The 43,197-nt window shown below is 55.7% G+C and carries 39 protein-coding genes and 2 pseudogenes; 29 read left to right on the top strand and 12 right to left on the bottom strand.

The window, feature by feature from the left end; translation table 11 throughout:
• The first annotated feature begins 201 nt into the window (after positions 1-201).
• The 15 genes from yjdN to phnP all read left to right on the top strand — a co-directional run bounded on the left by yjdN (position 202) and on the right by phnP (position 11,657).
• Positions 202-645 (top strand): VOC family metalloprotein YjdN, encoded by a 444-nt coding sequence (gene yjdN, locus FFT88_RS21100; protein ID WP_135405671.1) that lies wholly within the window; start codon positions 202-204, stop codon positions 643-645.
• Positions 646-777: 132 nt separating this feature from the next.
• Entirely contained in the window at positions 778-1,566 is a 789-nt protein-coding gene (gene phnC, locus FFT88_RS21105; protein ID WP_112043037.1) for a phosphonate ABC transporter ATP-binding protein, read from the top strand.
• A 24-nt stretch (positions 1,567-1,590) separates the two neighbouring features.
• Positions 1,591-2,607: a phosphonate ABC transporter substrate-binding protein gene (gene phnD / locus FFT88_RS21110; RefSeq protein WP_000992000.1), complete on the top strand. Its 1,017-nt coding sequence runs from the start codon at positions 1,591-1,593 to the stop codon at positions 2,605-2,607.
• A 105-nt stretch (positions 2,608-2,712) separates the two neighbouring features.
• Positions 2,713-3,492 (top strand): phosphonate ABC transporter, permease protein PhnE, encoded by a 780-nt coding sequence (gene phnE, locus FFT88_RS21115; protein ID WP_001193500.1) that lies wholly within the window; start codon positions 2,713-2,715, stop codon positions 3,490-3,492.
• Between the two features lie 20 nt (positions 3,493-3,512).
• On the top strand, positions 3,513-4,238 hold the full coding sequence (gene phnF / locus FFT88_RS21120; RefSeq protein ID WP_135405670.1) for a phosphonate metabolism transcriptional regulator PhnF: 726 nt from the start codon (positions 3,513-3,515) through the stop codon (positions 4,236-4,238).
• Positions 4,239-4,691 carry a phosphonate C-P lyase system protein PhnG gene (phnG, locus tag FFT88_RS21125; RefSeq protein WP_130205889.1) on the top strand — a complete coding sequence of 151 codons (453 nt, stop codon included), beginning with the start codon at positions 4,239-4,241 and terminating at the stop codon, positions 4,689-4,691.
• Positions 4,688-5,272 (top strand): phosphonate C-P lyase system protein PhnH, encoded by a 585-nt coding sequence (gene phnH / locus FFT88_RS21130; RefSeq protein ID WP_135405669.1) that lies wholly within the window; start codon positions 4,688-4,690, stop codon positions 5,270-5,272. Before phnG ends, phnH begins: the two co-directional genes overlap by 4 nt.
• Positions 5,272-6,336 carry an alpha-D-ribose 1-methylphosphonate 5-triphosphate synthase subunit PhnI gene (gene phnI / locus FFT88_RS21135; protein ID WP_135405668.1) on the top strand — a complete coding sequence of 355 codons (1,065 nt, stop codon included), beginning with the start codon at positions 5,272-5,274 and terminating at the stop codon, positions 6,334-6,336. Before phnH ends, phnI begins: the two co-directional genes overlap by 1 nt.
• A complete protein-coding gene (phnJ, locus tag FFT88_RS21140) occupies positions 6,329-7,174 on the top strand; it encodes an alpha-D-ribose 1-methylphosphonate 5-phosphate C-P-lyase PhnJ (protein WP_000002299.1) in 846 nt (281 codons plus the stop codon). Before phnI ends, phnJ begins: the two co-directional genes overlap by 8 nt.
• Positions 7,171-7,929: a phosphonate C-P lyase system protein PhnK gene (gene phnK, locus FFT88_RS21145; protein WP_135405667.1), complete on the top strand. Its 759-nt coding sequence runs from the start codon at positions 7,171-7,173 to the stop codon at positions 7,927-7,929. The genes phnJ and phnK overlap by 4 nt, the downstream gene beginning before the upstream one ends.
• Before the next feature lie 176 nt (positions 7,930-8,105).
• Positions 8,106-8,786, top strand: coding sequence for a phosphonate C-P lyase system protein PhnL (gene phnL, locus FFT88_RS21150; RefSeq protein WP_135405673.1), 681 nt, complete (start codon positions 8,106-8,108; stop codon positions 8,784-8,786).
• A complete protein-coding gene (gene phnM / locus FFT88_RS21155) occupies positions 8,783-9,919 on the top strand; it encodes an alpha-D-ribose 1-methylphosphonate 5-triphosphate diphosphatase (protein WP_135405666.1) in 1,137 nt (378 codons plus the stop codon). Before phnL ends, phnM begins: the two co-directional genes overlap by 4 nt.
• Positions 9,919-10,476, top strand: a complete 558-nt coding sequence (phnN, locus tag FFT88_RS21160; protein ID WP_135405665.1) for a ribose 1,5-bisphosphokinase — start codon at positions 9,919-9,921, stop codon at positions 10,474-10,476. The genes phnM and phnN overlap by 1 nt, the downstream gene beginning before the upstream one ends.
• Entirely contained in the window at positions 10,463-10,897 is a 435-nt protein-coding gene (phnO, locus tag FFT88_RS21165) for an aminoalkylphosphonate N-acetyltransferase (RefSeq protein ID WP_135405664.1), read from the top strand. Before phnN ends, phnO begins: the two co-directional genes overlap by 14 nt.
• A gap of 1 nt (position 10,898) precedes the next feature.
• On the top strand, positions 10,899-11,657 hold the full coding sequence (gene phnP / locus FFT88_RS21170) for a phosphonate metabolism protein PhnP (RefSeq protein WP_135405663.1): 759 nt from the start codon (positions 10,899-10,901) through the stop codon (positions 11,655-11,657).
• A gap of 29 nt (positions 11,658-11,686) precedes the next feature.
• On the opposite strand, the gene yjdP is transcribed toward phnP, so the two are convergent.
• From yjdP to FFT88_RS21185, 3 genes are all read right to left on the bottom strand, one after another.
• On the bottom strand, positions 11,687-12,016 hold the full coding sequence (gene yjdP, locus FFT88_RS21175) for a DDRRRQL repeat protein YjdP (RefSeq protein ID WP_130215636.1): 330 nt from the start codon (positions 12,014-12,016) through the stop codon (positions 11,687-11,689).
• A 68-nt stretch (positions 12,017-12,084) separates the two neighbouring features.
• Positions 12,085-12,717: a GNAT family N-acetyltransferase gene (locus tag FFT88_RS21180; RefSeq protein ID WP_135405672.1), complete on the bottom strand. Its 633-nt coding sequence runs from the start codon at positions 12,715-12,717 to the stop codon at positions 12,085-12,087.
• A 112-nt stretch (positions 12,718-12,829) separates the two neighbouring features.
• A complete protein-coding gene (locus tag FFT88_RS21185; protein WP_135405662.1) occupies positions 12,830-15,094 on the bottom strand; it encodes a hybrid sensor histidine kinase/response regulator in 2,265 nt (754 codons plus the stop codon).
• 113 nt (positions 15,095-15,207) lie between these two features.
• On the opposite strand from FFT88_RS21185, the gene FFT88_RS21195 reads away from it, so the two are divergent.
• From FFT88_RS21195 to FFT88_RS21220, 6 genes and pseudogenes are all read left to right on the top strand, one after another.
• Entirely contained in the window at positions 15,208-16,728 is a 1,521-nt protein-coding gene (locus tag FFT88_RS21195; protein ID WP_135405660.1) for a sugar ABC transporter ATP-binding protein, read from the top strand.
• The gene (locus tag FFT88_RS21200) at positions 16,725-17,699 is read left to right on the top strand and encodes a ribose ABC transporter permease (RefSeq protein ID WP_130215630.1); all 975 of its coding nucleotides are present in this window, start codon (positions 16,725-16,727) and stop codon (positions 17,697-17,699) included. The genes FFT88_RS21195 and FFT88_RS21200 overlap by 4 nt, the downstream gene beginning before the upstream one ends.
• 30 nt (positions 17,700-17,729) lie before the next feature.
• A complete protein-coding gene (locus tag FFT88_RS21205; protein WP_001237475.1) occupies positions 17,730-18,671 on the top strand; it encodes an ABC transporter substrate-binding protein in 942 nt (313 codons plus the stop codon).
• Positions 18,672-18,725: 54 nt separating this feature from the next.
• Positions 18,726-19,409: a D-lyxose/D-mannose family sugar isomerase gene (locus FFT88_RS21210; RefSeq protein ID WP_135405659.1), complete on the top strand. Its 684-nt coding sequence runs from the start codon at positions 18,726-18,728 to the stop codon at positions 19,407-19,409.
• A gap of 14 nt (positions 19,410-19,423) precedes the next feature.
• Complete coding sequence (locus tag FFT88_RS21215; protein WP_130224327.1) at positions 19,424-20,284, top strand: ketose 1,6-bisphosphate aldolase; 861 nt, start codon at positions 19,424-19,426, stop codon at positions 20,282-20,284.
• A pseudogene (locus tag FFT88_RS21220) lies at positions 20,281-20,850 on the top strand (PfkB family carbohydrate kinase); the annotation flags it as partial. The gene FFT88_RS21215 and the pseudogene FFT88_RS21220, both read left to right, overlap by 4 nt.
• Here the strand turns inward: FFT88_RS21220 and FFT88_RS21225 are convergent.
• Positions 20,844-21,440, bottom strand: a pseudogene (locus FFT88_RS21225) (response regulator transcription factor); the annotation flags it as partial. The pseudogenes FFT88_RS21220 and FFT88_RS21225 overlap by 7 nt on opposite strands.
• Before the next feature lie 290 nt (positions 21,441-21,730).
• Between FFT88_RS21225 and yjcS the strand changes: the two are divergent.
• From yjcS to yjcO, 7 genes are all read left to right on the top strand, one after another.
• Positions 21,731-23,716, top strand: coding sequence for an alkyl sulfatase YjcS (gene yjcS / locus FFT88_RS21230; protein ID WP_130258469.1), 1,986 nt, complete (start codon positions 21,731-21,733; stop codon positions 23,714-23,716).
• Positions 23,717-23,924: 208 nt separating this feature from the next.
• A complete protein-coding gene (locus tag FFT88_RS21235; RefSeq protein ID WP_001305715.1) occupies positions 23,925-24,200 on the top strand; it encodes a YtcA family lipoprotein in 276 nt (91 codons plus the stop codon).
• A gap of 18 nt (positions 24,201-24,218) precedes the next feature.
• On the top strand, positions 24,219-25,250 hold the full coding sequence (gene mdtN / locus FFT88_RS21240; protein WP_000446360.1) for a multidrug efflux transporter periplasmic adaptor subunit MdtN: 1,032 nt from the start codon (positions 24,219-24,221) through the stop codon (positions 25,248-25,250).
• Entirely contained in the window at positions 25,250-27,301 is a 2,052-nt protein-coding gene (mdtO, locus tag FFT88_RS21245) for a multidrug efflux transporter permease subunit MdtO (RefSeq protein ID WP_135405658.1), read from the top strand. The genes mdtN and mdtO overlap by 1 nt, the downstream gene beginning before the upstream one ends.
• Positions 27,298-28,764 (top strand): multidrug efflux transporter outer membrane subunit MdtP, encoded by a 1,467-nt coding sequence (gene mdtP / locus FFT88_RS21250; RefSeq protein ID WP_130215616.1) that lies wholly within the window; start codon positions 27,298-27,300, stop codon positions 28,762-28,764. Before mdtO ends, mdtP begins: the two co-directional genes overlap by 4 nt.
• 197 nt (positions 28,765-28,961) lie before the next feature.
• On the top strand, positions 28,962-31,109 hold the full coding sequence (gene fdhF / locus FFT88_RS21255; RefSeq protein WP_135405657.1) for a formate dehydrogenase subunit alpha: 2,148 nt from the start codon (positions 28,962-28,964) through the stop codon (positions 31,107-31,109).
• Positions 31,110-31,202: 93 nt separating this feature from the next.
• The gene (gene yjcO, locus FFT88_RS21260; RefSeq protein WP_064525643.1) at positions 31,203-31,892 is read left to right on the top strand and encodes a Sel1 family TPR-like repeat protein YjcO; all 690 of its coding nucleotides are present in this window, start codon (positions 31,203-31,205) and stop codon (positions 31,890-31,892) included.
• Between the two features lie 643 nt (positions 31,893-32,535).
• Here the strand turns inward: yjcO and gltP are convergent.
• From gltP to nrfA, 8 genes are all read right to left on the bottom strand, one after another.
• Positions 32,536-33,849 carry a glutamate/aspartate:proton symporter GltP gene (gltP, locus tag FFT88_RS21265; protein ID WP_130218549.1) on the bottom strand — a complete coding sequence of 438 codons (1,314 nt, stop codon included), beginning with the start codon at positions 33,847-33,849 and terminating at the stop codon, positions 32,536-32,538.
• 341 nt (positions 33,850-34,190) lie between these two features.
• On the bottom strand, positions 34,191-34,787 hold the full coding sequence (gene nrfG, locus FFT88_RS21270; protein ID WP_135385181.1) for a heme lyase NrfEFG subunit NrfG: 597 nt from the start codon (positions 34,785-34,787) through the stop codon (positions 34,191-34,193).
• A complete protein-coding gene (nrfF, locus tag FFT88_RS21275; RefSeq protein WP_135405656.1) occupies positions 34,784-35,167 on the bottom strand; it encodes a heme lyase NrfEFG subunit NrfF in 384 nt (127 codons plus the stop codon). Before nrfF ends, nrfG begins: the two co-directional genes overlap by 4 nt.
• A complete protein-coding gene (locus FFT88_RS21280) occupies positions 35,160-36,878 on the bottom strand; it encodes a heme lyase CcmF/NrfE family subunit (protein WP_135405655.1) in 1,719 nt (572 codons plus the stop codon). Before FFT88_RS21280 ends, nrfF begins: the two co-directional genes overlap by 8 nt.
• Positions 36,879-36,897: 19 nt before the next feature.
• Positions 36,898-37,854, bottom strand: coding sequence for a cytochrome c nitrite reductase subunit NrfD (nrfD, locus tag FFT88_RS21285; protein WP_023351637.1), 957 nt, complete (start codon positions 37,852-37,854; stop codon positions 36,898-36,900).
• Entirely contained in the window at positions 37,851-38,522 is a 672-nt protein-coding gene (nrfC, locus tag FFT88_RS21290; protein WP_000220281.1) for a cytochrome c nitrite reductase Fe-S protein, read from the bottom strand. The genes nrfD and nrfC overlap by 4 nt, the downstream gene beginning before the upstream one ends.
• On the bottom strand, positions 38,519-39,085 hold the full coding sequence (gene nrfB, locus FFT88_RS21295; RefSeq protein ID WP_135405654.1) for a cytochrome c nitrite reductase pentaheme subunit: 567 nt from the start codon (positions 39,083-39,085) through the stop codon (positions 38,519-38,521). The genes nrfC and nrfB overlap by 4 nt, the downstream gene beginning before the upstream one ends.
• A gap of 44 nt (positions 39,086-39,129) precedes the next feature.
• Positions 39,130-40,566 (bottom strand): ammonia-forming nitrite reductase cytochrome c552 subunit, encoded by a 1,437-nt coding sequence (nrfA, locus tag FFT88_RS21300; RefSeq protein WP_000196875.1) that lies wholly within the window; start codon positions 40,564-40,566, stop codon positions 39,130-39,132.
• A 393-nt stretch (positions 40,567-40,959) separates the two neighbouring features.
• Here nrfA and acs point away from each other — a divergent pair, with 393 nt between their 5' ends.
• On the top strand, positions 40,960-42,918 hold the full coding sequence (gene acs, locus FFT88_RS21310; RefSeq protein WP_135405653.1) for an acetate--CoA ligase: 1,959 nt from the start codon (positions 40,960-40,962) through the stop codon (positions 42,916-42,918).
• Positions 42,919-43,197 lie beyond the last annotated feature (279 nt).

A 43,197-nucleotide genomic window follows, 5' to 3' on the forward strand; every position in this document is an offset into this window, starting at 1 on the left:
AGATGCCTGATGCGACGCTCGCGCGTCTTATCATGCCTACAAATTCCCGCACCCTCCGTAGGCCGGATAAGGCGTTTACGCCGCATCCGGCAACGGTGCCAGATGCCTGATGCGACGCTCGCGCGTCTTATCAGGCTTCCCTCTCATCTGTACAAATTTCGAACTACACTTAACTGGCTTCTCTTAACTGAGGTCACCATCATGCCGTTAAGTCCCTACATCTCTTTTGCCGGTAACTGTGCCGACGCAATTGCTTATTATCAACGCACATTGGGCGCGGAACTGCTCTATAAAATCAGCTTCGGGGAAATGCCGAAATCAGCGCAGGACAGCGCCGAAGGCTGCCCTTCTGGTATGCAATTTCCCGATACCGCCATCGCCCATGCTAACGTGCGTATTGCCGGAAGCGATATCATGATGAGCGATGCCATGCCGTCAGGAAAAGCCAGCTACTCCGGCTTTACGCTGGTGCTCGATTCACAACAGGTCGAAGAAGGAAAACGCTGGTTTGATAACCTTGCAGCTAACGGAAAAATCGAAATGGACTGGCAGGAAACTTTCTGGGCGCATGGCTTCGGCAAAGTCACCGATAAATTTGGCGTGCCGTGGATGATTAATGTCGTTAAACAACAACCAGCGCAATAACCCGCCGGGAGGCCCGCCCTCCCGCACTGTCATCGAATTCCCGTTAACTCTTCATCTGTTAGTCACTTTTAATTAACAAAATCGTCACAATAATCCGCCACGATGGAGCCACTTTTTTAGGGAGGCTGCATCATGCAAACGATTATCCGTGTCGAGAAGCTCGCCAAAACCTTCAATCAGCATCAGGCGCTGCACGCGGTTGATCTGAACATTCATCATGGTGAAATGGTGGCTCTGCTTGGGCCGTCGGGTTCCGGCAAATCCACCCTTTTACGTCACTTAAGCGGTTTGATTACCGGCGATAAATCTGTCGGTAGCCATATCGAGCTGCTGGGCCGCACTGTCCAGCGCGAAGGCCGTCTGGCCCGCGATATCCGCAAAAGCCGCGCCCATACCGGCTACATCTTCCAACAATTCAACCTCGTGAATCGCCTGAGCGTACTGGAAAACGTGCTGATTGGCGCGCTCGGCAGCACGCCATTCTGGCGCACCTGTTTTAGCTGGTTCACCCGCGAGCAGAAACAGCGGGCGTTACAGGCGCTGACCCGCGTTGGCATGGTGCATTTTGCCCATCAACGCGTTTCTACGCTCTCCGGCGGCCAGCAGCAACGTGTGGCGATTGCCCGTGCGCTGATGCAGCAGGCGAAAGTGATTCTGGCCGATGAACCCATCGCCTCGCTGGACCCGGAATCCGCCCGCATCGTGATGGACACCCTGCGCGACATCAATCAGAACGACGGCATTACCGTGGTCGTCACGCTGCATCAGGTGGATTACGCCCTGCGCTACTGCGAACGCATCGTCGCGCTGCGCCAGGGGCACGTCTTCTACGACGGCAGCAGCCAACAGTTTGATAACGAACGTTTTGACCATCTCTACCGCAGCATTAATCGCATCGAAGAGAACGCGAAAGCTGCCTGACATCCCCATCATTGAGGAAAACGAATGAACGCTAAGATAATTGCCTCGCTGGCCTTCACCAGCATGTTCAGCCTCAGCACCCTGTTAAGCCCGGCGCACGCCGAAGAGCAGGAAAAGGCACTGAATTTCGGCATTATTTCAACGGAATCACAGCAAAACCTGAAACCGCAATGGACGCCATTCTTACAGGATATGGAGAAGAAGCTGGGCGTGAAAGTGAACGCCTTCTTTGCCCCGGACTATGCGGGCATCATCCAGGGAATGCGCTTCAACAAAGTGGATATCGCCTGGTACGGCAACCTGTCGGCAATGGAAGCGGTGGATCGCGCCAACGGCCAGGTCTTCGCCCAGACGGTCGCGGCGGATGGATCGCCGGGTTACTGGAGCGTGTTGATCGTCAACAAAGACAGCCCGATCAATAACCTGAACGATCTGCTGGCGAAGCGGAAAGATCTCACCTTCGGCAATGGCGATCCTAACTCCACCTCTGGCTTCCTCGTCCCCGGTTACTACGTCTTTGCCAAAAACAATATCTCCGCCAGCGACTTCAAGCGCACCGTCAACGCCGGGCATGAAACCAACGCGCTGGCCGTCGCCAACAAGCAGGTGGATGTCGCCACAAACAACACCGAAAACCTCGACAAGCTGAAAACCTCCGCGCCAGAGAAACTGAAAGAACTGAAGGTGATCTGGAAGTCGCCGCTGATCCCAGGCGATCCGATCGTCTGGCGCAAAAATCTTTCCGAAACCACCAAAGACAAGATCTACGACTTCTTTATGAATTACGGCAAAACGCCGGAAGAGAAAGCGGTGCTGGAGCGCCTGGGCTGGGCGCCGTTCCGCGCTTCCAGCGACCTGCAACTGGTACCGATTCGCCAGCTCGCGCTGTTTAAAGAGATGCAGGGCGTTAAGAGCAATAAAGGACTGAATGAGCAGGACAAGCTGGCGAAAACCACCGCCATTCAGGCACAGCTGGATGACCTGGACCGACTGAACAACGCGTTAAGCGCGATGAGTTCGGTGAGTAAAGCGGTGCAGTAAATCGTAAGTCGGATAAGACGCCCCGGTGTCGCATCCGACAATGTGCAGACGTTGATGCCGGATGCGGTGCAAGCACCTTATCCGGCCTACAGACCGGAGCCAAACATGCAAACCATCACCATCGCCCCACCCAAGCGCAGCTGGTTCTCGCTTCTGAGCTGGGCCGTTGTTCTCGCCGTGCTGGTCGTCTCGTGGCAGGGCGCGGAAATGGCCCCACTCACGCTGATTAAAGACGGTGGCAACATGGCGACGTTCGCCGCCGACTTCTTCCCGCCCGATTTCAGCCAGTGGCAGGATTACCTCACCGAAATGGCCGTCACGCTGCAAATCGCCGTCTGGGGCACCGCGCTGGCAGTGGTTCTCTCTATCCCCTTCGGTCTGATGAGCGCCGAAAACCTGGTGCCGTGGTGGGTTTACCAACCCGTACGACGCCTGATGGACGCCTGCCGCGCCATTAACGAAATGGTCTTCGCCATGCTCTTCGTGGTCGCCGTCGGCCTCGGCCCGTTCGCTGGCGTGCTGGCGCTGTTTATCCACACCACCGGCGTGCTCTCCAAACTGCTTTCTGAAGCGGTGGAAGCGATTGAACCCGGCCCGGTGGAAGGCATTCGCGCGACCGGCGCCAACAAGCTGGAAGAGATCCTCTACGGCGTACTGCCACAGGTCATGCCACTACTGATTTCCTACTCCCTCTATCGCTTCGAATCCAACGTCCGTTCGGCGACCGTTGTCGGCATGGTCGGCGCGGGCGGTATCGGCGTCACGCTGTGGGAAGCGATTCGCGGTTTCCAGTTCCAGCAAACCTGCGCCCTGATGGTGCTGATTATCGTCACGGTCAGCCTGCTGGATTTCCTCTCTCAACGGTTGCGTAAGCACTTTATCTGATAAGCGAGGCATTGATAGCTATGCACTTGTCTACACATCCGACCAGCTACCCAACACGCTATCAGGAGATAGCCGCAAAACTTGAGCAGGAGCTTCGTCAACACTACCGCTGCGGCGACTATCTTCCCGCCGAGCAGCAACTGGCGGCGCGCTTTGAGGTGAATCGCCACACCCTGCGCCGCGCCATCGACCAACTGGTGGAAAAAGGCTGGGTACAGCGCCGTCAGGGCGTCGGCGTGCTGGTGCTGATGCGCCCGTACGATTATCCGCTCAACGCCCAGGCGCGTTTTAGCCAGAACCTGCTGGACCAGGGCAGCCACCCCACCAGCGAAAAACTGCTGTCGGTGCTGCGCCCCGCCTCCGGTCACGTCGCTGACGCGCTGGGGATAACCGAGGGGGAGAACGTCATCCACCTGCGCACCCTGCGTCGGGTCAACGGCGTCGCGCTCTGTTTAATCGACCACTACTTTGCGGACCTCACCCTCTGGCCGACGCTGCGACGCTTCGACAGCGGCTCGCTGCACGATTTTCTGCGCGAGCAAACGGGGATTGCGCTGCGCCGCAGCCAGACGCGGATCAGCGCCCGCCGCGCCCAGGCCAAAGAGTGCCAGCGTCTTGAAATCCCGAATATGTCGCCGCTGCTGTGCGTGCGCACCCTTAACCACCGTGACGGTGAAAGCAGCCCGGCGGAGTACTCCGTCAGCCTGACGCGCGCCGACATGATTGAATTCACTATGGAGCACTGAATGCACGCAGATACCGCGACCCGCCAGCACTGGATGTCCGTGCTGGCGCACAGCCAACCGGCTGAACTGGCAGCCCGCCTGAACGCGCTGAACATCACCGCCGACTATGACGTTATCCGCGCCGCCGAAACTGGCCTGGTACAGATTCAGGCGCGGATGGGCGGTACCGGCGAACGTTTTTTTGCCGGCGACGCCACGCTGACCCGCGCCGCCGTGCGCCTGACTGACGGCACGCTCGGCTACAGCTGGGTGCTGGGGCGTGATAAACAGCACGCCGAACGCTGCGCACTGATTGACGCGCTGATGCAGCAATCTCGCCACTTTCAAAACTTATCAGAAACCCTTATTGCCCCGCTGGATGCTGACCGTATGGCACGCATTGCCGCACGCCAGGCCGAAGTGAACGCCAGCCGGGTCGACTTCTTTACGATGGTTCGCGGAGATAACGCATGACCCTGGAAACCGCTTTTATGCTTCCCGTGCAGGATGCCCAGCACAGTTTTCGTCGCCTGTTAAAGGCCATGAGCGAGCCGGGCGTGATTGTCGCCCTGCATCAGCTCAAACGCGGCTGGCAGCCGCTGAATATCGCCACCACCAGCGTGCTGCTCACGCTGGCCGATAACGACACGCCGGTGTGGCTTTCCGCGCCATTAAGTAACGATATCGTCAGCCAGAGCCTGCGTTTTCATACCAACGCGCCGCTGGTCAATCAACCGGAACAGGCGACCTTCGCGGTGACGGATGAGGCGATTTCCAGCGAACAGCTCAACGCCCTTTCCAGCGGCACCGCCGTTGCGCCAGAAGCGGGCGCGACGCTGATTTTACAGGTCGCCAGCCTGAGCGGCGGGCGCATGCTGCGCCTTACCGGCGCGGGTATTGCCGAAGAACGAATGATCGCCCCGCAGCTACCGGAGTGCGTTCTGCACGAACTCACCGAGCGCCCGCACCCGTTCCCGCTCGGCATCGACCTGATCCTGACCTGCGGCGAGCGCCTGCTGGCTATCCCGCGAACCACTCATGTGGAGGTGTGCTGATGTACGTTGCCGTGAAAGGGGGCGAAAAGGCGATCGACGCCGCCCACGCCCTGCAAGAAAGCCGACGCCGGGGCGATACTGATTTGCCTGAACTGAGCGTCGCCCAGATTGAACAGCAGCTTAATCTCGCGGTGGATCGCGTGATGACTGAAGGCGGCATTGCCGACCGCGAACTGGCAGCGCTGGCGCTGAAACAGGCCAGCGGCGATAACGTTGAAGCAATTTTCCTGCTGCGCGCCTACCGCACCACGCTGGCAAAACTGGCGGTGAGCGAGCCGCTCGACACCACCGGGATGCGTCTCGAACGCCGTATCTCCGCCGTTTATAAAGACATTCCCGGCGGCCAGCTGCTTGGCCCAACCTACGACTACACCCATCGCCTGCTCGATTTTACCCTGCTGGCAAACGGCGAAGCGCCAACGCTGACCACCGCCGACAGCGAGCAAGCCCCGTCGCCGCACGTTTTCAGTCTGCTGGCGCGTCAGGGGCTGGCGAAGTTTGAAGAAGAGAGCGGCGCACAGCCGGATGACATCACCCGCACGCCGCCGGTTTACCCCTGTTCACGTTCTTCCCGTTTGCAGCAGTTAATGCGTGGCGACGAAGGCTACTTGCTGGCGCTGGCCTACTCCACCCAGCGCGGTTACGGGCGCAATCACCCGTTCGCAGGCGAAATCCGCAGCGGCTATATCGACGTGTCGATTGTGCCGGAAGAGCTGGGATTTGCGGTGAACGTCGGCGAATTGCTGATGACCGAGTGTGAAATGGTTAACGGTTTTATCGACCCGCCGGATGAGCCGCCGCACTTCACGCGCGGCTACGGGCTGGTGTTCGGTATGAGCGAACGTAAAGCGATGGCGATGGCGCTGGTTGACCGCGCTCTGCAAGCCCCGGAGTACGGCGAGCACGCGACAGGCCCGGCGCAGGATGAAGAGTTCGTGCTGGCGCATGCCGACAACGTCGAAGCCGCAGGCTTTGTCTCGCACCTCAAACTCCCGCACTACGTCGATTTCCAGGCCGAACTGGAGCTACTCAAACGTCTGCAACAGGAGCAGAACCATGGCTAATCTGAGCGGCTACAACTTTGCGTACCTCGACGAGCAGACCAAACGCATGATCCGCCGCGCCATCTTAAAAGCGGTGGCGATCCCCGGTTATCAGGTGCCGTTTGGCGGGCGCGAGATGCCGATGCCGTACGGTTGGGGAACCGGCGGCATACAGCTCACCGCCAGCGTGATTGGCGAAAGCGACGTGTTGAAGGTGATTGACCAGGGCGCGGATGACACCACCAACGCCGTGTCGATTCGCAACTTCTTTAAGCGCGTGACCGGGGTAAATACCACCGAACGCACGGATGATGCGACGCTTATCCAGACGCGCCACCGCATCCCCGAAACGCCGCTGACCGAAGATCAGATAGTTATCTTCCAGGTGCCGATCCCGGAACCGCTACGCTTCATTGAGCCGCGCGAAACGGAGACCCGCACCATGCACGCGCTGGAGGAGTATGGTGTGATGCAGGTGAAGCTGTATGAAGATATCGCCCGCTTCGGTCATATCGCCACCACCTATGCCTATCCAGTGAAAGTGAACGGACGCTACGTCATGGACCCGTCGCCGATCCCGAAATTCGATAACCCAAAAATGGACATGATGCCCGCCCTGCAACTGTTCGGCGCGGGGCGTGAGAAGCGCATCTATGCGGTGCCGCCGTTTACCCGCGTGGAAAGCCTCGATTTCGACGATCACCCGTTCACTGTCCAGCAGTGGGATGAGCCGTGCGCGATTTGCGGATCGACCCACAGCTATCTCGACGAAGTGGTGCTGGATGACGCCGGAAACCGCATGTTTGTCTGCTCCGATACCGATTATTGCCGCCAACAGAGCGAGGCGAAAAGCCAATGAATCAACCGTTACTTTCGGTCAATAACCTGACCCACCTTTACGCGCCGGGCAAAGGCTTTAGCGATGTCTCTTTTGATTTATGGCCGGGGGAAGTGCTGGGCATTGTCGGGGAGTCCGGCTCCGGGAAGACCACGCTGCTGAAATCAATCTCCGCCCGCCTGACGCCGCAACAGGGGGAGATTTACTACGAGAACCGTTCCCTCTATGGCATGAGCGAAGCCGACCGCCGCCGCCTGCTGCGCACCGAATGGGGCGTGGTGCATCAGCATCCGCTCGACGGCCTGCGCCGCCAGGTGTCGGCAGGCGGCAATATCGGCGAGCGGCTGATGGCGACCGGGGCGCGTCATTACGGCGACATTCGCGCCACCGCGCAGAAGTGGCTGGAAGAGGTGGAAATTCCCGCCAACCGGATCGACGACCTGCCGACAACGTTTTCCGGCGGCATGCAGCAGCGTTTGCAGATCGCCCGCAACCTGGTGACGCATCCGAAGCTGGTGTTTATGGATGAACCGACCGGCGGGCTGGATGTGTCGGTACAGGCACGCCTGCTCGATCTGCTGCGCAGCCTGGTGGTGGAGCTGAATCTGGCAGTGGTAATTGTCACCCACGATCTGGGCGTCGCCCGCCTGCTGGCGGACCGTTTGCTGGTGATGAAGCAGGGGCAAGTGGTGGAGAGTGGGTTAACCGACCGTGTGCTCGACGACCCGCATCATCCGTATACCCAGCTGCTGGTGTCATCGGTTTTGCAGAATTGAGTGCAACACCCTGCGCGCTGGTCCCCTCACCCCGGCCCTCTCCCCAGAGGGAGAGGGAGAAAAACGTGCCGTATTCAACACCACGCACAATCGGTCCCCTCGCCCCTTCGGGGAGAGGGTTAGGGTGAGGGGCAATGTGTGCACCGCTCCCCAATATGCGAACCACGAGGCGAAAAATGATTAACGTACAAAACGTCAGTAAAACCTTCATCCTGCACCAGCAAAACGGCGTGCGCCTGCCCGTCTTACAACGTGCCTCGCTCACCGTCAACGCGGGCGAATGCGTGGTGCTCCACGGCCACTCCGGCAGCGGAAAATCAACCCTGCTGCGCTCGCTGTACGCCAACTATCTGCCCGATGAAGGGCAAATCCAGATTAAACACGGCGACGAATGGGTAGACCTGGTCACCGCGCCAGCACGCAAAGTGGTGGAAATCCGCAAGACCACCGTCGGCTGGGTGAGCCAGTTTCTGCGCGTCATCCCGCGTATTTCGGCGCTGGAAGTGGTGATGCAGCCGCTGCTCGATACCGGCGTATCCCGTGAAGCCTGCGCCGCTAAAGCCGCGCGTCTGCTCACACGCCTGAACGTGCCGGAACGCCTGTGGCACCTTGCGCCATCCACCTTCTCCGGCGGCGAACAGCAGCGCGTCAACATCGCCCGCGGCTTTATCGTCGACTACCCCATTCTGCTGCTCGACGAACCTACCGCCTCGCTGGACGCCAAAAACAGCGCCGCCGTAGTGGAACTGATCCGCGAAGCCAAAGCCCGTGGCGCGGCCATCGTCGGCATCTTCCATGACGAAGCCGTACGCAATGACGTCGCCGACCGCCTGCACCCAATGGGAGCCTCTGCATGATTATCAATAACGTTAAGCTGGTGCTGGAAAACGAGGTGGTACACGGTTCGCTGGAAGTACAGGATGGCGAAATCCGCGCCTTTGCCGAAAGCCAGAGCCGCCTGCCGGACGCGATGGACGGCGAAGGCGGCTGGCTGCTGCCGGGGCTGATTGAGCTGCATACCGATAACCTCGATAAATTCTTCACCCCGCGCCCGAAGGTAGACTGGCCCGCCCACTCGGCGATGAGCAGCCACGATGCGCTGATGGTGGCGAGCGGCATCACCACCGTTCTGGACGCCGTGGCGATTGGTGATGTGCGCGACGGCGGCGATCGGCTGGAGAATCTGGAGAAGATGATCAACGCCATCGAAGAGACGCAGAAACGCGGCGTCAACCGCGCCGAGCACCGTCTGCACCTGCGCTGCGAACTGCCGCATCACACTACGCTGCCGCTGTTTGAAAAACTGGTGCAGCGCGAGCCAGTCACGCTGGTGTCGCTGATGGACCACTCACCGGGCCAGCGCCAGTTCGCCAACCGCGAGAAGTATCGCGAATATTATCAGGGCAAATACTCGCTCACCGATGCGCAGATGCAGCAGTATGAAGAGGAGCAGCTGGCGCTCGCCGCACGCTGGTCGCAGCCGAATCGCGAAACCATCGCCGCCCTGTGCCGCGCCCGACAAATTGCCCTCGCCAGCCACGATGATGCCACGCACGCGCACGTTGCCGAATCCCACCAGCTTGGCAGCGTGATCGCCGAATTTCCCACCACCTTCGAAGCGGCGGAAGCTTCGCGCAAGCATGGCATGAACGTACTGATGGGCGCGCCCAATATCGTGCGCGGCGGTTCGCACTCCGGCAACGTGGCGGCCAGTGAACTGGCGCAGCTTGGCCTGCTGGATATCCTCTCTTCCGACTACTACCCCGCCAGCCTGCTGGATGCGGCATTCCGCGTAGCTGACGACGACACTAACCGCTTCACGTTGCCGCAGGCGGTGAAGCTGGTGACCAAAAACCCGGCGCAGGCGCTTAATCTTCAGGATCGCGGGGTGATTGGCGAGGGTAAACGCGCCGACCTGGTGCTGGCGCATCGCAAGGGCAATCACATTCACATCGACCACGTCTGGCGTCAGGGGAAAAGGGTGTTTTGATGATGGGAAAACTGATTTGGTTGATGGGGCCGTCCGGCTCCGGGAAAGATAGCCTGCTGGCGGAACTCCGCCAGCGGGAACAGACGCAGTTACTGGTGGCGCATCGCTACATCACGCGCGATGCCAGCGCCGGAAGCGAAAACCATATCGCCCTGAGTGAGCGGGAGTTTTTTTCCCGCGCGGGGCAAAACCTGCTGGCCTTAAGCTGGCACGCTAATGGTCTGTATTATGGCATCGGCATCGAGATTGACCTCTGGCTACACGCCGGATTCGACGTGGTGGTCAACGGCTCACGCGCGCATCTACCGCAGGCGCGGGCGCGCTATCAATCGGCGCTGCTGCCCATTTGCTTACAGGTTTCGCCGGAGATCCTCCGCCAGCGCCTCGAAAACCGTGGCCGTGAAAACGCCAGTGAAATTAACGCCCGCCTGGCGCGCGCCGCCCGCTATACTCCGCAGGATTGCCATATGCTCAACAATGACGGCAGCCTGCGCCAGTCGGTCGACACGCTGCTGACGCTGATTCATCAGAAGGAGAAACACCATGCCTGCTTGTGAGCTTCGCCCGGCCACGCAGTACGATACCGACGCGGTTTACGCGCTGATTTGTGAGCTAAAACAGGCGGAGTTTGACCATCACGCGTTTCGCGTGGGCTTTAACGCCAACCTGCGCGACCCGAATATGCGCTACCATCTGGCGCTGCTGGATGGCGAAGTTGTCGGCATGATCGGCCTGCATTTGCAGTTTCATCTGCATCATGCCAACTGGATCGGCGAAATTCAGGAACTGGTGGTGATGCCGCAGGCGCGCGGTCTGAACGTTGGCAGCAAGTTGCTGGCATGGGCAGAAGAAGAAGCCCGCCAGGCCGGGGCCGAAATGACCGAGCTTTCGACCAACGTCAAGCGCCACGACGCGCACCGTTTTTACCTGCGCGAAGGCTACGAGCAGAGCCACTTCCGCTTCACGAAGGCGCTATAACATGAGCCTGACCCTCACGCTCACCGGCACCGGAGGCGCACAGGGCGTTCCGGCATGGGGCTGCGAGTGCGCGGCCTGCGCCAGAGCACGGCGCTCGCCGCAGTATCGCCGACAGCCATGCAGCGGCGTGGTGAAGTTTAACGAGGCTGTCACCCTGATCGACGCCGGGCGGCACGATCTCGCCGATCGCTGGTCGCCCGGATCGTTCCAGCAGTTTTTACTGACGCACTACCATATGGATCACGTCCAGGGGCTGTTTCCGCTGCGCTGGGGCGTGGGCGATGCGATCCCGGTCTACGGCCCGCCGGATGAACAGGGCTGCGACGATCTGTTTAAACATCCGGGCCTGCTTGATTTCAGCCACACGGTGGAACCGTTTGTGGTGTTTGATTTGCAGGGGTTGCAGGTCACACCGCTGCCGCTCAACCATTCGAAACTCACTTTCGGCTATTTACTGGAAACGGCGCACAGCCGGGTGGCGTGGCTGTCTGACACCGCTGGCCTGCCGGAAAAAACACAGAAATTTTTACTCAATAACCAGCCGCAGGTGATGGTGATTGATTGCAGCCACCCGCCGCGCGAGGATGCGCCGCGTAATCACTGCGATTTAAACACCGTGCTGGCGCTGAATGAGGTTATCCGCTCGCCGCGCGTGATTCTGACGCACATCAGCCACCAGTTTGATGCGTGGCTGATGGAGAACGCGCTGCCGTCAGGGTTTGAGGCCGGGTTTGATGGGATGGAGATTGGGGTAGCGTGATAGGGTTGGTCATGTGCGCGCTGGCCCCCTCACCGCTCATACTCATCTTCCATTCTCCGCTCTTCATCTTCCAGTTGCCGACGCTCCTGATCAAGCTGGCGCTGGCGATCGTCCAGCTGCCTGCGACGATCTTCAAACTGGCGGTGGCGGTCGTCATATTGTCTGCGCCGATCGTCGCTCACTTCACGCTGCCAGCCGTCGTCGCGCGAATCTTCATAGTCTCGCCCACGGTCAGGGTTATAAGCGTCGTTAATCGCCTGCTGAATATTGCCAATGGTGTCGTCGATAATATCGGCCTGGGCCGGAACGGTGGACAGCGTGAGCAGGGTGAAAAGAAAGAGCGTGGAGTAAGGTTTCATAAGCCAGTCTCTGCAATGGACTGGCTTAACGTTAGTTGAGTGTGAATGACCGGAGTAGCGGAGTAATCTCAAATTCGGTAAGGCGCAGACTCTTCCATTAGCTGGTTAGCTCGCTGTTTATTTTCCGCCACCAGCACAATGCCATGACATTTTTGATCCGGTGAAATACTCCAGATACGCTCTTCCGGAATGCAACCGCCATCGTAGATCACTTTCGTGCCATCGTAAGGCCAAAATGCCCCTTGTTCAGTGTCTAATACAAACACGGAAATCTGATCGGACTCGCGCGCGATCTTCTGCCAGAGCATCTTCCCGCCATCATATTGATCAAAATCGCTGATTAGCGTGATACCGCATTGCAGAATTAGCGCTTCATACAGCCGAGTAGCCAGACCCTTATCGCGCTCACCAGGAGAGACACAAATACCTTCCACCTGTACCAGATGCGAGTCTTCCCACCAGCGTTCAACGGCAATGATATTGCTGCCAAACTCTTTTTTACGTTGCAGGTCAAGAGCGGCAAGTACACGATGACGCGGCACGCCTGCAAAAACTTCAATGTCCGCTTCAATGATGGCCGCTCTTGGCGTCTGGTTGTCATAAATTACCTGTAACAGACGTCCAGAAAGCTCGATCTCTTCCACCACGCGAAAAGAACGAGCAACCGTCATAGGGCTATAGGTGGTTGGCATCACGATCATATGTGAATCGCCTCTTGTCAGTACTGGCATAATTCCTTTTATATCCCATTCAGAACAGAATTGCTCACAATAGCAGCACGTTTGCTTCAGGCCTCTTGATAAATTCTGAAAATCATCCCTCAATTTGCCCCAGCGCCTGCGCCAGCTGCGCGCGGGTAAAAGGTTTGCGCAGTAGCGCCACATCGGGCAGCGCGGGGTTATGGCTGGGGCGTAAATCCTGGCCGCTGATGAGTAGCAGCGTCAGGTGCGGGTAAAGTTTGCGGGCTGCATTGACCACTTCTGCGCCGCTCATACCGCCTGGGAGCATTAAGTCACTGATAAAGACATCGATTTCCGTTGATGCCGCCAGCAGGTCCAGCGCCTGTTCGCCGCTGCTCGCTTCCAGCGTCAAATAGCCCAACAGGTGCAACTGCTCGCAGATGGTCTGGCGCACCGCGGCTTCATCTTCCAGCACTAACACCAGTTTATCGCCGCTGACGGCTGTCTGCTCTACCACCGCTGGCAATACGTTTTTCTCCGCCACCAGCGCGCGGGGAAGCTGTAATCTGACCGTTGTTCCTTGCCCTGGCGCGCTTTCAATTTCCACGCGCCCGCCGGACTGGCGCACGAACCCATAGACCATCGACAAGCCCAGACCGCTGCCACTGCCCGTCTGTTTAGTGGTAAAGAACGGCTCGAACACCTGGCTTTTCACCGCCTGCGACATACCACAGCCATGATCGATAACCTCCAGCGCCACCATGTCCTGTCGCTGCCCACTGCTGCGGGTGACACGCTGATTCCAGGTGCGAATTTTGATGATTCCCGTCTGCCCTTCCATCGCATCGCGGGCGTTCACTACCAGGTTGATGATGGCGTTTTCCAGTTGGCTGACGTCAATCCACGCGGGCCACGCCGGAGACTGAGCTTCAATCTCCAGCGCCAGGGTTGCCGGTAAGGAGTGGCGCATTAATTCGCTTAACTCTTCCAGCAGAGTTTTCAGTTCAACGGCTTGCGGATGTAAGGACTGCTTGCGGGAAAACGCCAGTAGCCGCTGGGTCAGTAGCGCCCCACGTTCGGCGGCTTGCAGCGCCCGCTGTATTCGCGGCGCGTCGGGAGAGTCCGTGTTCACCAGCTCCAGGCTGCCAATGATCACCGCCAGTAGATTATTAAAATCATGCGCCAGCCCGCCCGTCAGTTGCCCGACCGCTTTCAACTTCTGGCTGTGCAATAGCGCCTCTTCCAGCCCCTGCCGCTCGGTTTGGGCAATCTCCATCTGCGTGGTTTTCTCTTTCAACAGCCGGGATGTTCGTTCGAGTGATGCGGTATTGCGGGCGAAGACGTTAAAGGCACGCGCCAGTTCACCCAACTCATCGCGCCGCTGTAGCGCCGGAAAAGTGACGTCCGCTTCGCCGTGCGCCAGGCGGCTCATGGCGCGGGAAATCGCCGTCAGGTTAGAGCCGAGATTGCGATAGATATACCAACCTGCAAACGCGGTGATCACCACCGCTAACAGGGCGAAAATCATGATCACCCTCTCGCCAGAGCGCAGATCCTGGTAACTTTGCGCCACCCGCTGACCGGAGAGCGTCGCTACCTGTTCGGCATAATGGTTAATGTCACTATTGAGGATCGCCACCAGCGCTTTGATGTGGAACATATACCAGCTGATCGCCAGATCGCTTTGCTCGAGAGCTGCCGAAAGTGGCGCCAGCTTGCGCAGTTCATCATTGAAATCAGTGAGTAGCGTATTAACCAATGGCGTATTGCTGTGGGTCGGCAGCGCAGACATCACCCCGACCAGTTGATGAATAATCGCCTGCGGCGCGGGCGTGGCAATAGCAGCAACAATCAGTCGGTTCATCTCGTTAAGTAAAATGTCATCTTCCGCGTGAGTGACTTTTTGCAAATGCCGCAGATAACTTAAGTTTTGATATAGCGAACTTAACAGCGCGTTACGCTCCAGATGCCGCCTTTGCCCGCGCTCCAGCATTCCGCCGACGCTGGTTTGCAGTTCGTTGCTACGCGTGATGATTCGCGTCACCAGCCCGGCGTCCTGTTGCGCTAAAGGCGCGTCCGCCAGTTGTTCAAGCGAGCTTTTTAACGCCCGCTGTGTCTCCTGCAATCGCTCGGCCTCGCCTTTATATTCCAGCGCTCCCACCACCTGCGACAATCGCACCGCCGCCGTCGCCACGTTTGCCGTGTCGCGCGCCAGATTCAGGCTGCCGGTCATATCATCCACCGTTTGCTGCTGCACCTGCTCCTGCATCTGGCTGGCATGGCGAAAGCCCATTACCGCCACGCCGCTGACCATCAGCGTCACCGCCACCACCAGCAAATTTAAAAGCAGCAATCGCCCGCGCGCGCTGGCAAAAAAGTGACGTCCGGGGTGCGCCATATCACGCTCCGTAAAGAAAAATCGCAATATGACAAATATGAACGGCTTCTGACATTTTGCATTTACTTTCCTGTGATGGAGTGCTGATATCGACAACCTCGCAGGAGTCCACCATGAACAGCACGCCGGTTCTGGAGATGCGCAATATTGCCAAAGCCTTCGGCAAATTTTATGCGCTCAAGGGGGTGGATTTGACGGTTTACCCTGGCGAGATCCATGCCCTGATGGGGGAAAACGGCGCCGGAAAAAGCACGCTGATGAAGGTGCTGGCGGGGGCGTATACCGCCACCAGCGGCGAGATCCTGATTGACGGCAAGCCCTTTCACATTCGCACGCCAAAAGATGCTTTAAGCGCCGGTATTACGCTGATTTATCAGGAGATGCAGCTGGCACCCAATTTGACGGTGGCAGAGAACATTTTCCTCGGCAGCGAGCTTTCCCACGGCGGGCTGGTGCAGCGTAAAGAGATGCTGGTGCAGGCGCAAAAAGTGATCGACCGCCTCGGCGCGCAGTTTAGCGCCAGCGATAAAGTCATGACGCTGACCATTGCCGAGCAACAACAGGTCGAAATCGCCCGCGCGCTGCATCGCAACAGCCGCATTCTAGTGATGGACGAACCTACCGCCGCCCTCTCCTCGCGTGAAACTCACCGCCTGTTTGAACTGATTATGCGGCTGCGTGATGAAGGGATGGCGATTATCTATATCAGCCACCGCATGGCGGAAGTGTATGAGCTTTCCGATCGCGTCAGCGTGCTGCGCGACGGGCAATACGTTGGCAGCCTGACCCGCGACAATCTCAACGCCGCTGAACTGGTGCGGATGATGGTCGGCAGGCCACTGAGCGATCTGTTCAATAAAGAGCGCGATATCCCGCTCGGCAAAGCCCGCCTGAATGTTCACCACCTGACCGACGGTGGCAAAGTGCAGCCGAGCAGTCTGCTGGTGCGTTCCGGCGAAATTGTCGGCCTCGCCGGGCTGGTGGGAGCCGGACGTTCCGAACTGGCGCAGTTGATCTTCGGCGTGCATAAAGCGACGAGCGGAATGATTGAAGTCGATGGCGAACCGGTGGTGATCCACTCCCCGCGCGAAGCTATCGATCTTGGCATTGGTTTTCTCACCGAAAATCGCAAAGAACAAGGTTTGTTCCTTGAAATGGCGGCAGCCGAAAACATCACCATGGCGACCCTGGAGCGCGATGCCAGCTGGGGAATGCTCAATCGCAAAAAAGCACAAACCATCTCCGATGACGCCATCAAGTTGCTCAACATTCGCGTGCCTCATGCCCAGGTGCGAGCGGGCGGGCTTTCGGGCGGCAATCAGCAAAAACTGTTGATCTCCCGCTGGGTGGCAATTGGCCCACGCATTTTACTGCTCGACGAACCCACGCGCGGCGTGGACGTCGGCGCAAAAAGCGAGATCTACCGGATCATGAACGAGATGGCGCGCAAGGGCGTGGCGATCCTGATGATCTCCAGCGAACTGCCGGAGATAGTCGGCATGAGCGATCGCGTTTATGTGATGCGCGAAGGCAGCATTGCCGGTGAGTTAAACGGCAAAAACATCACCCAGGAAAACATTATGACCTTAGCGACTGGCGTCAACGACGCCCATTCCCAGGCGGTGCCCTCATGATGACCTCTGCAAAGACCTCTGCCAAAAAAATGCTGATGAGCGATCTGATGCAAACGGTCGGCATTTTGCCCATTTTGATCCTGATCGTGGCGGTATTTGGCTTTATCGCGCCGAACTTTTTTACCGAAAGTAACCTGCTGAATATTACCCGCCAGGCGTCGATCAACATTGTGCTGGCGGCGGGGATGACCTTCATCATTTTGACTGGCGGGATCGACCTTTCCGTGGGATCAATTCTCGGCACCACGGCGGTGGCGGCGATGGTCGTCTCCCTTAGCCCGGAGTTCGCCATGCTGTCGATTCCAGCGGCGCTGATGCTCGGCCTGCTGCTGGGGTTATTCAACGGCGCGCTGGTGGCCTTTGCCGGATTGCCACCGTTTATCGTCACGCTCGGCACCTATACGGCGCTGCGCGGGGCGGCGTATCTGCTGGCGGACGGCACCACGGTCATCAACTCCAACATTAATTTCGAGTGGATAGGTAATAACTATCTCGGGCCTGTCCCGTGGCTGGTGGTGATTGCCCTCGCAGTGATTGTGCTGTGCTGGTTTATTCTGCGCCGCACCACGCTTGGCGTTCATATCTACGCCGTCGGCGGCAATATGCAGGCGGCACGTCTTACCGGCATTAAGGTCTGGCTGGTGCTGCTGTTTGTTTATGGCATGAGCGGCCTGCTTTCAGGGCTTGGCGGGATTATGAGCGCCTCGCGGCTGTACAGCGCCAACGGCAACTTAGGCATGGGGTACGAACTGGATGCCATTGCGGCGGTGATCCTCGGCGGCACCAGTTTCGTTGGCGGCATCGGCACCATCACCGGCACGCTGGTTGGGGCGCTGATTATCGCCACGCTAAACAACGGCATGACCCTAATGGGCGTCTCTTACTTCTGGCAACTGGTGATCAAAGGGGCGGTGATCATCATTGCGGTGCTGATCGATAAATACCGTACCCGACATCATCAAAGCGCATAACAACAATACCCTACACATGAGGAATACAGCATGAGATTGAAGCCCTTAGTGACCGCGCTCTGTGCAGGCGCGCTGCTGGCCGCAGCACCGTTCGCCCAGGCGAAAGAACTGAAATCGATAGGCGTGACGGTGGGCGATCTGGCAAACCCATTCTTCGTGCAGATCACCAAAGGTGCGGAGCTGGAAGCACGCAAACTGGCAGGTGATAACGTCAAAGTGACGCTGGTTTCCAGCGGCTACGATCTGGGCCAGCAGGTGTCGCAAATAGACAACTTTATCGCCGCTAACGTCGATATGATCATCCTCAACGCTGCCGATTCAAAAGGGATCGGCCCGGCGGTGAAACGGGCAAAAGACGCCGGGATCGTGGTGGTGGCAGTTGACGTGGCGGCAGAAGGCGCCGATGCCACCATCACCTCCGATAACACCCAGGCGGGCGAAATGGCCTGTAAATACATCACCGATCGCCTGAAAGGCAAAGGCAATGTGGTGATCATCAACGGGCCTCCGGTGTCCGCCGTACAAAACCGCGTTGAAGGCTGCCAGACTGAATTTAAACGCCATCCTGACATCAAGGTGCTCTCTGACAACCAGAACGCCAAAGGCAGTCGTGAAGGCGGGCTGGAGGTGATGACAGGGCTGCTGGCGGCAAATCCGAAGATCGACGGTGTATTTGCCATTAACGATCCCACCGCGATCGGTGCCGATCTGGCAGCAAAACAGGCACAACGTAACGAGTTCTTTATTGTCGGCGTTGACGGAAGCCCGGACGCCGAAGAGGCGCTGAAACGTGAGAACTCGTTGTTTGTCGCCACCCCTGCGCAAGATCCCCAGGTGATGGCAGCGAAAGCGGTGGAAATTGGCTACGACATTTTGCAGGGCAAACCCGCGCCGAAAGAGCCGGTGCTGATCCCGGTGACGATGATCGACAAAAACAACGTCGGCAATTACAAAGGCTGGACGGTGAAATAAGTCCACACGCCGGGCGGCGCACCTGCCCGGCCACCGCTAAGGAGAACGCTTTCGATGAAACGCTCCGCTATAAACGACATTCTCGGCCATACACGGCAATTCTTTTCGCAACATGACGTGCATCTTCCACCCTTTGCCAGTTTCACGCCTGCCCAATGGCAACAACTCGACACCGCCGCATGGGAGGAAGTTTTTGATCTCAAACTCGGCTGGGATGTTACCGCTTTTGGTGGCAACGACTTTGCTGCACAGGGACTGACGCTGTTTACCCTGCGTAACGGTTCGCCAAAAGGAATGCCGTATGCGAAATGTTACGCCGAGAAGATCATGCATGTGCGCGATTCGCAGGTCACGCCAATGCATTTTCACTGGCGTAAGCGTGAGGACATTATCAATCGCGGCGGCGGCAATTTGATTGTTGAACTGTGGAATGCCGATAGCAACGAGCAAACGGCTGATAGCGACGTTACGGTGGTGATCGACGGCTGCCGCCAGAAACATACCGCAGGCAGTCAGTTGCGCCTGTCTCCCGGCGAAAGTATCTGCCTGCCGCCTGGCCTTTATCACAGCTTTTGGGCAGAAGCCGGTTTTGGCGATGTGCTGGTTGGCGAAGTCTCTTCAGTCAATGACGACGACCATGATAACCACTTTTTACGCCCGCTGGACCGCTACAACCTGATTGACGAAGACGAACCGGCCCAGTTGGTGTTGTGTAACGAATACCGCCAGTTCCGCTGAATAAGGAGAACGTTATGCCGTTGATTTCTCTCGCTGAAGGGCTGGCTCATGCCCGCGAACATCACTATGCGTTAGGTGCGTTTAATGTGCTGGACTCACACTTTTTACGCGCGCTATTTGCTGCGGCCAGACAAGAACGTTCGCCGTTTATTATCAACATTGCCGAAGTACATTTTAAATATATCTCGCTGGATTCCTTGGTCGAAGCCGTGAAATTTGAAGCGGCGCGCCATGCCATTCCGGTGGTGTTAAATCTCGATCACGGGCTGCATTTTGAATCGGTGGTGCAAGCGTTGCGGCTGGGATTCAGCTCGGTAATGTTTGACGGCTCCACGCTGGAGTATGAAGAAAATGTCCGCCAGACGCGGGAAGTGGTGAAAATGTGCCATGCCGTTGGCGTATCGGTAGAAGCTGAACTGGGCGCGGTAGGTGGCGACGAAGGCGGTGCGCTTTACGGTCATGCCGATGAATCTCTGTTTACCGATCCGCAACTGGCGCGTGATTTTGTCGACCGTACCGGCATTGACGCGCTGGCCGTGGCGATTGGCAATGCACACGGCAAATATCGCGGCGAACCGAAACTCGATTTCCCGCGCCTCGACGCTATCCGCCAGCAGGCGGCTATCCCGCTGGTGTTACACGGCGGCTCAGGGATTAGCGATGCCGATTTCCGCCGCGCCATCGAACTGGGTATCCACAAAATCAATTTCTACACGGGTATGTCGCAAGCGGCGCTGGCAGCCGTTGAGGCCCGAATGGCGCGCCGTCAGCCGATGTATGACGAGTTCGCCGAGTTACTGCTGGCAGTGGAAGCCGCCATCAGCGACACGGTTGCACAACAGATGCGTATTTTCGGCAGTGCGGGGCAGGCATGATGGAACGTAAAGGGATTATCGCCGCAGGCAATATGCTGGTTGACCACGTCCACCAGATTATCCAGTGGCCAGAGCGCGGCTGGCTGGCGGAGATCACCCACAGCGAACGCTCAACCGGAGGCGCGCCGCTTAACGTCCTGCTGACGCTGGCGAAAATGCGCACCGGGCTGCCGTTACAGGCGGTCGGGCTAATCGGTCAGGACAGCGACGGCGATTACATCATGGCGATGCTTGAACAATATCACGTCAATCGCCAGCATGTGCAGCGCACCACCTTTGCCCCGACGTCGATGTCGCAGGTGATGACAGACCCAGGCGGGCAGCGGACGTTTTTCCATTCGCCGGGCGCTAACCGACTGCTTGATCTTCCGGCGTTCGATCAGCTCGATAACAGCATGAAGATTTTCCATCTCGGCTATTTACTGTTGCTCGATAGCCTGGATATGCCGGACGATGTTTACGGCACCCGTAGCGCGCGCCTGCTGGCGCAAATGCGTGATAATGGCTTTGAAACCTCGCTCGACCTTGTCTCCCGCAAGGGCGATCCGCGTTATCAGCCGATGGTGCGATCAAACACCTCCACGCTGTCGCTGTGGGTGAACTCCAGCAACTGCTCGCGGCTTAACACCCGACGAGCGTTTTGCGCCAGGGCCAGTAACAAGCCATATTCGCCCTGGGTCAGCTCGACATGTTGTTGTAGCGGATTGTGCAACTGGCAGCGCGTGGTATCGAGATACCAGCCATTGAATGACAGCCCGGCGTTTTTCTCCTCATTGACCGCCAGCGCGCCAACGCGCCGTAGCACCGCTTTTAGTCGCGCAACCACGACCCGTGGGGTAAACGGCTTGCAGATGTAATCATCTGCGCCCATTTCCAGCCCGACCACCACATCAGACTCACTGCCCAGGCCGGTCAGCATCACCACCGGCAGTGCAGGACGCATTTTCTGTAATTGTTGCAATACCCTCAGGCCGTTGGTATCGGGTAGCATCATATCCAGCACCACCAGCGCGATATCAGGATCGCCCTCAACACGTGATATTGCCTCCTGCCCGGTATGGCAGACTGAAACCGTAAAGACATGTTCACTTAACACGTCCTGCAACAGTGCGCAGATAGCCGTGTCATCATCCACCACCAGCACAACAGGTTTCATGGTTATACTCCGAATTATTCACCTGATTAATCATTGTGCGGACTTCTTGCCGAAGTGAAAGAGAAAAGCAATATATATAATAAAAACATAAGTCAGGTCACATTATTGATGACAATAATAAATATGCCGTCATTTTCCCTCTTCAGCACAAATGCCTAATAAAATGGTCGATTCTGTTCACACTTCTGCTTATTCAATTCGTCGTTTCCCAATTATGATAACGCCAGCTTTAAATGACGTATTTTGCATGGATTACATATTTACGACATAAATGATAAATGGAGATTTATATGAATAACTCTCGGTTATTCCGTTTGAGCAGGATTGTTATTGCCTTAACCGCCGTCAGCGGCATGATGGTAAATACCGCTAACGCGAAAGAGGAAGCGAAAGCCGCCACTCAATATACCCAGCAGGTTAATCAGAATTACGCCAAATCATTACCGTTTAGCGATCGTCAGGATTTTGACGATGCCCAGCGTGGATTTATCGCCCCGCTGCTGGATGAAGGTATTCTGCGTGATGCGAACGGTAAAGTTTACTACCGCGCGGACGATTACAAATTTGATATTAATGCCGCTGCGCCGGAAACCGTAAACCCCAGCCTGTGGCGTCAGTCGCAAATCAACGGTATTTCTGGCCTGTTCAAAGTCACCGATAAAATGTATCAGGTGCGCGGCCAGGATATCTCTAACATTACGTTCGTTGAGGGTGAGAAAGGCATTATTGTTATCGACCCGCTGGTAACGCCGCCTGCCGCAAAAGCCGCACTTGACCTTTACTTCCAGCATCGGCCGCAAAAACCGATTGTTGCCGTTATCTACACTCACAGCCACACCGACCACTATGGCGGCGTGAAAGGCATTATCTCTGAAGCTGATGTGAAATCCGGCAAAGTTCAGGTGATTGCCCCGGCTGGCTTTATGGACGAAGCCATCAGCGAAAACGTGCTGGCGGGTAACATCATGAGCCGCCGTGCGCTCTACTCTTACGGTCTGTTACTGCCGCACAACGCGCAAGGTAACGTGGGTAATGGCCTTGGCGTGACGCTGGCAACGGGCGACCCGAGCATTATTGCACCGACTAAAACTATCGTCAGAACTGGCGAGAAGATGATTATCGACGGCCTGGAGTTTGACTTCCTGATGACCCCAGGTAGTGAAGCACCAGCCGAAATGCACTTCTATATTCCGGCCCTGAAAGCCCTGTGTACCGCCGAGAACGCCACGCATACCCTGCACAACTTCTACACTCTGCGCGGCGCGAAAACCCGCGACACCAGCAAGTGGACCGAGTACCTGAACGAAACGCTGGATATGTGGGGTAACGACGCGGAAGTCCTGTTTATGCCGCACACCTGGCCGGTCTGGGGCAATAAGCATATCAATGATTATATTGGTAAATATCGCGATACTATCAAGTACATTCACGACCAGACCCTGCACCTGGCGAACCAGGGCTACACCATGAATGAAATCGGCGACATGATTAAGCTGCCACCAGCACTCGCCAATAACTGGGCCAGCCGCGGCTATTACGGTTCTGTCAGCCACAACGCCCGCGCGGTGTATAACTTCTATCTTGGCTATTACGACGGTAACCCGGCTAACCTGCATCCGTATGGTCAGGTGGAGATGGGTAAACGTTATGTGCAGGCGCTGGGCGGTTCTGCCCGTGTCATCAACCTGGCGAAAGAAGCGAACAAGCAAGGTGATTATCGCTGGTCCGCAGAGTTGCTGAAACAGGTGATCGCCGCCAACCCGGGTGACCAGGTGGCGAAGAATCTGCAAGCGAATAACTTTGAACAGCTGGGCTATCAGGCCGAGTCCGCCACCTGGCGCGGTTTCTACCTGACCGGCGCGAAAGAACTGCGCGAAGGGGTACATAAGTTCAGCCACGGCACCACCGGTTCCCCGGACACCATTCGCGGAATGTCGGTCGAAATGCTGTTCGACTTTATGTCCGTTCGCCTCGATAGCGCGAAAGCCGCGGGTAAAAATATCAGCCTGAACTTCAATATGAGCAACGGCGATAACCTCAACCTGACGCTGAACGATAGCGTGCTTAACTACCGTAAAACACTGCAACCGCAAGCCAACGCCTCTTTCTACATCAGCCGTGAAGATCTTCACGCCGTGCTGACCGGGCAAGCCAAAATGGCGGATCTGGTAAAAGCGAAGAAAGCCAAAATTATTGGCAATGGCGCGAAACTGGAAGAAATTATTGCCTGTCTGGATAATTTCGATTTGTGGGTGAATATCGTAACTCCAAATTAATGCCACTCGCTTTTGGGGGCGCTGAAGCCCCCAAAAGCATTTATTTTAAATATATATACAGCCAATTAATACATAAAATATATAAGTTATGAATGCGGTGGCTGAATAAAACTATTTTTATTCATCAAGAAAATAGCCATACTGACGCCTTCAATGGATATTGATATTCACTACAGATATTGTTCGCAGCAGACAGGATGTATTTAATATGCCAACAGTTCTCTCTCGCATGGCGATGCAACTCAAAAAAACGGCCTGGATAATTCCCGTCTTCATGGTTTCGGGATGTTCATTATCTCCGGCAATCCCGGTGATCGGCGCTTATTATCCCAGCTGGTTTTTCTGCGCCATTGCCAGCCTTATTTTGACGCTCATCACGAGGCGAATTATTCAGCGGGCAAATATCAATCTGGCATTTGTCGGAATTATTTATACCGCCCTTTTTGCTCTCTACGCCATGCTGTTCTGGCTGGCATTTTTCTAATCTATTTGAGACGCGCTCATGGAAAGTACGCCGAAAAAAGCTCCTCGCAGTAAATTCCCTGCTCTGTTAGTGGTTGCGTTGGCGCTGGTTGCCCTTGTTTTCGTTATCTGGCGCGTAGACAGTGCGCCATCAACTAATGACGCTTACGCGTCAGCAGATACCATTGATGTGGTGCCGGAAGTCAGCGGTCGCATTGTAGAACTGGCGGTCACCGACAACCAGGCAGTCAAACAGGGCGATTTGCTGTTCCGCATCGACCCGCGCCCGTACGAAGCCAATCTGGCGAAAGCCGAAGCCTCCCTCGCGGCGCTGGATAAGCAAATTATGCTCACCCAGCGTAGCGTTGACGCGCAACAGTTTGGTGCCGACTCGGTTAATGCCACGGTAGAAAAAGCCCGTGCCGCGGCAAAACAGGCCAGCGATACATTACGCCGCACCGAGCCATTACTGAAAGAAGGTTTTGTCTCAGCGGAAGACGTTGACCGTGCAAGAACGGCGCAGCGCGCCGCAGAAGCGGATCTTAATGCCGTATTGTTACAGGCGCAGTCAGCCGCCAGCGCCGTCAGCGGCGTCGATGCACTGGTCGCCCAACGTGCGGCGGTCGAAGCGGATATCGCGCTGACCAAACTGCATCTGGAAATGGCGACCGTTCGCGCGCCGTTTGATGGCCGGGTCATTTCCCTCAAAACCTCGGTTGGGCAATTTGCTTCTGCCATGCGCCCTATTTTCACCCTAATCGACACTCGTCACTGGTACGTGATCGCCAACTTCCGCGAAACCGATCTGAAAAATATTCGCTCAGGTACACCCGCAACGATTCGCCTGATGAGCGACAGCGGCAAAACCTTCGAGGGTAAAGTGGATTCGATTGGCTACGGCGTGCTACCGGATGACGGCGGCCTGGTGCTGGGCGGCCTGCCGAAAGTGTCACGGTCTATTAACTGGGTCCGCGTCGCCCAGCGTTTTCCGGTCAAAATCATGGTTGATAAACCTGATCCGGAAATGTTCCGCATCGGCGCTTCGGCAGTCGCTAATCTTGAGCCGCAATAATGAGCGCGCTCAACTCCCTGCCATTACCGGTGGTCAGGCTACTGGCGTTCTTTCATGAAGAGTTAAGCGAGCGGCGACCAGGCCGCGTGCCGCAAACCGTGCAACTCTGGGTAGGCTGCCTGCTGGTGATTCTGATCTCGATGACCTTTGAGATCCCTTTTGTGGCGTTATCGCTGGCAGTGCTGTTTTACGGTATTCAGTCGAACGCGTTTTACACCAAATTTGTAGCGATCTTATTTGTGGTCGCCACGGTGCTGGAGATCGCCAGCCTGTTTTTTATCTACAAATGGTCATACGGCGAACCGTTGATCCGATTGATCATCGCCGGACCGATCCTGATGGGCTGCATGTTTTTGATGCGCACCCATCGGCTGGGGCTGGTCTTTTTCGCCGTTGCCATTGTCGCTATTTACGGGCAAACCTTCCCCGCCATGCTCGACTATCCGGAAGTGGTCGTGCGCTTAACGCTGTGGTGTATTGTTGTCGGCCTCTACCCGACGTTATTGATGACGTTAATCGGCGTGCTGTGGTTTCCCAGTCGTGCCATTACGCAAATGCATCAGGCGCTTAATGATCGGCTTGATGATGCCATTAGCCACCTGACGGACAGCCTCGCACCGCTACCCGAAACGCGGATTGAAAGAGAGGCGCTGGCGCTGCAAAAACTCAATGTCTTTTGTCTCGCGGACGATGCCAACTGGCGAACCCAGAGCGCATGGTGGCAAAGCTGCGTGGCAACGGTAACCTACATTTACTCGACGCTGAATCGCTACGATCCCACCTCTTTTGCTGATTCTCAGGCAATCATTGAATTTCGGCAAAAATTAGCCTCAGAAATCAACAAACTGCAACATGCCATTGCCGAAGGTCGGTGCTGGCAAAGCGACTGGCGGATCAGTGAAAGTGAAGCGATGGCAGCACGGGAATGTAACCTGGAGAATATCTGCCAGACGTTGTTGCAACTGGGTCAGATGGACCCGAATACGCCGCCAACGACCGCAGCCAAACCGCCGTCAATGGTCGCCGATGCTTTTACCAATCCAGACTATATTCGCTACGCGGTAAAAACGCTGCTCGCCTGTTTGATCTGTTACACCTTCTACAGCGGCGTCGACTGGGAAGGCATTCACACCTGTATGCTGACCTGCGTGATCGTCGCTAACCCGAACGTCGGTTCGTCGTACCAGAAGATGGTGCTGCGTTTTGGCGGGGCTTTTTGCGGCGCGATTCTGGCGCTGTTATTCACGCTACTGGTCATGCCCTGGCTGGACAATATTGTCGAATTGCTGTTTGTGCTGGCACCGATTTTCCTGTTGGGCGCATGGATTGCCACCAGCTCTGAACGTTCTTCTTATATCGGCACACAGATGGTGGTCACCTTCGCGCTCGCCACGCTCGAAAACGTTTTTGGCCCGGTGTACGACCTGGTGGAAATTCGCGATCGCGCCCTGGGTATCATCATTGGTACCGTGGTGTCCGCGGTGATTTACTCCTTTGTCTGGCCTGAAAGTGAAGCGCGCACGCTGCCGCAAAAACTGGCTGGCGCGCTGGGTATGTTAAGTAAAGTAATGCGGATCCCACGCCAGCAAGAAGCCACGGCTCTGCGCACTTATCTGCAAATTCGCATAGGTCTGCATGCGGCGTTTAATGCCTGTGAAGAGATGTGCCAACGCGTGGCGCTGGAGCGTCAACTGGACAGCGAAGAACGCGCCTTACTGATTGAACGTTCGCAAACGGTTATTCGTCAGGGACGCGACATTCTTCACGCCTGGGATGCGACCTGGAACTCGGCGCAGGCGCTGGATAACGCACTACAGCCGGACAGAGCAGGTCAGTTTGCCGACGCACTGGAGAAATACGCCGCCGGTCTGGCAACCGCACTCAGCCGTTCTCCTCAAATAACGCTTGAAGAAACACCCGCCTCGCAGGCCATCCTGCCGACCTTATTAAAACAGGAGCAACACGTCTGCCAGCTTTTCGCCCGCTTGCCAGACTGGACAGCCCCGGCATTAACGCCCGCCACGGAACAGGCACAAGGAGCCACGCAATGATCAATCGTCAACTTTCACGCCTGCTGTTGTGCAGCATTCTCGGCAGCACGACGCTGATTTCCGGCTGTGCCCTGGTTCGTAAGGATTCTGCGCCTCATCAACAGCTCAAACCGGAACAAATCAAACTTGCCGATGATATTCATCTGGCCAGTTCCGGCTGGCCGCAGGCGCAGTGGTGGAAACAATTTAACGATCCGCAACTGGATGCCCTGATCCAGCGCACACTGCAAGGTTCACACACGCTTGCTGAAGCGAAACTGCGGGAAGAAAAAGCGCAATCGCAGGCCGACCTGTTAGATGCCGGTTCACAATTACAGGTGGCGGCGTTAGGGATGCTCAACCGCCAACGTGTCTCGGCGAACGGTTTCTTAAGCCCTTATTCAATGGATGCGCCAGCACTGGGTATGGACGGGCCATACTATACGGAAGCCACAGTAGGTTTGTTTGCCGGACTGGATCTCGATTTGTGGGGTGTACATCGCTCGGCGGTTGCCGCCGCTATTGGCGCGCATAATGCCGCGCTGGCAGAAACCGCAGCAGTAGAGCTATCGCTGACCACGGGCGTAGCGCAGCTTTATTACAGTATGCAGGCCAGCTATCAGATGCTTGATCTGTTAGAGCAAACTCGCGATGTGATTGATTACGCGGTGAAAGCGCACCAGAGCAAAGTGGCGCACGGTCTGGAAGCGCAAGTGCCTTTCCACGGCGCGCGGGCGCAGATTCTGGCCGTCGATAAACAAATTGCTGCCGTCAAAGGGCAAATCACCGAAACGCGAGAATCTCTGCGCGCATTGATTGGCGCGGGGGCCAGCGATATGCCGGAGATCAAGCCGGTGGCATTACCGCAAGTACAGACCGGCATTCCGGCGACGCTCTCTTATGAGTTGCTCGCCAGACGCCCGGATCTGCAAGCCATGCGCTGGTATGTTCAGGCGTCATTAGATCAGGTAGATTCCGCGCGGGCGTTGTTCTATCCGAGCTTTGATATCAAAGCGTTTTTCGGTCTGGACTCCATCCACCTGGATACCTTATTCAAAAAAACCAGTCGCCAGTTCAACTTCATCCCGGGTCTGAAATTGCCGCTGTTTGACGGTGGACGGTTGAATGCCAATCTCGAAGGCACTCGCGCCGCCAGCAACATGATGATTGAACGTTACAACCAGTCAGTACTGAACGCGGTGCGCGACGTTGCAGTCAATGGCACGCGTCTGCAAACGCTCAACGACGAGCGGGAGATGCAGGCAGAACGCGTAGAAGCAACCCGCTTCACCCAGCGTGCCGCCGACGCCGCCTACCAACGCGGTCTAACCAGCCGCTTACTGGCCACCGAAGCTCAGTTGCCGGTGCTTTCCGAAGAGATGTCATTACTGATGCTGGACAGCCGCCGTGTGATTCAAAGTATTCAGTTGATGAAATCGCTGGGCGGCGGGTATCAGGCGGCTCCCGTCGTTGAGAAAAAATAAAATGTCTGCCGCGTGATGGCTGTCACGCGGTATTTCGTTTCGTCACGTCAAAACTGACGACAGCCTGTTTTTCGTCAGAGTTTTGAATAAATAGTGCCCGTAATATCAGGGAATAGCCTCAAATAAAATGTGGCATAAAAGATGCATACTGTGGTCGAGAGCGCGTATGCGTGATTTGATTAACTGGAGCGAGACTGATGAAAAAAGTCGTCACGGTTTGCCCCTATTGCGCATCAGGTTGCAAAATCAACCTGGTCGTCGATAACGGCAAAATCGTCCGGGCGGAGGCAGCGCAGGGGAAAACCAACCAGGGTACTCTGTGTCTGAAGGGTTATTATGGCTGGGATTTTATTAACGATACCCAGATCCTGACCCCGCGCCTGAAAACCCCCATGATCCGTCGCCAGCGTGGCGGCAAACTCGAACCTGTTTCCTGGGATGAGGCACTGAATTACGTTGCCGAGCGCCTGAGCGCCATCAAAGAGAAGTACGGTCCGGATGCCATCCAGACGACAGGCTCCTCGCGTGGTACGGGTAACGAAACCAACTATGTAATGCAAAAATTTGCGCGCGCCGTTATTGGTACCAATAACGTTGACTGCTGCGCTCGCGTCTGACACGGCCCATCGGTTGCAGGTCTGCACCAATCGGTCGGTAACGGCGCAATGAGCAATGCCATTAACGAAATTGATAATACCGATTTAGTGTTCGTTTTCGGGTACAACCCGGCGGATTCCCACCCTATCGTGGCGAATCACGTGATTAACGCTAAACGTAACGGGGCGAAAATTATCGTCTGCGATCCGCGCAAAATTGAAACCGCGCGCATTGCTGACATGCACATCGCACTGAAAAACGGCTCGAACATCGCGCTGTTGAATGCGATGGGTCATGTCATTATTGAAGAAAATCTGTACGACAAAGCGTTCGTCGCTTCCCGTACGGAAGGCTTTGAAGAGTATCGTAAAATCGTTGAAGGCTACACGCCGGAGTCGGTTGAAGATATCACCGGCGTTAGCGCCAGTGAGATTCGTCAGGCGGCGCGGATGTATGCCCAGGCGGAAAGCGCATCTATTCTGTGGGGCATGGGTGTGACCCAGTTCTATCAGGGCGTGGAAACCGTGCGTTCTCTGACCAGCCTCGCAATGCTGACCGGTAACCTCGGTAAGCCGCATGCGGGCGTTAACCCGGTTCGTGGTCAGAACAACGTGCAGGGCGCCTGTGATATGGGCGCGCTGCCGGATACGTATCCGGGATACCAGTACGTGAAAGATCCGGCTAACCGCGAGAAATTCGCCAAAGCCTGGGGCGTAGAAAGCCTGCCTGCTCATACCGGCTATCGCATCAGCGAGCTGCCGCACCGCGCAGCGCATGGCGAAGTGCGTGCCGCGTACATTATGGGCGAAGATCCGCTGCAAACGGATGCGGAACTGTCGGCAGTCCGTAAAGCCTTTGAAGATCTGGAACTGGTCATCGTTCAGGACATCTTTATGACCAAAACCGCGTCGGCGGCGGATGTCATTTTACCGTCAACGTCGTGGGGCGAGCATGAAGGTGTCTATACTGCGGCTGACCGTGGCTTCCAGCGTTTCTTCAAGGCGGTTGAACCGAAGTGGGATCTGAAAACGGACTGGCAGATTATCAGTGAAATCGCCACCCGTATGGGTTATCCGATGCACTACAACAACACCCAGGAGATCTGGGACGAGTTGCGTCATCTGTGCCCGGATTTCTACGGTGCGACTTACGAGAAAATGGGCGAACTGGGCTTCATTCAGTGGCCTTGCCGCGATACGTCAGATGCCGATCAGGGGACTTCTTATCTGTTTAAAGAGAAGTTTGATACCCCGAACGGTCTGGCGCAGTTCTTCACCTGCGACTGGGTAGCGCCAATCGACAAACTCACCGACGAGTACCCGATGGTACTGTCAACGGTGCGTGAAGTTGGCCACTACTCTTGCCGTTCGATGACCGGTAACTGTGCGGCACTGGCGGCGCTGGCTGATGAACCTGGCTACGCACAAATCAATACCGAAGACGCCAAACGTCTGGGTATTGAAGATGAGGCATTGGTTTGGGTGCACTCGCGTAAAGGCAAAATTATCACCCGTGCGCAGGTCAGCGAACGTCCTAACAAAGGGGCGATTTACATGACCTACCAGTGGTGGATTGGCGCCTGTAACGAGCTGGTTACCGAGAACTTAAGCCCGATTACGAAAACGCCGGAGTACAAATACTGCGCCGTGCGCGTCGAGCCGATCGCCGATCAGCGCGCCGCCGAGCAGTACGTGATTGACGAGTACAACAAGTTGAAAACTCGCCTACGCGAAGCGGCACTGGCATAAATAAGTCCCTTCTACAGCCTCCTCTGGGAGGCTGTTTTTTTATCCATTCGAACTCTTTATACTGGATACACCCTACCCAATCGTATTATCAAAATGAAAAAAATTATCGCATTGATGTTGTTTTTGACATTCTTTGCCCACGCGAATGACTCTGAGCCTGGCAGCCAGTATGTAAAGGCGGCAGAGGCCGGAGACAGACGCGCACAATATTTTCTTGCCGACAGCTGGTTTAGCTCCGGCGATTTGAGCAAAGCCGAATATTGGGCACAGAAAGCCGCCGACAGTGGTGATGCCGATGCCTGCGCGCTGCTGGCGCAGATTAAAATTACCAATCCGGTCAGTCTGGACTATCCACAAGCAAAAATTCTCGCCGAAAAAGCAGCGCAAGCGGGCAGTAAAGAAGGTGAAGTGACGCTGGCACATATTCTGGTGAATACTCAGGCAGGTAAACCGGATTATCCGAAGGCGATTTCGCTGTTAGAAAACGCCTCGGAAGATCTGGAGAACGACTCCGCCGTCGATGCCCAGATGCTGCTTGGTTTGATTTACGCCAACGGCATAGGCATTAAGGCCGATGATGAGAAAGCGACCTGGTATTTCAAGCGTAGCTCTGCGATTTCCCGTACCGGTTATTCCGAGTACTGGGCAGGAATGATGTTCTTAAACGGTGAAGAAGGTTTTATCGAGAAGAACAAACAGAAGGCGCTGCACTGGTTGAACCTGAGCTGTATGGAAGGGTTTGATACCGGGTGTGAAGAGTTTGAAAAATTAACCAATGGTTAAGGTAGCCCTGATAAGACGCGGCAAGCGTCGCATCAGGCATTGATGTCGGATGCGGCGTAAACGCCTTATCCGACCTACAAAATCACGCTAAATCAAACTATTGCGCTGTCTGGCGTAGCCCTGATAAGACGCGGCAAGCGTCGCATCAGGCATTGATGTCGGATGCGGCGTAAACGCCTTATCCGACCTACAAAATCACGCTAAATCAGTCTATTGCGCTGTCTGGCGTAGGCCTGATAAGACGCGGCAAGCGTCGCATCAGGCATTGATGTCGGATGCGGCGTAAACGCCTTATCCGACCTACAAAATCACGCTAAATCAGGCTATTGCGCAGTCTGGCGTAGGCCTGATAAGACGCGGCAGCGTCGCATCAGGCGTTGATGTCGGATGCGGCGTAAACGCCTTATCCGACCTACAAAAATCACGCTAATTCAGGCTTTTGCGCTGTCTGGAGTAGGCCTGATAAGACGCGGCAAGTGTCGCATCAGGCATTGGTGTCGGATGCGGCGTAAACGCCTTATCCGACCTACAAAATCACGCTAAATCAAACTATTGCGCTGTCTGGCGCAGGCCTGATAAGACGCGGCAAGCGTCGCATCAGGCATCCACACATTGCCGGGTGGATGTTCCCGGCAATCTTCAATTACTGATCCGCAGTCTTATCAAATTTGCCCAGCACTTCACGCTCGTAGGCCATCGCTTTTTTGTGGTCAAATTTGTGTTCCCACTTGGCAATCACCAGCACCGCCAGCGCATTACCTACCACGTTCAGCGCGGTACGCGCCATGTCGAGGATACGGTCAACACCGGCAATAAACGCCAGACCTTCCAGCGGAATACCTACGCTACCCAGCGTTGCCAGCAGCACCACAAACGACACGCCCGGCACGCCAGCAATCCCTTTCGAGGTCACCATCAGCGTCAGCACCAGAATGATTTCCTGCCAGATAGACAGGTCAATGCCATACAACTGCGCGATGAAGATAGCAGCAATACTTTGATACAGCGTCGAACCATCAAGGTTAAAAGAGTAACCGGTCGGTACCACGAAGCTGGTGATCGACGCCGGGGCGCCGTAGGCTTCCATCTTCTCAATAATTCGCGGCAGCACGCTTTCGGAGCTGGCAGTGGAGTACGCCAGAATCAGCTCATCTTTCAGAATACGAATCAGGATCCAGACGCTTAACCCGCACAGGCGCGCCACAATTCCCAGCACTACCAGCGCGAAGAACAGAATGGCGAAATGCACCAGCAGCACCAGTTTCGCCAGTGGCCACAGAGAAGAGAAACCAAAGTTAGCCACCGTCACCGCAATCAGCGCAAACACACCCACTGGGGCATAGCGCATCACCATGTGCGTCACTTTAAACATGGTTTCAGAGATAGAGCGGAACACGGTCACCAGCGGTTCACGATGCAACGCAGGCAGGGAGGAAAGCCCCAAACCAAACAGCACCGAGAAGAAGATGATTGGCAGCATTTCGCCTTTCGCCATCGACGCCACAATGTTCGTCGGCACCAGCGACAAAATCGTCCCCATAATGCCGTGGGAACTGCTTTGGACTGCTTCCGTAGTGCTCTGATATTTCGAGATATCGACGGTCGCCAGCTGCGACATATCCACCCCGGCACCGGGCTGGAAGACGTTCGCCAGAGTGATCCCCAAAATGATAGCGATGGTGGTGATCACCTCGAAGTAGATAATGGTTTTCGCACCAATTCGCCCGAGCTGTTTGGCGTCACCGACACCTGCGATACCGACCACCAGCGTGGAAATTACAATCGGCACAACAATCATTTTGATCAGGTGGATGAAGATATCACCCGCTGGAGAAAGCAAATTGACGACCAGCCAGTCGCGACTGTCGCTATGGTAGTGCAGGTAGCTTCCCAGGAGAATGCCCAGCACCATAGCAAACAGAATCTGCCAGGCCAGGCTGAATTTTATATTTTTCATATGAATGACTTCCTCAATGGAGCGCCGTTCCCCGTTCAGAAACGCGAGAACGTGACATACTGCCAGGGCATGAATTGTGTTGCGTTGGTTTGTAGATTTTTTTAACGCTTATGATCAGTATCATTTGCGCGGTATGTTGCGCAACCCTTTAACAACAGAGCTTTTCGCTGCATTAATGCATAATAACGCGAGTTTATGGCAGGATTAATGAATAACCATTTGTTATGGAAAGATTTTTATTTGTTTAATCTGCAATAATACTAATTAGTGATTATTTTTGGCATATGTTCATTCGATTATTTTTTATGCAGCTCAATGACATAATCTTCAACGCCGGATGATTAATCCGATCGCCGCTGTAGCAGTTTTGCCATATTAATCGACTCAACCAGCTGTGTTCGGTTAACTCGCGGTGAGTTGAGATCCATCACTTTTTGCCATAGTTCGATGGCTTGCGCGTAGTTCGCCTGCATAAACGCATCTGAAGCCAGCAGCATCAGGGCGGTGATTTCATTACTGTCCAGCGCGAGGGCTTTGTCGATCATTGCGCGAGTCTGGGCGGTCATATGCTGGCTGGCCTGGTAATAAAGCACCGTCGCCAGCGCCGCATACAGTTCAGCGTTCTCACCGCGTAGTTGCAACGCCTGACGGTACGCCAGCAGCGCATTGCTGTAATCGTTTTGCCACAGATAGTACTCGCCCAGTAACGCCCACTGTTCGCTGTTTTGTGGATTAGCGCGGATTTTATCCTGCAATGCCTGAAGCTGCGCTTCCGGGGTTTGCTGGCTGGCAAACTGATGCAGCGGATCGCGCTGACGCTGATACTCCGCACGTACCGCCTGCCATTTTGGGCTTAACAGATAACTGCCGATACAGAGAAATACCATCAAAATCGTGAGTGTTGTCAGCATTTTCACCGGTATTTGTGACTGTTTCATCGCTTCGCCCTCACTCGCCAGAGGATCAGTGCCATCAGCAGTAACAACACCACTGGCAGCGCCCACAACACCAGCGTCTGACCGGTTAACGGTGGGTTATAGCGAACAAAATCTCCGTAGCGTTCGGTCATCCAGCCAATGATTTCGACTTCACTTTTCCCCTCTTCCACCATGCTGTACACCTGATGGCGCATACTGACTGCCACCGGCGCGTTGGATTCCAGTAAGTTTTGATTCTGGCACTGCGGACAACGTAACTGGCTGGCAATATTTAACGCCTGTTGCTGTTGTTGCGGATTGGCGAATTGCCAGGTGTCTACGACCTGAGCGCGCGCAAAACAGGTAAATAGCAGCAGCAAAATGAGAAGCCCTTTAGTCATCGTGCTTCCTCCCCTGCCATCCGCTTAACAATGCGCCCGCAATCATCAACAATCCTCCACCCCAGATCCAGCGCACACCGCTTTGTACATACAAACGAAAAGCGTAACGATCCGCTCCGGTTTTTTCACCCATGACCGCATACCAGTCATGGATGCCGTTCCAGCGAATTGACGGCTCCATCATTTGCTGACGACGAGCTTCGTAAAAACGCCGCTCCGGCGTTAATTCACCAATACGTTGCTGATGGTCAAACAGTGCCACTATCGCTTTTTCGCTGGTGTAATTGCCTTTGGCTTGCAGATCGAGGCGCTCAAAACGGAAGGTGTATCCTGCCAGCGTCACCTGCTGACCCGGCTGTAAATTCAGGCTGATCTCCTGACGGCTGACGCTGGAGACCACGATCCCGGCGGCAAATAACAGCGCGCCCGCATGCGCCAGCAGCGCCGGAAGCTGCGCGCGTTTGCCAGAGACAAACGTCGCCAGCACAATCACCACCAGCATCAACAGACCAAACGGTAACGTTGCGCGGTTAAAATACGGCGCGCCAACGGAGAGGCGTCCCCAGCCCAGCAGGCCGTAAATCATCGGATAAAGCGTTCCCACCAGCACGATCAGTAGCACTGCGCAAAACAGCAACAGCGTAGCGAGGATTAACATTTCCCGCGATAACACCGAAAAACGCACCGCCGGGCCACCGTCCCGCGCTCGCCAGCCATACAGAGCCAGAGACGCAAGGCTAATCAGTGCAAACAGACTGAACAACGGCACGGCGCGGACGTTATCCAGCGCGAACGCATGAACCGAAACCAGAATGCCAGAACGGACAATTAAGGTGCCCAGCAGCGACAGCATCAGAGTAACTATCGCCAGCAGCAGCGACCAGTGGCGGAAAATCCCCCGCTGGCGTGTCAGGGACAAACTGTGCAGCAGCGCAGTGGCAGAAAGCCAGGGTAATAAAGAGGCGTTTTCCACCGGATCCCAGAACCACCAGCCGCCCCAGCCCAGTTCGCAATAGGCCCACCAGGAACCGAGGATGATCCCCGCCGTTAATGCGCTCCAGCCAGGTAACGCCCAGCGCCAGCAAATTCGGGCGCTGGCCGCATCAAACTCGCCGCGCAGTAGACTCGCCAGCGCCACGCTCGCCGCTACCATCAAACCGCCATAGCCGAGATAAAGCAGCGGCGGATGGAAGATAAGACCAGGATGTTGCAGCATCGGATTGAGATCGCGGCCTTCGATTGCTGGTGGAAATATCCGCACGAAGGGATCGGACCACAGCACCACAAACAGTAGCAGCGCGGCGAGCATGAGAGATAAAACGGCTAGCGTCAGCGGAAATAGCGGATCGGTTTGCTGCCGATAATGCCAGGCAAACAGCGTGCTCCAGGCGGAAAGCAACAGCACCCAAAGTAGCAACGAACCTTCATGACCTCCCCACACCGCCGCCAGTTTGAGTTCCCACGACAGCAGGCTGTAGCTATGTTGGGCGACATAAATGACCGAGAAATCGCTGATGAGAAAACAATACGTCAGTACGCCAAAGGCGAGCAGCAGGAGTGTGAACTGCGCCAGAATGCCGATGCAAGTGAGTCGCATCATGGCAGGCCAGCGCAACCACACTCCCGCGAAGGTCGTCAACGGGGTCAACACGTTGACCCCGAGACTTAACAACAACGCCAGAAAACCGACTTCAGGAAGGAATACGTCCAGAAACCACCTCTTTTCTGGCTTACGCCACCGTTAACTGTCCGGCGTAGAGAATGAAAAAGCGCAGCATCAATACACCGACCAGGCTGGCTCCACACGCCGCCAGCACGGCAGGAATGCCGGAACTGCGATTGACCCACGGTTTGAGCAACATTGGCACAATCAGCCCCAGCCCGGCGACACCAAGCCAGAACCACCACGTCCAGAAACCGCCGCCCAATGCCGCCACCAGCGCACGCACTTTACCGTCATCGCCCAGCGCCAGACCGACAAAAAACGCCACCAGCAGGAAGATTTCACCCCATACCACGGGGATTTCCATACGGTGTACAAAGTGCGCTTCCGTGGAATGCGGGTTACTGCGTTGGCGTATCGCCATGGCGATCAGCGCCACCGCCGCACCGGACGAGATGCCGGAGAAGAGGAACAGCACTGGCAGGATCGGATTATTGAGGAACGGATACGATTTCAGCGCCGACAGCAGAAAGCCGGTATAAGCCCCCAGCAGCACCGCCAGCACCAGCATCAATGTTTCCAGTCCGCGATGAACGGGCGTCAGCAGGCTCAGAACCTTTTGCACGATCCCCAGCTTCGGCAACCAGCGTTGTTGCAGGGCAAGCAAATCATGTTCAAAGATTTTCGCCAGCCACAGCACCAGCACCACCATGTAGAGCTGAAACAGCATCACCCCCATCGACATCACCGAGGTAAAACTGTAGTGGAACATCAGCTTCCAGAAGGTCCACGGCTTTGTCAGGTGGAAGACGAGGATCAACAGACCGAGGATCACCGCGCCAGGCCCGACAATCAGCGTGGTGCGCAGCAACGTACTGTCTGCACCACCCGCCTGCGGGTAGACGCGACGTAACAGCACGGCCAGCGTCACCAGACCGGCAGAAATACCAATCAAAAACAGGTAGATGGCAATCGGCCAGTCCCATACCAGCGATTCAAAATGAAATGCGGAAGTCTGCGTCATTGGCTCACCTCCCCGTATTTAAACGGTACGCGGTACAGCTTCGGTTTGGTTCCCAGCGCCAGCTTGTAGCGGTAAGTGGGCTTCTGGCGCAGCAGTTGCGAAATCTCACTGTTGGGATCGTCCAGATTGCCAAACGTCAGCGCCTTCGTCGGGCAAGCCTCAACGCACGCGGGTAGCTTACCGGCCTGCAAATTGGTCTTGCGGCAGAAATCGCATTTGTCCGCTGTCTTCGTGACCGGATGGATAAAGCGCACGCGGTACGGACAGGCGGCGATGCAGTACTGACAACCGACGCAGAGATCCGGGTTAACATCGACAATCCCGCTGGCGGCATCGCGAAAAGACGCACCGGTCGGGCAGACGTCAACGCACGGCGCATGATCGCAGTGCTGGCAAGACTTACGGAAGAAGCGATATTTCACATCAGGAAATTCGCCCTGCGGCTCGCTACGAATAATCGTCAGGCGCGAGACACCTTCCGGCACCTTGTTCACTTCCCGACAAGCATCCATACAGGCGGTACAGCCGATACATAACGACTCGTCATGCACCATGCCGTAACGCACCCCATTGATATTCAACGTTTTCGCCACCACGCGCCCTGCGGTGCCGCTGACGGCTGCCAGCACGCCGACGCCGGTGAGAAACTGGCGACGTGACCAGGTCATGGCTGCTCCTTAAGCAACGGAACAGACGCCGGGTTAAAGTTCGGATTGGTGCGCTGATCGCTGTGGCAATCGACGCAAATCTTAATCCGTCCTTTGTCACTTAACGTCTGCATCATATCTTGCTGTGGATGCAGGGAATGGCAGCTGGCGCATGCCACTTTGGTTACGTGAACATCGTGCGGCCAGAACGCTTTTTGCAACTGTTCCGGCAGATGGCAGGACATACAAACACTGTTCTGCTCACCAACCTTGTACATCGGCTCGTTAAAGCGCATCACATCTTTCACCCCTTCACGGTGTTGCGGTGATGGCTGACCGTGACAGTTGGTGCAGGTGACCGGCAGTTTGTTATTCGGGTTGATAACGGAAGCATGTTTGCCATGCATACCTTCGGTATCTGGCTTATGACAGTCCAGACAGGCGGCATCCGGGTTACGCTGCTGGGTAACTTCGTAGCGATCACCAGATGCCTGCGCCGCAGGGGTAGCGGTAATTCCGTTCAGGCTCCACAACAGGCCCGACGCCAGCACCCCGGCAGTTAATAACGAACGTAATACGCTCATATTCACTCCATTGTGTTTTCCGCCCCTTGCGAGGCGGAACGGGGTTATTGGCTTAACAGACCGTTTTTACGTGCCTGTTCTTCCCACTGCGGGATCACCGTTTTGATGAAGTCCTGCTTCTCGGCCTTGATTTGTTCCATGTTCAGGCCAATGGCCTGCTGGGCTTTCTCTTTGGTCGAGATATCCGGGATCTGGATTTCATGGGTGATGCCTTTGGTCGCCAGCAGACGCGCCAGTTTGGTACGCGCATCCGCCGCTTTATCCATCGCCGTACCGAGCATCCGCAGACCTTCTTCCGGTGCGTGCATATGAATACCGTGGGAAGCGATCGCCAGATCCCAACGCCACTGGGCATGACGGATATCGTCCTGAATCGGCTTCATTTCGGCTTCCGTCGCGCCTGCATCCAGCGCCGCTTTCGCTTCGAAGTGAGCGTGAACCAGTTGATCTTCAACCTTGATTTTCAGGTCGTTAATCGACTGCTTACGTTCCGCGACCACTTTTTGCAAGGCGGCTTTGTCCTGGGTATGGCAGTTCGCACAAGTCTGGGCGAAGTTATCAAACGGATTGCCAATTTTATGGTCGGTGTAGAGTTTGCCTTCGGCGTTCTGCACTTTTGGCATATGGCAGTCGATACAGGTCACGTTGTTTTTACCGTGAATGCCCGCTGTCCAGGTTTCATATTCCGGGTGCTGCGCTTTCAGCATTGGCGTTTTTGACAGGGAGTTAGTCCAGTCAGAGAAGGCAATTTTGTCGTAATACTGCTCCATATTTTCGACTTTCATGCCGTCATCCCACGGGAATTTAACCGCTTTGTTTTTGCCGTCGAAGTAATACTCCACATGGCACTGACCGCAAACCATCGATTGCTGGTCGAAACGTCCAGCTTTCTCAAAAGGTTTGCCAATGGCTTCCATCGCGCGAGCCGCATATGGACGGGAAAGGGTTAACTCCGGCTTACCTTTGGCGAACTCTGGTGAGGCGGTGTTATGGCAGTCGGCACAACCTAAGTTGTTGACGATTTCCGGGCCGCCGCGCGCCCATTTTCCGTGGAAGTAGCCATCTTCGCCGTCTTTCTGGATCAGACGCGCCACATCCGGGCTTTTACAACTCCAGCATGCCATCGGTAACGGACCATCTTCGGCGTTTTTCGGCGCACCGGTACGCAGGGTTTCACGCACATCGGTCACAGCAAAAGCATGTCCACGCGGCTTGTTGTAATCGCGCGAGAAGGGATACCCCGCCCACAGGATCACCAGCCGTGGATCTTCCGCCAGGGCGTCAACACGCTCTGACTGTTCCGAGGTGGCTTTCCAGGAGAGATATTGATCGGGATGCTGTGGGGCAAAGGTTTCATTCTTCGCTTCCACAGTTACAGGTTTCGCGGGAGCGGCCGTTTGTTCAGCGTGAACAGAAGTGAAAAAGAAAAAAGGAATCAACAAGCTGAAGATACGGCGTGCGTTTATTTTTATCCTTGTCATAGGGGCTTTATCCAAATTTTGCCATTGAGGCAATGGCAGTTTTTATTGTTTTTTCATGACAGTAACCGCACATACACTGTCATGACATTGCTCGCCCCTATGTGTAACAAATAACCACATGCGGAATGTTGTCTTTAATCAATTGTAAGTGCATGTAAAATACCACTTTAGAGTTAGTCGATAATTTCCTCCATTTCAAACACATGCATAACTGCATGTTCCAGAAAGAAAATGCCAACTTTTGTTGGTGTCCTTCAAAAATAATCCTGTCGTTTATTTGCACAATTCTACTTTTGCGTGATCTGCCGCCCAAATACTAAACAAAACTGCCAATACCCCTACATTTAACGCTTATGACACATATTATTAACATCCTACAAGGAGAACAAAAGCATGAGCCAAATACACAAACACACCATTCCTGCCAACATCGCAGACCATTGCCTGATAAGCCCTCAGCAGTACGAGGCGATGTACCAACAATCAATTAACGCACCAGATACCTTTTGGGGCGAACAGGGAAAAATTCTCGACTGGATCAAACCGTACCAGAAGGTGAAAAACACCTCCTTTGCCCCCGGTAATGTGTCCATTAAATGGTACGAGGACGGCACGCTGAATCTGGCGGCAAACTGCCTTGACCGCCATTTGCAAGAAAACGGCGATCGTACCGCCATCATCTGGGAAGGCGACGACGCCAGCCAGAGCAAACATATCAGCTATAAAGAGCTGCACCGCGACGTCTGCCGCTTCGCCAATACCCTGCTCGAGCTGGGCATTAAAAAAGGTGACGTAGTCGCGATTTATATGCCGATGGTGCCGGAAGCCGCAGTCGCGATGCTGGCCTGCGCCCGCATTGGCGCGGTGCATTCGGTGATTTTCGGCGGCTTCTCGCCGGAAGCCGTTGCCGGACGCATCATCGATTCTAACTCACGGTTGGTGATCACTTCCGACGAAGGTGTGCGCGCCGGGCGCAGCATTCCGCTGAAGAAAAACGTTGATGACGCGCTGAAAAACCCGAACGTCACCAGCATTGAACATGTGGTGGTACTGAAGCGTACTGGCGGGAAAATTGACTGGCAGGAAGGGCGCGACCTGTGGTGGCACGACCTGGTTGAGCAAGCCAGCGATCAGCATCAGGCGGAAGAGATGAACGCCGAAGATCCGCTGTTTATTCTCTACACCTCCGGTTCTACCGGTAAGCCGAAAGGCGTGCTGCACACTACCGGCGGTTATCTGGTGTACGCGGCGCTGACCTTTAAATATGTCTTTGATTATCATCCGGGCGATATCTACTGGTGTACCGCTGATGTGGGCTGGGTTACCGGACACAGTTATTTGCTGTACGGCCCGCTGGCCTGCGGCGCGACCACACTGATGTTTGAAGGTGTACCGAACTGGCCGACGCCTGCCCGTATGGCGCAGGTGGTGGATAAGCATCAGGTCAATATTCTTTACACCGCGCCCACGGCGATTCGCGCGCTGATGGCGGAAGGCGATAAAGCGATCGAAGGCACCGACCGTTCGTCGCTGCGCATTCTCGGTTCCGTGGGCGAGCCAATTAACCCGGAAGCGTGGGAGTGGTACTGGAAGAAGATCGGCAACGAGAAATGCCCGGTGGTCGACACCTGGTGGCAGACCGAAACTGGCGGTTTCATGATTACGCCTTTGCCTGGCGCTACTGAGCTGAAAGCCGGTTCGGCGACGCGTCCGTTTTTCGGCGTGCAACCGGCGCTGGTGGATAACGAAGGTAATCCACAAGAAGGTGCCGCTGAAGGCAGTCTGGTGATCACCGACTCCTGGCCGGGTCAGGCGCGTACGCTGTTTGGCGATCACGAACGTTTTGAACAGACCTACTTCTCCACCTTCAAAAATATGTATTTCAGCGGCGACGGCGCGCGTCGCGATGAAGATGGCTATTACTGGATCACCGGGCGCGTGGACGACGTGCTGAACGTCTCTGGTCACCGTCTGGGGACGGCAGAGATTGAGTCGGCGCTGGTGGCGCATCCGAAGATTGCCGAAGCCGCTGTGGTCGGTATTCCGCACAATATTAAAGGTCAGGCGATCTACGCCTACGTCACGCTTAATCACGGGGAGGAACCGTCACCAGAACTGTACGCAGAAGTCCGCAACTGGGTGCGTAAAGAGATTGGCCCGCTGGCGACGCCAGACGTGCTGCACTGGACCGACTCCCTGCCTAAAACCCGCTCCGGCAAAATTATGCGCCGTATTCTGCGCAAAATTGCGGCGGGCGATACCAGCAACCTGGGCGATACCTCGACGCTTGCCGATCCTGGCGTGGTCGAGAAGCTGCTTGAAGAGAAGCAGGCTATCGCGATGCCATCGTAACCCACAATTGCCCGATGCGAGTCGGTAACGGTTTGTAGGCCTGATAAGACGCGACAGCGGCGCATCAGGCATTGATTGCCGGATGCGGCGTAAACGCCTTATCCGGCCTACATTCGGCAACAGTTGTAGGCCTGATAAGACGCGACAGCGTCGCATCAGGCGCTGGTTGCCGGATGCGACGTAAACGCCTTATCCGGCCTACTTCTGGCAACGGCTGTAGGCCTGATAAGACGCGACAGCGACGCATCAGGCATTGATTGCCGGATGCGGCGTAAACGC

Source organism: Escherichia sp. E4930 (assembly GCF_005845405.1).
GTDB lineage: Bacteria > Pseudomonadota > Gammaproteobacteria > Enterobacterales > Enterobacteriaceae > Escherichia.

Coding starts and splice junctions, on each gene's coding strand:
- gltP (WP_130218549.1), bottom strand. CDS start 33,849: ATGAAAAATATAAAATTCAGCCTGGCCTGGCAGATTCTGTTTGCTATG.
- FFT88_RS21215 (WP_130224327.1), top strand. CDS start 19,424: ATGCCGTTGATTTCTCTCGCTGAAGGGCTGGCTCATGCCCGCGAACAT.
- nrfB (WP_135405654.1), bottom strand. CDS start 39,085: ATGAGCGTATTACGTTCGTTATTAACTGCCGGGGTGCTGGCGTCGGGC.
- phnP (WP_135405663.1), top strand. CDS start 10,899: ATGAGCCTGACCCTCACGCTCACCGGCACCGGAGGCGCACAGGGCGTT.
- nrfA (WP_000196875.1), bottom strand. CDS start 40,566: ATGACAAGGATAAAAATAAACGCACGCCGTATCTTCAGCTTGTTGATT.
- nrfD (WP_023351637.1), bottom strand. CDS start 37,854: ATGACGCAGACTTCCGCATTTCATTTTGAATCGCTGGTATGGGACTGG.
- acs (WP_135405653.1), top strand. CDS start 40,960: ATGAGCCAAATACACAAACACACCATTCCTGCCAACATCGCAGACCAT.
- FFT88_RS21200 (WP_130215630.1), top strand. CDS start 16,725: ATGATGACCTCTGCAAAGACCTCTGCCAAAAAAATGCTGATGAGCGAT.
- FFT88_RS21210 (WP_135405659.1), top strand. CDS start 18,726: ATGAAACGCTCCGCTATAAACGACATTCTCGGCCATACACGGCAATTC.
- FFT88_RS21235 (WP_001305715.1), top strand. CDS start 23,925: ATGCCAACAGTTCTCTCTCGCATGGCGATGCAACTCAAAAAAACGGCC.
- phnF (WP_135405670.1), top strand. CDS start 3,513: ATGCACTTGTCTACACATCCGACCAGCTACCCAACACGCTATCAGGAG.
- nrfC (WP_000220281.1), bottom strand. CDS start 38,522: ATGACCTGGTCACGTCGCCAGTTTCTCACCGGCGTCGGCGTGCTGGCA.
- nrfG (WP_135385181.1), bottom strand. CDS start 34,787: ATGAAACAGTCACAAATACCGGTGAAAATGCTGACAACACTCACGATT.
- phnD (WP_000992000.1), top strand. CDS start 1,591: ATGAACGCTAAGATAATTGCCTCGCTGGCCTTCACCAGCATGTTCAGC.
- phnN (WP_135405665.1), top strand. CDS start 9,919: ATGATGGGAAAACTGATTTGGTTGATGGGGCCGTCCGGCTCCGGGAAA.
- yjdN (WP_135405671.1), top strand. CDS start 202: ATGCCGTTAAGTCCCTACATCTCTTTTGCCGGTAACTGTGCCGACGCA.
- phnM (WP_135405666.1), top strand. CDS start 8,783: ATGATTATCAATAACGTTAAGCTGGTGCTGGAAAACGAGGTGGTACAC.
- nrfF (WP_135405656.1), bottom strand. CDS start 35,167: ATGACTAAAGGGCTTCTCATTTTGCTGCTGCTATTTACCTGTTTTGCG.
- FFT88_RS21195 (WP_135405660.1), top strand. CDS start 15,208: ATGAACAGCACGCCGGTTCTGGAGATGCGCAATATTGCCAAAGCCTTC.
- yjcO (WP_064525643.1), top strand. CDS start 31,203: ATGAAAAAAATTATCGCATTGATGTTGTTTTTGACATTCTTTGCCCAC.
- mdtN (WP_000446360.1), top strand. CDS start 24,219: ATGGAAAGTACGCCGAAAAAAGCTCCTCGCAGTAAATTCCCTGCTCTG.
- mdtP (WP_130215616.1), top strand. CDS start 27,298: ATGATCAATCGTCAACTTTCACGCCTGCTGTTGTGCAGCATTCTCGGC.
- phnO (WP_135405664.1), top strand. CDS start 10,463: ATGCCTGCTTGTGAGCTTCGCCCGGCCACGCAGTACGATACCGACGCG.
- FFT88_RS21185 (WP_135405662.1), bottom strand. CDS start 15,094: ATGGCGCACCCCGGACGTCACTTTTTTGCCAGCGCGCGCGGGCGATTG.
- mdtO (WP_135405658.1), top strand. CDS start 25,250: ATGAGCGCGCTCAACTCCCTGCCATTACCGGTGGTCAGGCTACTGGCG.
- phnL (WP_135405673.1), top strand. CDS start 8,106: ATGATTAACGTACAAAACGTCAGTAAAACCTTCATCCTGCACCAGCAA.
- phnG (WP_130205889.1), top strand. CDS start 4,239: ATGCACGCAGATACCGCGACCCGCCAGCACTGGATGTCCGTGCTGGCG.
- phnC (WP_112043037.1), top strand. CDS start 778: ATGCAAACGATTATCCGTGTCGAGAAGCTCGCCAAAACCTTCAATCAG.
- phnK (WP_135405667.1), top strand. CDS start 7,171: ATGAATCAACCGTTACTTTCGGTCAATAACCTGACCCACCTTTACGCG.
- yjdP (WP_130215636.1), bottom strand. CDS start 12,016: ATGAAACCTTACTCCACGCTCTTTCTTTTCACCCTGCTCACGCTGTCC.
- yjcS (WP_130258469.1), top strand. CDS start 21,731: ATGAATAACTCTCGGTTATTCCGTTTGAGCAGGATTGTTATTGCCTTA.
- phnJ (WP_000002299.1), top strand. CDS start 6,329: ATGGCTAATCTGAGCGGCTACAACTTTGCGTACCTCGACGAGCAGACC.
- FFT88_RS21205 (WP_001237475.1), top strand. CDS start 17,730: ATGAGATTGAAGCCCTTAGTGACCGCGCTCTGTGCAGGCGCGCTGCTG.
- FFT88_RS21180 (WP_135405672.1), bottom strand. CDS start 12,717: ATGATCGTGATGCCAACCACCTATAGCCCTATGACGGTTGCTCGTTCT.
- phnE (WP_001193500.1), top strand. CDS start 2,713: ATGCAAACCATCACCATCGCCCCACCCAAGCGCAGCTGGTTCTCGCTT.
- phnI (WP_135405668.1), top strand. CDS start 5,272: ATGTACGTTGCCGTGAAAGGGGGCGAAAAGGCGATCGACGCCGCCCAC.
- phnH (WP_135405669.1), top strand. CDS start 4,688: ATGACCCTGGAAACCGCTTTTATGCTTCCCGTGCAGGATGCCCAGCAC.